Here is a 57,671-nt window from a genome sequence, read left to right as displayed (position 1 = left end):
AGAACGATTATGAATTTTTAGTACTTCGGGTCCAGAACTGTCCATGAAGCAGACCCGCTCTGTAACGACATTGCTCAACCGGAAAGTATGGGCGATCCAAGTTTTGAGATTTTCGAGTATTGTACTATGATAAACTTGATTCCATTGATTCGAACGATGGTATGGGAAGTCCCCTTTAAGGAGTGGTAGATATGGCGCGTGTGTTATTTATTAATGGTGGATCTGAGGGACATATCAATCCAACGATTGGCGTTGTGCAAGAGCTTATTTCGCGTGGAGAAGAGGTCGTGTATTTTTGTATAGAAGCTTTTCGGGAGCGTATCGAGAAGACGGGGGCAACCGTTCGAACATTTGATGATCAAAAATTTATTAAAGCCTTTATCTCAGGTGGGAGAGATTATTTGCTCGAAAGAGTCAACGGTCTTTTACTTACGGCAAATATCGTCATACCAAGCGTTCTTGAACAGATCAATGGAGAGCATTTTGATTATATCATTCATGATTCCATGTTTGGTTGCGGTCGTTTACTTGCTCAAATTCTTAAGCTTCCTGCAATCAACTCTTGTACTACTTTTGCGCAGACAAAAGAATCATTCGATAAGGTGCTGGAACCATTTTTTATAAATGTCTCTGCAGACATCGTTAAACCTATACACGATAAATTCAAAAGCCTGACGGCAATGGTGCAGGAAAAATATGATGTGAAGATCGATTCGTCTTACGAAGTGCTTTGCAATCCTGCGCCGCTTACGATCGTTTATACAACAAGAGAGTTTCAACCTGATGAAGGAGCATTCGACCAAACGTATAAATTTGTAGGTCCATCCATCTCTTCACGATTAAAGCAAGAAAACTTTGACTTTACTGCAATCGAGGGGGAAAACCCCATTTACATATCACTGGGTACAGTGTTTAATCATGCAACGGATTTTTATAAGCTTTGTTTTGAGGCATTTGGGAACACGGATCATACCATTGTCATGTCGATTGGGAGTAAAGTCCAAATTTCTGATTTAGGGGAAATTCCTACAAACTTTATCGTGAAAAATTACGTTCCACAAACCGATGTACTGCAGTACGCTAAACTATTTATTACACATGGTGGAATGAATAGTGCCCATGAAGGTCTTTATTATGGGGTTCCGCTCATTGTAATCCCACAAAGCGCAGATCAGCCAATCATAGCGGGGCAAGTTGCCCATATCGGAGCAGGCATTACACTACAAATGCAAAGCTTGACTGCAAATCAACTACGTGAAGCCGCAGATCATGTGTTAAGCCTCTCATCTTTCAAGAAAGCTGCTGCCAATATTAGGGGATCCTTTCGACAATCAGGTGGGTATCATCAAGCTGTTGATGAGATTTTTGAATTTAAAAGTCAATGTAGATCTGAATAATGAGTGTGTATTGGGAAGAAACACGGGGCCGACAAGATCAAGAGCACAGCCAGGAAGCTATTGCAGAGATATTCGGAAGCTTAGATGTGCTACATGGCAGGCGATAAGTCAATAGATAAATGATTGAACTAGTGAGGAGTGGTAGTGGATTAGAGGAAGGATTAACATCAGATAACAAGAAATTCGCACTACTGGAGCTCTATAATGGAGAAATCATTGGGGGCGCTATGATATTTATAGAAAGCAATCAAGTACATAATCTAGGACGGATTTTTATTGATCCAAACTATCAGAATCAAGGACTCGGTAAGAAAGTAATGAAGAAAATTGAAGGAAGTTTTCCGGATAGTACAAAATGGTGGCTTGATACTCCTAGGTGGAGTGTCAAGAATCATCACTTCTATACAAAGTGCGGATTCACCAAAGTCAGAGAAGAAGAGGATCTATATATTTTCGAGAAGACTTTTTAGTTCCACATCAGGAGTGAAAATGACAATCTCAGGATAAATAGCAGATGAAGTTCCATCTGGTGGAGACTTAATTACCTTGCATGTGTTTTTTTATAAGCATGATTTTAGTTTCAAAAAAAAGGGAAGAAGAAGTAGAATGTACTTAAACTAACGAGTGTTAGTAAGCTGATACTGAAATAAATTAACCTGAGAACTGTGAGGAAATGAAGATGACGAAAAAGCTGTATTACGAATCCGCTTATATTCGGGAGTGGGAGACACGAATAACTCGCAAACTGGAGCGGGAGGACGGAACTTATCTGGTAATGGAGGAAACGGCCTTTTATCCACACGGTGGAGGGCAGCCCTGTGACCTGGGGTGGATCGATAACATTCCCGTTCTTGATGTTGTTCAGGAAGAAGGAGAAATTCTACATAGAGTCGAGCGTTTGGCTGAGAAGGAAGAGGTTAGCTGCCGTTTGGATTGGGATAGAAGATTCGACCATATGCAGCATCATAGCGGCCAACATCTTCTGTCTGCCATCTGTCTGGAAGTATGCCAGGCGGAAACACTCAGTTTCCACCTGGGTCAAGATTACGCTACGATTGATATCGCCCGATCTGACCTGTCTCAGGCCCAACTGATGATGCTGGAATTGGAAATTAACGATCAGATTTACCTTAATCGAAAAGTAACGAATTATTTTGTGAGCCGGGAGCAGGCTGCTGCCCTGCCGCTGGTGAAGCAGCCTAAGGTAACCGACGATATCCGGATCGTTGAAATCGAAGGTATCGAATATAACGCTTGTGGAGGTACACATGTCTCCGCAACAGGTGAGATCGGAATGATCAAACTACTGAGAGCCGAGAAGCAGAAGGGGCATATGCGCATCTATTTTAAATGCGGATATCGAGCGTTGAATGAATTTAATGCCGGAATGGAGATTCTAGGCAGCCTATCGGCTAGGTTTAATACCGGAAAGGAAGAGATTTTAGACCGGATTGCAAAATGGGATCAAGAACAGAAGCAGCTCCAGGCTGATTTGAACGCCGTGAAGGCCGAGAATGATGCTTACCTGGCAGGAAAGCTATTGGCAGAACGTCAAGGCAGCCTGATCAAACACGTTTTTGCGGACAAGCCGTTGAAGGATATGCAGAACCTGGCGGCAAAGCTCACCGAAGAAACTGACGATATCGTGCTCTTCGTGTCCAACGCGGACAATAAGGTAGTCCTCGCTCAAGGAGGAAAGAGCGGACTTGCCTGCGGTGCGTTCTTCAAGCAGCACCTGGCCGATTATCGCGGTAAAGGCGGAGGCAGCGAAAAGATGGCACAGGCTGGTTTTGCAACCGGGGAGGATGCCATGGCGTTTTACCATTTTGCTGGGCAGTCATTAACGTCATTTGATGAAGAATAAGTGATCCATAAGCAGAAGCATCCAAGCTGCTTATGGAGCACGCTTTTTTATAATGATGTCGAGCATGGGCGTGGATTTCATATAGTGGGACTTACGCCACTTAGTCGTCAGATGTATAATCATGGAAGAAGCTCAGACAACAAACGCCCCAGCCTAAGATAAAGCTATCTAAGGCTGGGGCGTTTCGTGAATACCAGAAAGGTTAGATGACAGGTTCGCAGACCATTAACGATTCTATTTAAGGAGCTGATACTAAATGAGTGTACAAATAAAAAGTACAAACCAAGTTAGACTCGTGTCAGATTTACAGAAAGCTAGCGAGTACTATTCGAATGTTTTAGGATTTACTGTAGATAGTTGGGGACACGCAGTAAGAGATACCGTGGGATTCTTATTACAACAAGCTGCTAAGCTAGAAGATGTGAAACCTAATGAAAGGTCAATTTACAGTAGTCAGAATTGGGCAGGTCCGCCTACTGGATGGGATACATATTGCTATAGTGATTACGACGGAGTGGTTTCAATATACGAAGAATACAAATCAAAAGGGGCAGTTATAGCATATGCTCCCGTTCCAGAAGATATGGGAAATCAGGAATGGTTAGAATTTGGTGTAAGAGATTTAGATGGATATGTAATTGTGTTTGGTGGGGGCAAACCAAAACAGTAGATGCTTGAACTAATGGATCTGGAGTATTCGAAGGAGAAAAAAACATCATTTAACAAAGCATTCACGCATCCAGTCTTAGGTCCATCGGTCCGCGAGAAGCACCATCAGAGAGGTGATGTCAGCGGGCAACCCTGACTGGCTAAGATAAGTACTATCTATACTGGTGAGGGTTCGTGAATGCAGAAACAAAATAAGAAATATCCGGAAATTCTTACTGAAGGGAAGTTCAAGGATGCATACAGTTTATCAAAGCAACTCTTATAAAGGATCCCATCAAGCATCGCCTCGGTCCGGGGAGGCTCTAAAAGTTTAAAAAAGCGAATTTTTCAATTGGTCGATATTAAAACTAAAGCATTTTGTCCTAAACCGTGAATCCATTATTGATGGAACGGTTAATGGGGGAGAATGGAGCGAATACAGAAAAAGTTCACACTTAAGTCGGTGAGATGTCATGAATGTAAGAACGTCAGAGTAACACACGAGAAACTTATGAATGCCGTAATGTTATCAGAAATCATTGTAAACACACATTTTAGAAAGAAGGAAGTGAGATGAAGTGAAATCTCCTGGTGGTTCGATATTTCCTTATTATTATAAGGGCGGTGAAATTCATTGTCTAAAGTATGGGAACAAATATAAAGATGAAGAAACGCTTTTTGAATTGATGAAACAAGAAGAGGATTTCATAATCAAAACAAACAAGAAATTAAAAATATGGGTGGATATGTACACAACACCGGTGACAAGTAAGGTTCTTCAAGAATTAATAAATAATCTAAAGAATTTAGATAACTATATTGAGAGACTATCCTTTGTCGGGTTATCTGGAATAAACGAATGGAGGTTAAAAAGAAGTATCAAAAAAGCAGGATTTACCCTTAAAATATCTTATTATTCTGACCCTGAAGAGGCCAAGACATGGTTAGTAAGTGAAAAATAAAATAAATGAGGGTCTGACTGTGAATCTGGAATATAAAATCAATGATAACTGTATTGTCAGCGAGGTTGAAGAAGTGTTTATTCGATCAGGTATCAGGAGACCGGTAGGCGATTCAGATCGAATTCAGAGGATGATAGATAATGCAGATGAGATTATAACGGTAAGAGAAGGAAGTAAACTGGTTGGATTTTTAAGGGCAATTACAGATTATTCATATTGCTGCTATATTTCAGATATTGCAGTGGATACGGACTATCAAGGATTAGGGATTGGCAAAGAACTAATAAGAATATTGAAGGACAAATTAGGAGAAGACGAAATTCAATATGTGCTCACTTCAGCACCGAAAGCCGTAGGATTCTATGAGAGGATCGGATTTGAACGGGCAGATAAAGCATTTGTAATAAAAAGAAAAAGGAATTGACGATATAGATCAAAAATCCTCTCTGGTTCGTTAATACAAGAAACTTACACGCTACTTAGCGTAATGAAAATCAATAATCAATAGAAACGGTGATATAAAAATGATAACAGAACTGAATAAATCAGAATTTTATAAGATAAGACATATTACGAATAAGTGTAAAAATATCGAGGTTAGGGCTGTAGTTAGCGGGAATAACCCGGGTGGGGTCTATGCAGATCATCCAACAGAACCCACAGCAGCATTAATTTGGATTGAAGGACAAAAAGGTTTTCAAATTGTTGGAGATGCTCAGAGTAAAACATTTTTAACAGGATTAGAAGAATACATGAGAAGTCATGTAGAACCCCAACTACAGAAGCAAAATATTAATTGGGTCGAGATTGGCCTTGATCCTGATCCTTGGGATAAAACGATACAAAAGATTTTTAAAAAGCGCGACATTTCGAGTGATACTCAACATGTGTTCAGATTAAAAGGGAATCCTCAATCTATTGAATTTCAAGATCAAGAAGTGAATATTCAACGGATAAGTTGTGAGTTATTGAAGTCAAGACGATTGGAAAACCATTCGTTTTTAGAAAGCAAAATATTACGGTTTTGGGATTCTACAGACTCTTTCTTAGAGCAAGGCTTCGGATACTTTGTTGAGGATAATAACAATGTGGTGAGTTTATGTTTTTCAGCATTTGTTGTGGATAAAACGCATGCAATTGATATCGAAACTCTTGAAGACCATAAAAGAAGAAATTATGGTGCTGCAGTAGCTCGGGCATTTGTTCAGGAATGTCTACAAAAAGGAATTCATCCATACTGGGACTGTACTCCGGAAAATGCAGGGTCTATTCGACTTGCAGAGAAAGTTGGAATGTCCCCTGATTTTGACTATCAAATATCCTACTATGGTTTATCCTAATAGCACTGTTATAAACCTGTACGAAGATGAGGGATCGGTTAAGGGGAAGAAAGCCAGTTGGGACACATTCATCACTCTAAGATGGGAGCATCTAAGGGAGAGGGACTTTCGTGATTGAGAGGAAATTATACGAAATATTCTAAATCGAAATGAAGGAGTCATTGAATGAAGCTCATTTCTCAAACCTCAATAAATAATGGCGTAAGCATTCACTACCTTGATTCTCATCCTGATTCAGACTGTTCCCTAACTCCACTTCTCATATGTCCTGGTCTCTCCGAAACAGCAGAAGAGTATCAAGATTTACTTGAATACCTAATGCCGAGAAGATGTATCGTATTATCTTTTCGAGGAAGAGGCCAAAGTGACACCCCGCCGAATGGTTTTGATTTGAAAGACCATGTTACTGATATCGAATCTGTAGTGAAAAGCACGGGGATAAAGCACTTTCATTTATACGCCTTTTCAAGAGGTGTGTCTTACGCTTTGGAATATACCAGATTACATCCTGAGCAAATTGGCAAATTGATAATCTTGGACTATCCCTCTCTACACAAAGCGATGCACATGGATTGGTCTATAGACTATATTGAAAATTATTTAGTAACCTTCAACCGTTTGTCTCATATCCGCCTGGAAGCGGTTATGGGAATTCAACGAGAATCGATACAAAAATCCATAAAGTTTAGTTTTGAAAAGCCCGTACTTGTTATGAGAGGGTTATTGGAAGGCTCTTTAATATCTAATGAGGAATTGGAAGAATATAAAGAACAATTTTCTAATCTGCATATAACTGAACTAAAGAATAGCGGACATGACGTTCGAAGCACGGAAAAATCAAAGCTATATAAAATCATAAAAGAATTTGTAGAATAAAACCAGGTAAACCGGATCTGTAGGCACGAATCTATGAAACTTCCAGAGATAGTAGGATGATAAAAAAGGAGACGTTATGGAAATCGAACTTATTCCTGTCACAGTTCAAGAGAAAGAAACATTATCGAACATGTATCAATTTTATCATTATGATTTTAGTCAATATACTAATGAGGATTTAAATGATGATGGAACATACGGGGTGAACCTTGATTTCTATTGGGAAGGTGACCCTAGATGGAACCCGTATTTCATAGTATCGTCAGGAGCAATTGTAGGATTCTTGGTTGTGCTTTTTGAAAACTTAGACACGGATCCAGACCCAACGCATGTAATTTATGATTTTATGATTTTGAAGAAATATAGAAGAAACGGGATCGGTCGCACCGCAGCTAAACAGGCATTTGGGTTATTCAAAGCAAATTGGAAAGTAGCTCAGATGGAGAGTAATATATCTGCCATATCTTTTTGGAGAAACGTAATCAGTGAATATTCCAAGAATAATTACACGGAGAGATACAGGGAAGATTCAAAGAAATACATTCAAGAATTCAGTACAAAGAAGTAACATCAGACAGTGTGTGAAGTTATTTGAAAGGTGAAGTGATTTTAATGAATTCTGGGGTGAGTCAATGATAATAAGAATTGCGACTAAGGAAGACATGGATCAACTCATTCAAATGAGATGGGATTTTACACTTGAGGACGATCTAGAAGGAAAATTACAAAATGAAACCTATAGTGACTTCTACGAGGAGTGTTATGAATTTTTATTGAATGCTTTTCAAAGTGATATTTGGAGTATATGGGTTGCTGAAGAAGACAGCATGGTCGTGTCCAACATCTATATAGAACTCATACACAAGGTACCGAGACCAGGGAGAGTCACACATCCATTTGCATATATGACGAATGTATATACGAAACCTGATTATCGAGGTAAAGGAATAGGAAGTGAATTAATATCAAAAATCAACGAATGGGCAAAAGAGAATAAATATGAATTTATTATAGTATGGCCCAGTGATGAAGGGGTTGATTTTTACAAAAAGAATAGATACCAGCATTGCAAAGAACCAATGGAAAACATGTTTTGTGAGTAAAACAGCCGGTATGAGTTCTAGAAGGAAGAAGCGTGAAGGTAATTCAAGAAATGCATATTGCATTTAACAACAGCTTCACGCATTCACCTTTAAAAATAACAATTCAACGAAAGAGAGTGAGTCCTGTGAAAGTAGTCGAGCTCCATGAAATGAAATTAGTCGGAATATGAGTAGTAAGTCCAGGTGACCAGTATGTCAATGAGATCCCCAAGGCTTCTGTTGAACTTAAAGAAAGATTGCATGAGATTCGTGACGTTGTAAACCCGGCAAGACTTATCGGTGCATTCATCGTTGAGGATGTAACGGAAGAGGAAGATGGTTACTGGGTATGTGTTGAGGTCAATGACATGAAACAAGTTCCTGAAGGGATGGTCTCTTTAGTCATTCCAAAACAAAAATATGCAGTCCAACGACATCAGGGGCCTAATCATGAAATTAGAAATACATATGAAAAGCTCCATCACTGGATACGAGAAAATAACCATGAACGATTGCTGAGATCCTGGCATCTGGAGATTTCGGATGAATGGGGACATGGAGAAGTAAATCATATGGAAACAGACTTGTATGATACCATTAGATAGATTTGAAGTGATATTGAATGTTGATCCGTCAAGAATACTTGATTGAGAGGTGTTTCATTTCACCGGAATAAATTGCGCCATCTGGTACTTGCTGTTATAATTTTGCGTATGATATGTGATTGGGGGTTATACCGATGGCAATACTGAATTGCTCATTAGCTAGGAAGTCCTCATGCAAAGCCTGATCTGGGGCGATACTTTGCGTGGGGTGCGATAGGATGAATTCGATCGCCCAACCTTAACTTTATCGTTTCTAATAACAGGCTTTGCACCTTCATTTTTAATAAAAATAAGGGGCTGAAAGCTATGAGTACACCATTTATTAGAAACCACCAGTTTAATATGATTAAAAAACAATCGGAGTTCCTTCTGAAAACATTGCGAACGGTCGCGGATCGAAAGGTTTTGGAAACGGTTAGATATCGTGCCGTAACGAACGCTATGGAAGCATTTCCGTCTTTGACAGAAGAACAGAAGCGGATGCTGGGAGAAATATCAACCATCGAGAAGGCTGAGGATTTCCAAAAATATCTTAACGCATTAGAACCCTATCTGGAGCCTTATCCGACGATTACGCTGAAACAGATTCAGAAGCTATTTCCTAAAAATAAGAAACTGAAAGTTCCGGATCTGCAATCGATCGACTTTCGATATGTAACGTATTTGGGCTGGGTGGATATTGCCACTAACAAGTTATTTATCGTATATCCGTTCGAGGGAAGATTCATCGGGATCGAGGGAAGAATTACCCCGACCAACAAGAAAGGGTACTGTCTGTTCTGCAACCGGCAACAGGAGCTTGCTTTGTTCTCGGTCAAGACCAAGCCAGCCGTCGCTTCTCCGGATAATCTTTCTTTCATTGGCCAATACGTATGTTTGAATAGCCAGGCATGTAATCACAGCATTACCGATACAGGCGCACTTGAGAAGTTCCTTCTCTTCGCCAGCAAGTAAACACAGTAACTAGAATAGGCTGCCTTCAAGGGCAGCCTATTTGTACTATGCTCCCATTTGAAGGACATAAAAAACCATGAAAGGTCGTTGTAACATATGAACCATGTAAGATTGGCTAAGCCTCAGCTTAAGCTTGAAGAAGAGTATTTATCATTTTATCAAGAATGGAAAGAATCCGGTGAGAATATGATTCCTTGGGTCATAAGTAAGGATCCAAGTGATTTCCAGGGAATGGTGAAGGAACTCTCTAATCAAGAGGAGGGCATTGGTGTAAAGAAAGGCTGGGTTGCCGATTCAACCTTTTGGTTGGTCGATAATCATCATAGAGTATTAGGTGCAGCTAATATTAGACATCAATTAACCGAACATTTATTTAATGCTGGGGGGCATATTGGCTATGGAATCCGACCCTTAGAAAGATTGAAAGGCTATGCGACTAAACTATTGGAATTGTCCTTGATTGAAGCCAAGAAACTGGGGATAAACGATGTATTAGTTGTCTGTGATGCCGGTAATGTGGGATCGGAAAGAACCATTATCAAGAACGGTGGGAGGCCGGATACAGATTACATTGAGGAAGATGGAAACGTAATCAAAAGATATTGGATTAAGAATACGTGACAGTAGTGAGATCAAGATCAGTTTCTATAAGCAAACAGGATATGCTATCGGGGCTCTGTTTTTTCATTTGATGAAGGCTGAGCCCCGCCATGTATCTAACTCTTTTACTCTAGGGAAGAAAAAACGATGTAGTAAAGGACTCAAGAGTGTCCGTATCTTATGTCGTCATCTTCTTTGGGGCCTTAGTCAAGAATACGATGCAAGTGACCAAAACAACAGCTAATGCGATCCACTGCGAAGTAGCGAGCGCACCCAACTGGCCTCGGATGATATCGCCTCTGAAAAATTCGATAATAAATCTCCCTAAACTATAAAAAATGAGATATAGACCTGCTATTAGGCCGTTAGGTCTTTTTCTTCTTGCCATATAGATCAGGATGAAAAAAATAGAAAAGCTAAGGACGCTTTCTAATATTTGCGTAGGGATGAGTTTGACATTATTCGGGGCAAGCTCGGATTCGTGAAACGTAATTCCAAACCAACCATCCGTTTCTTCACCATAACAGCAGCCGGCGAGAAGGCAGCCAATCCTTCCAAAGCCTTGCGCTAATGCAAGGGAGGGCACAAAAAGGTCAAGATATTTCCGAAAGTTTATCTTTTTGATCCTACAATAGACATAACCAACCCCAATCCCCCCGATAATTCCACCGTATACCACAAATCCTTCCGAAAAATTCAAAACCATTGAAGGATCATGGATGATATTGTTCATTTGGGTTATCCAAAACAAAAGCTTAGCCCCGACCAATCCGCCTAATAAGCTCCAGAAGGTTAGAGAGGAAACATGAGAAAGTTCTAGTTGCTTAGATGCTGTTCTATAAACAACGACCTTGTAAGCGATAAGGATTCCGATCGCGATCATCAATCCATATCCGTAAATGGTCACAGGTCCGATACGAATGAGTTCATTGTGCATATGTTCATACCTCCATCATCGATTTCCGGATAAAATCTTCCGTTTATACGCAATGTGATCAAACTACATATTGTAGTATGGAAGTCCAAAAAAAGGGATTACGAATCCCCGCCCAACATAAATAGCAGTAAAATAGAACAGGATCTCAGAAAAGGCTTCAGCAGGGCTAACGGAACATTCACCCCTCGATCAGGCTCAAGAACCTGCATGACCCGGTATTGCAATGTCGTATCCGTAAAATGAACAGCTGCCTCATAACGCCGAAGATTACCGAGTTTCGCTAATTTTAATAAGACACTGCCTAAATACAGCTCCGTGCCCATCTGCCGGATGGCGAATCGGTCGGCAAACAGCTCTTGCCACGTCTGATAGTATCGAAGAATCGGTTTGACAATTGGCAAATATCCAAAGGCATCTGCCAGCAGGGTCGAAAAGAACGTTTTTAAACCATCATAATTGCGGCAGTGATATCGTTCATGCAATAAAATCGCCTTTACTTCCTTGTCATTAAACATCTCTAAGACCGTAGTGGACACGACAATTTTCGGTCGCAGAAGACCAATCGTCAGAGCCACAAAGGCATTGACCTGTACAACGATGATTTCCGTGCCCCAGTCGCGGTATTTGTAATTGAGGCGCTTGGTTAATTTATCGTGCCTGTTGGCACGGAAGTGCTTTAACCATTTTTGAGATAAAACCAACTGTCGGGTGCTTCGCCAAATGATCTGACCAAAGGTATACGCAATGACAATGTCGATTAAGGCATAATTCAGAACGGGCCCTTGGAATACTCCGTTTCGGACCTGGGAGGTAATGAACATTCCCATATGTACGATGACAACAGCCACGAATACGATCATCAGCGCATAGGTACATCTTAGCCGTGTGGTCGGATTCATTGCTTTTTCCCGCGTTTGATATCGTTTAATTTACGCTCCAGCCTTGCGATCACCTCAGGATCGACATCATCCAGCGCATCGATCATGTGGTTCACGACCAAGCTCCCGTACTCTTGAATGAGTCCCTGCGACACTTCTTTTGTCTGTTCGGTGAGAAATTGCTCCCTTGATTGCAGCGGGCTGAACTTGGCTGCCCGTGTCCGGCCGGTTCCCGTCGAGGCCTTTGTCAGCAGGCCTTTATCCAGAAGACGATTCATGACGGTCATTACTGTATTGATCGAGATCGGACTCTCCTGATTGAGGCTCGACTGCACTTCCTTGATGCTTAATGCTTCCGAAGACCAGAGAATATCCATAATTCGAGACTCCAGTGGTCCAAAAAATCGATTCAGGCCTTCACCATCGATATTCATTTTCTTAATCTTCATTTCTATCTCACCTCATACTACACATCGTAGTATGGTTATGGATAAAAGTCAACTTCCTTTAGCCAGTGCCTAGCCTGGGGGGATCAGGACTGTCCCGGTACATGCGAAGCGTCAGTGGCAAAAGGTTTTTTGCCGTGCAGTCGAGAATAGAAGAATATAGCAATTGAATTATAAATCAAGAATAAACGGATTATTCGGGAGGAAGATAGCGTGAGCGAAAGATTTGAGTTAAAACACGTAGGAATAGAAGATCCTTCAGAGGAAACCGGCATGTCTGGGTTTGGGTATCTTGCGTTGTTCGAATGTGAAGTTGAATATCGTTTTAGCACGGAAGACATGAGTGTGGAAGAAGCGAAAATTTACATACAAGATCTGTTGAATCAGCTGCCGGATGAAACCATAAATGAAATATGCAAGAAAGCATGCGCATGGAAAAATCTCAAAATGACTAGCGATACGGCTGATTATCCTCCCGGCTTAGATGGAGTGCATGGAGAGGATATTTTGAAGTTTATGTCCGTAGGGGAAGTTGATCTTTATCGAAATCCTTATGATCGAAACGATAATACATTCGGAGCAATCTTGGGTGGAGGTACAGCGTGGGACTCCGAAAATGGTATGGAAATTCTGATACGGGGCAGAAAGGTTCTTGAGGTGCGCGAGTATTTAGGCTACGGCGCATATGCCATTTGGAGCGAAACCGACGAAATTGAGTGAAAAAGCGATATGAATCGAGCAATCAGTGATGTTTAAATCGTCCGGGACATCCTGTACTATCCAACGCAAAAAATAAATAAGGAAAGGAGCATAACCAATTGCTAGAGCCCTCAAGACAGGCAGTTTTCATTGATAGGGACGGAACTTTTGGAGGAACCAATCGGGTTGTTTTGCCCGGTGAATTTGAGCTTTTTCCGCAAGTACAGGATTCGATTCATTCACTCAGAGCCGAAGGCATGCTGATTTGTTCATTTACGAATCAATCTGGAATTGCGCGTGGAGAAGCAACAAAGGATGAATTCGAATCGGAATTATTAGCCTTTGGTTTTGATATGATCTATCTTTGTGCTCATGAGCATGGAGCGGGTTGTCCGTGTAGAAAGCCATCCGCAGGGATGCTGTTGAAAGCCGCTGAAGAAAATAATCTGGACTTTAGGGAAGTGCTTTGTCATAGGGGATAGATGGACGGATATGGTTGCCGCCAAAGAAGCCGGTTGCAAGAAAGTGCTAGTGAAGACGGGAGCTGGCGCCAAGGAACTGGAAAAATATAATAACAACGAGTACTTTGGCAAATGGAAAGAAGCGTATCCTGATTTTATCGCGACAGATTTTTAATGAAGCCGTTACTGCACTTGAATAAATCGGTACGACTAAAACAAAGAATTCAAAAGTCCAAATAGTGAGGCTGGGGATGCTATTTATTTTTATAAGAGAGGTTGTGCTAGGATGTTGTACGATTTGCAAGGCGAAGAGAATATGTCAACGATCGTGGGAATGTTATATAGCGCTGTCAGAGAGAACAGCCAACGACTAAAGTCCATAGTAGAGGACATGTCGCAAGAGGAAATAGACTACAAGGGACCAGATGACAATTACAATAGTGTCGCTCAGTTAATAAATCATATCATGTACGTCGATCTAAACTGGGTTTATAGGATTAAAGGGGAGGCACTTCCCCTATCATTAAAAGATGAATACGGCCCCATGATCGATGAACATAACAGGCTGCCAATGGTCAAAGGGATGCCTTTGGACATGCTTATATCTAAATATGAAGTTGTATTAAATATGTTGAAGGAAACATGCGCGCAATTAACGGATGCGGATCTGGATAGCATTGTCACCTTTGGTCACGAAAATGAAAAGCAAGCCACCATCCGGTGGGGATTATGGCATATGGCTGACCATAACCGTTATCATCAAGCCCATATTAATCAGCTTAGAAAGTGGTACGCTGAGCAAAAGAGAGACATGGATCATGAATAAAAGAATGGGAAAATCACTTCTTTGTTTGTCTTACTGAGACAATTCACCGTATCTACGCTGCAGCGTTTGTCCCTTGGCCTGCCCGAGGCATTTTATTTTCATGTCGGTCAATCATTTTTTTAGGTTTATATCGCCAAACGCGTCGTTTGTGCTATAATGATGTCGAATAGGCAACTATTCGCGTCATGTACAATAGAAAAAGTTATAGGCAATGGAAGTTTGGTGCAAATCCAACACGGTCCCGCCACTGTGATAGACCGAATGATCGGTCTTAAGTCAGGTCTTTTGTCTAATAACTTTGGAGAGACCAGTCATTTCGAGGCGAAAATGGCTGGTTTACGAGTCTAGTGACGTTTCCCGCCTCGCTAGGCTTTTTTTAATTGCAGCAGAGGCTGCCGACGATGTTGTCGACCACAGCCGGGTGTTCGCCGCCGAATATATACAATGAGGTATAGCTCGCAAACGGGGAGATTCTTCAAGGACGAAGAAGCACGTGCACTATGGGGTGCATATCCCTTTTTTTATTTATAGAGGTTTTTCCAAAAGTCCGCTTTTGATGACCGACCTTTTTGAACAGGCACTTATAAATTCGTGCCGTTAATGTGTCTGATCTAAGGACAAGTTCCGGAAGCGGTTGACGAAGATCAGAATGACGGTGTACAGTATATATGCAAAACTAAATGATAAGAAGCTGCACAATGGCGTGCACACATGATAACAAGCAAAGAGGCTTTTGAAGGGGATTTCCCTTTGAAAGACCTCTTTTTTTGTTGCAATTACTTCTTGGAGGTGCTTTACATGGATAAACTTTCGATTAAAGCCGACCTCTATATGGGGCAAGGCGCGATGGATCGTCTAACAGAGTGGCAAAACAAACGAATGTTCATCGTCACGGATCCATTTATGGTGAAGTCGGGAATGATTAACATGGTGTTTGATCGCCTGCACAGCAGTAACGAGCAATATGTTTTCAGCAATATCGTGCCTGATCCGCCGATTGAAGTCGTCACGGAAGGTGTCGAGGCGCTTTGCTCGTTCAACACCGATCTGATCATTGCCATTGGCGGCGGTTCTGCCATTGATGCCGCTAAAGCGATGAAGCTGTTTACGAAAAAGCTGCTTGACCAGCGAGATATCCCGTTCATTGCAATCCCGACGACAAGCGGGACGGGTTCTGAAGTTACGTCATTCTCCGTTATTAGCGACAAAGAAAAAAGCATCAAATATCCGCTTGTATCCGATGACATGCTGCCGCAAGAAGCGATTCTCGATCCTGAGCTCGTCAAAAGCGTGCCGGACTTCATTACGGCCGATACCGGACTGGATGTTTTGACGCATGCCATTGAAGCGTATGTATCCACCAAATCCAATGATATCTCCGATGCGCTGGCGGAGAAGGCGATGAAGCTGGTCTTTGCTTATTTGCCGCGAGCTTATAAGGACGGAAATGATCTTGAGGCGCGCGAAAAAATGCATAATGCATCTTGCATCGCCGGGATGGCGTTTAATATTGCGTCGCTGGGATTGAATCATGGGATCGCGCATGTGGCGGGAGCCAAATTCAAAATTGCCCACGGACGCATGAATGCGATTCTTCTTCCGCATGTCATCGAATTTAATGCCGATTACAAGCCGGGTTACGGCAAGGAAGAAAGCAATAGAGCGGCGGTTCGGTATGCCGAAATTTCCAAAAGCTTGGGGTTATCCGCACCAAATGCCAAGAGCGGCGTCCGTAGTCTCGTACAGGCAATCAAACAGTTGCAGAAGCAATTGAATATGCCGCAAACGCTGCGCGAATGCGGCGTGGATCAATCGCTGTTTGGAGAGATGAGAGTGTCGATCGCCGAAGGCGCGCTGAAAGACGGATGCACGGCAACAAATCCACGCGTTCCTACGGCAGAGGATGTGCTTCAAATTTTGAACAAAATGTTTCAATTCTAAGATCGAGTCGAAATTTGACGGATTTCGTATTGACATCGCTTGCAATATTCAAATATAGTGAAAGTAACACAATGGCGTGTTGCATACAAATCAAAGCAAAGTGGCTTCTTAAAAATTCCGCATGGACTTTTAAGGGGCTTTTATTGTTTTTTGCAGTGAATTTTAGTTGCGTGTTCAAAAAGGCCGGTTTTCCCGGCTGAATTCAAGATTCGATGCCGAGTTTACTTTTTTTGAACAACCTCTTTTAGTGTTTTCGATACGAGAGTGAGATGAGAAGTATGGAACAAGGAGCCGAGAAACAACGTGTGATTCAGGAGTATGTGCCTGGCAAACAGGTCACGCTCGCTCACATTATCGCGAACCCGAACCCGGACATTTACAAGAAGCTGGGACTCGGAAACGAAGCGCATCAGTCCATCGGCGTTATGACGATCACGCCAAGCGAAGCCTCCATCATTGCAGCGGATATCGCTACAAAGGCGGCTGGCGTACAAATCGGCTTTGTCGACCGTTTCAGCGGTTCACTCGTCATTACGGGCGATGTATCATCAGTAGAATCTGCGATCAGCGCAGTGCTGCATGGATTGCAGAATATATTGGGCTTCTCGGCAAATACGAACATTACGAGAACGTAGGAGAAGCTTATGATGAAGAAAATTATTTTTGCCGGAAGTACAGGATCGGGCAAAACCACGCTGTGCCAATGGCTGCACGGTGAGGAGATTGCCTATAAGAAAACGCAAGCCGTCGAAAATTTCGATCAGGCGATCGATACGCCGGGCGAATGCATCGAGAACCGGTATTTATACAAAATGCTGTTAGTATCCAGTGTAGATGCCGATGTCATTGGGCTGGTTCAGGATTGCACGAAAGAAGACAGCTATTTCCCGCCGGCCTTTGCAACGGTATTCGCCAAGCCGGTTATCGGAGTGGTAACGAAGGTGGAACTGGCCAAGTCGCAAGAAGAAATCACGCAGGCCAGAGCGCATTTAATGGCGGCCGGCGTAGAGCGGATTTTTGAAGTCTCGACGATCGAGAACGTGGGAGTGGATGCTCTTCGGGATTATTTGAGGGCGTAAACGACTTGGATTCTAGTTCAAATGCAAGCGGGGCTTATCGATAGACAAGCGACAAGCAAATAACGACAGACAATGAGGTGCATGACGCATGAATGGAAAAATTGTAATAGTCGATGACGAACCTATTACAAGAATGGATATTCGTGAGATGCTAGAAGAGGCTAACTACAATGTAGTAGGCGAAGCTTCCGATGGCTTTGAAGCTATCGAATTATGCAAGAAGCATCTGCCTGACCTCGTCATCATGGATGTTCAAATGCCCATTTTGGATGGGCTCAAGGCGAGTAAAAGAATTCTTTCAGAACAGCTGGCGGGCGGGATCATCCTTTTGACCGCCTACAGCGACAAACAGACGATTGAAAAAGCATCTTCTGTCGGTGCGCTTGGTTACTTGGTAAAGCCGCTTGATGAAAAGTCGTTCATTCCTATGGTGGAAGTCACGATAGCCAGAGGCAAGGAATTCCGAAAGCTGGAACAAGATCTCTCAAAGCTGACGCAGAAGATGGAAGAACGCAAAGCGGTCGAGAAAGCGAAAGGCATATTGATGAGAGAAAATGGCTACACGGAAGAGGAAGCCTATCAAATCTTGCGCAAACTCAGCATGGATCGCCGATGTCCTCTGATTGAAATTGCTAGTACCATCGTCATTTCCTATGATTGATTTCAAAGAACGGATCAGGCAGCTTTGCAGCCTTCACACCGGATTGTCGGAAGAGGATATAGTCCGGATCTGCGAAATAGCGGAGTCTTTTCAAATGACCGAGGTAGAGGATGATGTGTTCATCGACGTATTGTCGAGCGTGGCAAGCGAAGCCATCGTGGTCTATCATCGTCGTCCATGTGAAGGCAAATCGGTGTATTATTTTCCGGTTACGGGGGAGAAGGCGCTGCGCGAGAATGAACCTGGCGTCCTGCGGACGCTGGAAACAGGCATTATGTCGCAGGGGCTCGTCGCCAGGACGCAGGAGAATCATCTGGTTCGGCAAACGGTATATCCTATTAAAAATCAAAGCGGCGTCATTGCCGTTCTGATCTATGAAAAAGATGTCAGCGACAATATACAAGCCCACTTCAACAGGCAGAGAACGTCATGCGAAGATGGGGATATGTCCTCGATGCTGGGGGCTATGCTGCAGTTCAAGGATTCGATTATCAATCAATTGGAAGACGCCGTTCTGGTGTTCGATAAATATGGGTTTTTGAAGCTGAAAAATGAACAGGCGGACGTATATTACAGACAGCTTGGTTATTTGGAAGATATCGAAGGATTGCATTATGATAATTTGTCGCTTGATCAGACGATGTTCTCCGAGGTCATGAGCCAGCATTCATCCTCGCTATGTTGTCCGCTTACGGTGGAAGTGAAAGCCGCCGGACGTTACTATCAGGTGAAACGCTTGTTCATTGAGGAAAAGGATTTATGCGTAGGCGTTATTTTGCATGATATAACCGAGATTAAAAACAAGGAAGCTGAGATCGTTTCGAAATCGGTTGCCATCCGCGAAATCCATCACCGGGTAAAAAACAATTTGCAGATGGTAGCGTCTCTGCTGCGCATTCAGGGGCGGCAGTGCAAAAGCCCTGAGGCCAAGAAATGCCTTGATGACAGTGTCAGTCGCGTGCTCGCGATCGCCGCAACCCATGAATTGCTATCGACGGAGATCGAAGCCGAAGTGGATCTCATGGATGTTATACGATTGATTGCATCCAATATCGAACGCTGTTTTGTTGATTGCCGCGCCGTCAAGGTGGAGATTGCTTCAGAGCAAAACATTTGCTTGGACAGTGATCGGACCGTAACTGTCGCGCTGATTGTAAGCGAACTGCTACATAATAGTTATGAACATGCGTTCGGTGATTGTTCGGAGGGAAGAATTTCCGTCAAGACAAAAGTAGAAGGCGGGCTGGTGACGGTCGTCGTGGCAGACGACGGAGCCGGGTTCGTTGTCGGGGAAACTTCGCATAAAAGCTTGGGGCTGACGATTGTCCGCAGCTATGTTAAAGACAAGCTGAAAGGTAAGCTTTCGATCGTATCCGGCGATAAGGGCACAACAGTGACTTTTACGTTCAAAAAATAATATCATCGGACTACAAGGGCGTAGTCTTCGAAGCAATGAGGCTTAAAGTAAACCTTCCGGTATATCCGGAAGGTTGTCACTTTAAGCCTTTTTGCATTCTTCAAGTTGTAGTCCGGGTGATAAGAAATCAAGCCAGGGGGTGAACAAAGTGGAAGAACAATTGCTCAGCGTTGGCATCGATATGGGAACTTCTACGACCCAGTTGGTGCTGTCTAAGCTCCATATTCAAAACATGGCTTCTTCGTTTTCGGTGCCCCGCTTGGTTATTACGGACAAAGAAGTGGTCTATCGAAGCGACATTTGTTTTACGCCCATGTTGGAAGATAACCGGATCGATATGTTGAAGATTCAGTCCTTCGTGCAGGAGCAATACGAGAAGGCAGGCATCCGTAAGGACGAGATTCAGACAGGAGCGGTCATCATCACGGGTGAGACGGCACGCAAAGAGAATGCCAATGAAGTCGTGCTCTCGCTAAGCGGCTTTGCCGGCGATTTCGTAGTCGCAACCGCAGGGCCGGATTTGGAGAGTATTATTGCCGCCAAAGGCGCGGGTGCACATTCGTATTCCAAAGAGCATTCCACCTGCATCGCCAACATCGACATTGGCGGCGGTACAAGCAATTTGGCATTATTCGCCGATGGCGAACTGTTGGATACGGGCTGCCTCGATATTGGGGGGCGCCTGATCAAGGTTGATCAAAGTTCGCATGAAATCACGTATATCGCGCCTAAAATCAAGCAGCTTGCCGAGCGAAGGGGATTCCGTCTTGCTATAGGCCAGCGGGTCACTCCAGATGATCTTCAGCCGATTATCGGGGAAATGGTCAAGCTGCTTGAAGAAAGCGTCGGCCTTAGACCACCGGGAGACTTCTATAACACCATCGTCACCAACAAAGGGCTGAAGCTGGATCGGGCGATACCATGTATTTCCTTCTCAGGAGGGGTTGCAGACTACATTTATCATGAATCCACAGGAGACGTATTCGAGTTCGGAGACATCGGTATATTGCTTGGAAGAGCAATCGCCTCTTCTCCGCTAACGCAGCAGCTGACCGTCGCCCGTTCAGCCGAGACCATCCGGGCTACCGTTGTCGGAGCAGGATCCCATACGACGGAGATCAGTGGGAGCACGATTACCTATACGGACGAAAGTTTCCCGATCAAGAATTTACCGATCTTGAAGCTTTCTGTGGTCGACGAGTCCGGAAGCAGTGAGCAGTTGGCAAAGGCCATCACCGATAAGTTGGATTGGTTCAAACTGAACAATGATTTGCAGCGGGTGGCCATTGCGATTGAAGGAAAGAAAAATGCAAGCTTTCAGGAGGTTCAGAAATATGCCCAAGGTTTGTACAAAGGGATGTCTGAACTGCTGGAGCGGGAGTATCCGCTCATCGTGATTGTTCATCACGATCTGGCGAAGGTGATGGGGCAAACATTGTACGCGTTGCTGAATTACAAGAAAGATGTCATCTGCATCGACAGCGTACAGGTAGACAATGGCGACTATATCGACATCGGCAAGCCGATTGCGGGTGGCAAGGTGCTGCCCGTCGTTATTAAAACGCTTGTTTTTCACTAAGAGTCGCACATTAACGATTCGAGTTTCATCTATTCGAGCTGCAAGTGGAAGGAGGAGCTTTCGTGATTTTAAAAACGAAATTGTTTGGGCGAGTCTATCAATTCAATACGCTCATGGAAGTCATGGCAAAAGCCAATGAAGAAAAGTCGGGGGATACGCTGGCCGGATTGGGAGCCACTTCGGCAGAAGAACGCGTAGCTGCCAAGGTCGTTCTTTCCCAGATCAAATTGTCGGACCTGCGCAATAATCCGGCGGTTCCTTACGAAGAGGACGAAGTAACACGTATCATTCAGGATGCGGTAAATGAGCGTATTTACAGTGAAATTCAAAACTGGACCGTAGAAGAGCTGCGGGAGTGGATTTTGAATGAGAACACAACGGAAGGCGACATCAAGCGCATCTCCCGTGGACTGACAGCGGAAATGATCGCTGCGGTTGCGAAAATCATGACGAACCTTGACCTGATTTACGGGGCCAAGAAAATCCGGGTAACGGCGCATGCCAACACGACGATCGGGCGTCCGGGCACGTTGTCGGCACGGCTGCAGCCGAATCACCCGACAGATGATCCCGACGGTATCATGGCTTCCCTGATGGAAGGCCTGACTTTCGGGATCGGGGATGCGGTGCTTGGCCTCAATCCAGTCGACGACTCCGTAGAAAGCGTGACGCGTGTCCTGAAACGGTTCGAGGAGTTCCGGCAGAAGTGGGAAATTCCTACGCAAACCTGCGTGCTCGCTCACGTTACGACCCAGATGGAAGCTGTTAAGCGCGGCGCGCCTACAGGACTTATTTTCCAATCGATCGCAGGTTCGCAGAAAGGGAATGAGGCGTTCGGTTTCAATGCGGCCACGATTGAGGAAGCGCAGCAGCTTGTGCTGCATCAAGGCCAGGTTGTTGGGCCAAACGTCATGTATTTCGAGACGGGGCAAGGCTCCGAACTGTCTTCCGAAGCTCATCACGGCATCGACCAGGTGACGATGGAAGCACGCTGCTACGGTTTCGCGAAGCGGTATAACCCCTTCCTTGTCAACACTGTCGTCGGATTCATCGGACCCGAGTATTTGTACGACGCGAAGCAGGTTATCCGTGCCGGCCTGGAAGATCACTTCATGGGCAAGCTGTCAGGCATCTCGATGGGATGCGACGCTTGTTATACGAACCATATGAAGGCGGATCAGAACGACTTGGAAAACCTGGCGGTTCTCCTGTCTACAGCAGGCTGCAACTTCTTCATGGGTATCCCGCATGGCGACGATGTCATGCTCAACTACCAGACGACCGGATATCATGAAACGGCAACACTGCGTGAATTGCTCGGTTTGCGTCCAATTCGGGAGTTCGAGCAGTGGATGGAGAAAATGGGCTTTATCGAAAACGGCAAACTGACCAAAAAAGCCGGGGATGCGTCAGTATTTCTCAAGTAAGGAAAGGAGGAAGCTCACATGAACGAAAAAGATCTGAAATCGATGATTGAATCGATTTTGAACGAGATGGTAGGAAACAAGGCAGAGCAAGAAGCAGCTAAGCCTGTTGAAACAGCGACAGTTGCAGCACCGATTGCGCATAACGCGGAGCCGCACGAAGGTGGACTTGTACAGAAAACGGTACCTGAGGAAGTACAAGAGGACGACGGTGAATGCTTGGATGATATCACGGAAATTAACCTTCGCAAGCTGCTACTCGTGCCTGATCCGGCGGATCGCGAAGGATACATGAGAATGAAAGCAAAGACACCGGCCCGTCTTGGCGTTTGGCGCGCAGGTCCGCGGTACAAGACGATTACATCGCTGCGTTTCCGCGCTGACCATGCCGCTGCTCAAGACGCCGTGTTCTCCTATGTATCCGAAGATTTCGTTAAGGAGATGCACCTTGTGCCGATCGCGACCAAGTGCCAGGACAAGGATGAATATATTACGCGTCCGGACTTGGGACGTCAATTCTCGGATGAGACCATCGAGTACATCAAGCAGCACACGACCAAGCAGGCCAAAGTGCAAATCATGGTTGGAGACGGCTTAAGTTCGGCAGCGATCGAAGCCAACTTGCGGGATATCATTCCATCCGTTACGCAAGGTCTTAAGATGTATGGCATCGATGCAGGCAATATCCTGTTCGTCAAGCATTGCCGTGTTCCTTCCATGGACGTCATTGGCGATGTAACGGAAGCAGATGTGGTTTGCCTGCTGGTCGGCGAACGTCCGGGGCTTGTAACGGCAGAATCCATGAGTGCCTACATTGCTTATAAACCAACGGTGGGCATGCCTGAAGCAAGACGTACCGTTATTTCCAACATTCATTCCGGCGGTACCCCTGCCGTAGAAGCAGGGGCGCATATTGCCGAATTGATCAAGACAATGATTGATCGCAAAGCATCAGGTATTGATTTAAAACTATAGGAAAGGCTGGAGGCACGTATGAGAAACGAACCGATTCATGCACAAGTGCTCGGCATGAAGCTCATTTCCAACGTAAGCCTGGATATGGCAAACAAGCTGGAGCTGAAGCCGCACCATAAAAGTTTGGGTATCATTACTGCTGACATTGATGACGTAACTTACGCAGCATTGGATGAAGCAACGAAAGCAGCCGCTGTGGATGTTGTGTATGCAAGAAGCATGTATGCCGGATCGGCTAATGCTTCAACGAAGCTGGCAGGTGAAGTCATTGGGATTCTGGCTGGGCCAAATCCCGAGGAAGTACGCAGCGGCATGAACGCCGTCGTTGATTTCCTCGAAAGCGGCGCTCATTTTGTTAGCGCCAATGAGGATGACAGCATCACCTATTTCGCCCATTGCGTATCCCGAACAGGCTCCTATTTATCCGAGACTGCGGGGATCCAAGAAGGTGAGGCGCTCGCGTATTTAATCGCTCCGCCGCTGGAAGCGATGTATGCGCTCGATGCAGCACTCAAAGCCGCCGATGTTACGATTGCAACCTTCTTTGGCCCACCGTCCGAAACCAACTTCGCTGGCGCACTGCTGACAGGCAGTCAATCGGCCTGCAAGGCAGCATGCGACGCTTTCGCGGACGCTGTCCGATTCGTTGCGGATAACCCAACGAGTTATTAAGGTGGCGGACCATGAGATATAGCGCGTTAGGGCTAGTTGAAGTCAGAGGGTATCTAGGCGCAGTCGCCGCAGCGGATGCCGCATTAAAGGCGGCAAGCGTTTCCTGCATCGGCATGGAGATCATCGGGGGTGGATTGGTGACCGTCAAGCTGGATGGAGATGTCGGAGCGGTGCAAGCTGCCGCTTCCGCAGGAGCAGAGATGGCGAAGCAATTAAATGTGCTGCTGACCCGCCATGTGATTGCCAGAATGCATGAAGAAACGGCAGTTTTGGTAGAAGAACAGGACGATGCTGGCGAAAGTCCGCTTCAGGCAGTCGCAACCATGGATGAGCAGGATCGGAAACAAACTGCAGAAGCAGCTGAAGACGGTGCTGAACAAATCGCTGCACCAAACGACGCTGCTGATGAGGCCGTACACCTTGCCATCAAAGAAACTGCCGCTTCTAAAGATTTGGCGGAAGAAGGGGCAAGTTCAGAAGACCTCAAAGCGGCAGATACGGCTTGGCCGCAGGCACTAAAGACAAATGAAGCGAATGCTGCTGGGTCCCAGCCGGAGCGGAAACCTTCACCGATGAAGAAAATTCAAACTCAAGCGGAGGAGAAATCCACACCCGACGTCAAGGAAACAGAAGATGCAAAAGCCGCAGTAAAGCTTGTCCCTGAGCAGAAGGATGCCGATGATCAGGCAGCAACACCGGATAAGAAGCAGGCCGATGCGCCAAAGAGAAAGCACAATGACGGTAAACCCCGTGTGCAACCGAAGCAAAAATCGGCAGCCAAGTCCGGCAAGAAGTCAAAAAAAACAAGCTCATAAGAGAAACATCTATCGATGAAAATGCAAAGAAGACCGACCGCTTTTACTAAAGAAAACAAATACACATCTATCGATGTAAAAACGCAGTAGAGAGAAGGAATATTGATGGAAACATTGGATAAAGACCTGAGATCCATTCAAGAAGTCCGTGATCTGATCAACAAAGCCAAGGAAGCGCAAGTTAAGCTCGCCGCCATGACGCAAGAGCAAATCGACGCGATCGTCAAAGCGGTTGCCGATGCCGGATACAACCATCGCGAGAAGCTGGCGAAGATGGCCAATGAGGAAACTGGCTTCGGCCGCTGGCAGGACAAGGTCATCAAGAATGCCTTTGCTTCGCAGCAAGTCTACGAGTCCATCAAGGACATGAAAACCGTTGGCATCTTGAAAGATGACAAAGAGAATAAGTTGATGGAGGTAGCTGTCCCAGTCGGTGTCATTGCCGGTCTAATTCCATCCACCAACCCGACTTCGACGGTTATCTACAAAACGCTCATTGCGCTTAAAGCAGGAAACAGTATCGTGTTCTCCCCGCACCCGAATGCGCTTAAGAGTATTCTGGAAACGGTGAAGGTCATTAACGAGGCAGCTGTGCAAGCAGGATGCCCGGAAGGTGCCATTGGCGTCATGACAGTTCCGACAATTCAAGGAACAGATCAATTGATGAAGCATAACGATGTCGCCTTGATTCTAGCAACAGGCGGAACGGCGATGGTCAAATCCGCATATTCATCCGGTACGCCGGCAATCGGTGTTGGTCCAGGCAACGGCCCTGCCTTTATCGAGAAGAGCGCAAATATTCCGATTGCAGTCAAACGCATCATGGACTCCAAAACTTTCGATAACGGCACGATTTGCGCTTCGGAGCAATCCGTCGTCGTCGAAGCATGCAGCAAGGAAGCGGTTGTGGCTGAATTCAAAAAGCAAGGAGCTTATTTCCTTTCCGCAGAGGAAGCCGATCAGCTTGGCAAATTCATTATGCGGGCCAATGGCACCATGAACCCGCAAATCGTTGGACGCAGCGTAGATCATATCGCAAAACTGGCGAATCTGAATATTCCTGCTAGAGCTCGCGTGCTGATCGCCGAAGAAACCCGCGTGGGACGCAATGTTCCATATTCACGAGAGAAATTGGCTCCAATTCTGGCTTTCTACACAGAGGATAGCTGGGAAGCTGCATGCGAACGCTGCATCGAAATTCTGAATGGAGAAGGCGCAGGCCATACGATGTGCATTCACTCCGAAAATGAAGAGATTGTACGCCAGTTCGCTTTGAAAAAACCGGTATCCCGTTTGTTAGTCAATACGCCGGGTACGCTTGGCGGCATCGGCGCAACGACAGCACTTGCACCAGCGCTTACGCTTGGTTGCGGAGCGGTTGGCGGAAGCTCCACATCCGACAACATCAGTCCGCTTAATCTGCTTAACATTCGCAGAATCGCCTATGGACTAATGGAAATGGAAGATTTGGCGGATCGGAAGGAAGAATCGCAGCCGAAAGCCGCATGCAACCTTCCGGAAGACAAAGAACAACTTATCGACATGATTGTGGCTCGTATTCTTGAAAAAATGTAAGTTTTCGTAGATTTCATCGGCAAGACGAGCAATCTATTATAGGTAACCCTAAAATTCATTATAAATACAAATTATTAGGAGGAATTTTATCATGGCAAACGCAAACGCATTGGGAATGGTAGAAACTAAAGGTTTGGTAGGAGCAATCGAGGCAGCAGACGCAATGGTGAAAGCAGCGAATGTTACACTGATCGGTAAAGAACAAATCGGAGCAGGTCTCGTAACGGTTATGGTTCGCGGTGATGTGGGTGCTGTTAAGGCAGCTACCGACGCAGGCGCAGCTGCGGCAGAACGTGTTGGCGAATTGCTTTCGGTACACGTTATTCCAAGACCACATGCCGAAGTGGACGCAATCCTGCCTAAAACAAAAGCAGAATAAAACTACACTGACAAGCCAGATGAGAAAGACAGCAGAATGCGGGTGAGTGCCCGCATTCCGCTTCTTACTATGGCGACCTACCCTGACTTGTAACGGTTCGGACGATCGCGTAAGGAAATATGAACACGCATTCGCCTTAGAAGGATGTGAAAACATGGCTGTGATTACGGAAAGCGAGCTGCGCAAGTATTTTCGAAATCGAAATTTGAAGGATGTTGCCGTTTATGAGACGGCTGCGGGAACGATACTGACGCCATCAGCCAAAAGCTTTTTGACCGATCATCAGATTGAACTGCGGTATGTGACAGCTTCTGAGACGGATAAGGATACGGTAAAGGAACCGGTACCGGCACCAGTGCAAGAATCGACGCTGCAAAAGGAAGTTAAGCTTCAAGTGACGACCAACCTGGATGTTGAACCAGCAACCGGCGGGAAAAAGCGATTTCGGACGCTGTTCGGCGGATTTTTGGAAACGAAGCCTGAGCATATGACCCATTTGTATGGAAATATGCTCGTTTTTAAAGATCATCCACGGATATTATTCCGCGGCAAGCTGGACTCATTGGAAACAAAAATATTGGAAGCGCAAATCAGCTGCTTCAAGCTGAATATGACCAAGCTGGTCAACGATTTGGAAGAGACTTTGCAATTCGTTAGGCGGATCGTACGGTGCGAAGTGCTTAGCGAAAGCATTGAAGAATTCCATTTGCTTGGGCTGAACCCCAAGGAACTCAGGGAGCAATCCCATTTTCCCAAGAAATACTTTGGACTGGAACATTTTCAACCCAGCTATGATATGGGCGAAGCGGTTGTTGTCATAAATGCGTTACGCACATTGACGAGGGAGACGGAACTGCTGGCTTATCAAGCCTTCAAGAAGGAACATGGAGATGTAGAGCGTGAAGATATCATTCGATCACTGAACAGGCTGTCTTCCTTGTTCTGGATTATCATGTTCCGCATCCGTGTTGGAGAGTACAACTGATGAGGTGACTAAGGTGGATAACCAACTGGTAGAGAGCATCATTAATGAAGTGGTTAAGCGGGTGCAGGATGAAACCTGTTTCGAAATCGAAGCATCCGGCAAGCATGTGCATTTGAATCGGGAAACGATCGATGCCTTGTTCGGCAAGGGATATCAGCTGACGAAAGCCAAGGATCTTTCCCAGCCGGGGCAATATGCTTGCAAAGAACGCGTGACGCTGATCGGGCCCAAGGGCTCTTTGCATAATGTCGTCGTGCTTGGTCCGGAACGTAAAGAATCGCAAGTAGAGGTATCGCTCACTGATTCGGTCGTGCTCGGAATATCCGCTCCTGTAAAAGAAAGCGGTAAGTTGGAAGGAACTCCGGGAATCGTCATTGCTTCGGGCAGCAATATGATTCGGCTCGATCGAGGATTGATCGCAGCACAACGCCATATCCACGTGAAAGCGGAGGATGCGGAGAAATACAACGTAAAAAACGGCGAAATCGTACAGGTAAAAGTGTATGGCAAACGTCCGCTTATTTTTGACGATGTACTGGTTCGAGTGAGCCCGAACTTTGAGACCTACATGCATATTGACTACGACGAAGCAAATGCATGCGGTTTTACGAAAGGTACGAAGGGGAAAATTTTGAAGTAGGGCATCCAGGTTTAGGAGCGTGAAAAAATGAACATAGAAGCTCTGGATCGGGCTGCGATTATCGAAACCGTAACGGCTGAGGTGATGAAACGGCTGGAACTGGCACAGACGGAGAAGCCGGATGTATCCAAAAAGCAAGCGGTTCTCCTGACTGTGGAACCGCTGCCGGAACTGGAAAATAAGCTGAAGCCATATTATGAGGTGCGTTATTACGATGAGGCGCTCAGAGATTGTGATGTGCTGATTATTCCTACAATTTGTATTCAGCTGTTATCCCACCTTGCGAACGGCATAAGCGCAGGCCCGCGTGAACGGTTCGTGCTCACGATGCTGCTGAAGGGACGAAAGGTGATTGCGTTCGAGGAAGGATTGCTTTACCACAAATACAAGTCAACGGCCCCAGTTTTGCTGTACAAAATGTACGATGAATTTACAGACAAGCTGAGCGATTACGGAATCCGGATGGTCAAAGAAACGGAATTGCTTGCGGCTTGTATGGAGGAAGGGCGGCTTAAGGATATGACTCAGGTTGAGCCTCATACCGAATCCGTTTATGCACCGCATGATGCGGAAGTATTGAGCCGCAAAGTCATTACCGAAGCGGAAGTGAAAAAGTACCGTCTGCAGAACCGGACAGAGATCGTGATAGACCGGCATAGTATCATTACGCCGCTTGCTCAGGATTACTTACGCATACAGCAGATGCAGATACGTAGAAGATAACGGGCGAGGTGAACTTATGATCATGGGACAAGTTATGGGATGCCTGTGGGCTACCCGCAAGGATAATAAGCTGAACGGGATGGCCTTCCTCGTGGTCAAACCGTTATCATATGCCAAAGAACCCGTCACACGTGAATATTTTGTCGCTGCGGATAATGCCGGGGCGGGCATAGGGGATACGGTGTTGGTAACGACCGGAAGTGCGGCCCGAACATCGTTTGCCAATGCAGACGTACCCGTTGATGCGGTCATCGTAGGGATCGTCGATTCGATCGAGGTGACACATGATTAGTGCAATAGGTGTTGTTGAGATGCGCAGCATTAGTAAAGGTTACGAAACAGCGGACCAAATGCTGAAGACTTCGCCTGTTGAAGTGCATCATATGAAGCCGATCTGTCCGGGCAAGTTTTTGATCGTCATGAGCGGGGATACTGCAGACGTACAGGCAGCGATGGAGACAGCCAGGGCGGAAGCCGGCGAATTCCGGATCAGCGACTTTGAACTGTATGGCGTACATCCCGATATCATCGATGGATTGAAACGCCATTCTTCTTCCCAGCCAGTGGATGCGCTTGGAATTGTGGAGACGGCTACGGTGTCTTCCGGCATTTTTTCATTAAATGAAGCTTTGAAGCAATGCGACATTCATGTGAAAAAAATGAATCTTGGCATGGCGATTGGGGGCAAATTCCTCGCCGTGTTCACGGGAAGTGTCAGCGATGTCGAGCAGGGGATGAACGTGTTTGTATCCTCCATGGATCCAAAGCGGATCATTCATTATACGGTGCTTCGTTCCCCGTCCGAAGAAATCATACAACACTTCCGGTAGGGAGTTTTCAGGGCATCATGGTCAATGAAAACCATTTGCTTTGGATCATATTGCGATAGAATGGGGGAGCATGTACGTGGAGATTAATGAAATTATCATATACGGCATGGTTATTTTCATGATTCTCGGTGCCATCGATAAGTGCATTGGGTACAAGTTCGGGTTGGGACATCAATTCGATGAAGGGATTATGGCCATGGGTTCGCTTACGCTCGCCATGGTGGGGATCATCTGCCTGTCTCCGGTCCTGGCCAAAGTGCTAAGTCCGATCGTCGTTCCGGTATACAGCGCATTGGGAGCAGACCCCGCCATGTTTGCGACTACATTGCTGGCGAACGACATGGGCGGCTTCTCGCTGGCACAGGAACTCGCGCAGAGTCCGGAAGCGGGATTATTCGCAGGAACGATTCTGGGGGCTATGCTTGGCCCTACGATTGTATTCATCATTCCGGTTGCGCTTGGCATTATTAAAAAAGAAGACCAGAAATTTTTGGCTACCGGCGTGCTGGCCGGTATCGTAACTATACCGCTCGGTTGCTTGATTGGCGGATTGGTTGCCGGTTACTCGATCACAATGATTTTGTCCAACCTGGTTCCAATTATTTTGTTTGCTGTACTTATCGTGCTGGGATTGTGGAAATTTCCGCAGGGTATGATCAAAGGGTTCACGGTTTTTGGGCAATTCATCGTCGTCGTTGCGACTTTGGGACTCGCAGCTGGCATCACGCAGCAGTTGACGGGGATTACCATCATTCCAGGGCTTGCTCCGGTTGAAGACGGAATCAAGATCGTTGGCGATATTGCTATTGTACTCGCCGGCGCTTTTGCGATGGTATTTGTAATTACGAAAGTATTTAATAAACAGCTTATGAAGCTGGGCAAGTTGCTCGGCATGAATGAGATTGCGGCAGCCGGGCTGGTTGCGACGCTTGCTAACGTCATACCCATGTTTGGCATGATGAAAGACATGGATGCGCGGGGCAAGGTCATCAACGTCGCATTTGCCGTGTCGGCCGCATTTGTATTCGGCGATCATCTTGGTTTTACGGCCGGGGTCGCGAAGGAAATGATTTTCCCAATGATTGTCGGGAAGCTTGTCGGCGGAATTACGGCGGTTGTTGTAGCCCTGTTTTTGGCTAAAAAGATGGCTCCGGAACCGAAGGAAGAACTTCAGGAGTCATAATAGCGGTTTTTTTCAGAATATTATTTTTACGTATGCAGGTTTCTATCTAATCCTCTCGTTTGAGCCCATCTTAAAAAAGGTGGGTTTTTTATGATATCAGACTCTCATTCCGCATTGCGGCACCACTTAGCTGGCCTGATCCGGCTGATTACTCCGCATATTTACATGCTTTAGCTATCTGACCAGATAAAGTAAAAAAACAATCGTTCTTTGCTAGAACTGGCAGCTGTGATTCGACCATTTAAGCAAGGAGCGATCTCTTTTTATGCCCTTGCTTCATAGAAAGTACGTCGATAGACGTATTTCTTATTTTAGCTACTATATTAAACGAAATGACGCCGCAAAAACTCCAGAACCTGTGCAAATGCCTGCCGAACATTTTTTTTGTCCATCTGCATGTCAAACAAGTGATCCTCACCAGGAAGGGTAAAAAGCGTATGCTCAACTCCCGCGCTGTGCAACCGCCGCGCCATACCGATAGATTGTTCACAAGGCACATCTTGATCATCCTCACCATGCAGCAGCATAGTAGGCGGAAAGGAATCGTCCACAACTTGTACCGGACAAAGCAAGTCCAGCTTCTCCTTATCCTGAACAAGATCCAACCCCGTAACCTCCTGAGTCCAGATTCCCTGTTGACGATAGTATAAATAGAGACCAAATCTTTGCTGAATGGAGCTTTCAGCAAGGGTCCGGTTCGTGATCAACTGATCAGCCAGTTCTTTAGGTACAATAGGTTTTTGCAGATAGAACGAGCTGGGACTCGAGTACCAGTTGGCTTGAATATCTCCATAGCCATAAAAAGACACGACCGCTTTCAAATCCGGCTCCCTGGATCCGGCAAGCAGAGCAAGGTATCCACCTGCCGAACTGCCGACGACGGCTATAGCGGACGGCTGAAAGCCAAGCTCGGTGAATGCTTGTTCTCGCAGCCAGCGAAGAGCATCCTGAATATCTTCAATAATAGCCGGGAGCCGCGTTTCAGGGGCTAGTCGATAGTCAATGGATAGAACGTGCAGACCAGCCTGATTATACTGTTTCACCTGTTCTTGCAAAATATCTTTTCTTGAACCCCATATTAATCCGCCTCCATGAATATAGACAATCACGGAGGAGCTAGTCTGACAAGCGCTGTAAAAGTCTCCAAACAGCTCAACACCTTCAACTGTTTTATAACAAATCGTTCTCATCGTTATTCCCCCCTAATTTTGACTTCATTTTCTACATTGTTTATCCTTTATACATAGATATAAAGGAGCTGATCCGCGTGCATTAACTTCAAAGGTAACCCATCGGGCATGAGTGAAAGCGGATACAATAGCTATACTCCACCCTTACTCCGACGCAATAAAATTAAGAAGACATCAGACTTGCAATCATAAGGAGTTAAAGACATGGAATTCAGAGTAGAACATGTATTGAAGATGGCTCGATTGCAACATGCTACAGTGCTAGGGGGCAGCAAAGGGCTTACGAATATAATAAAAGGCATCACAATTATGGAAGCTCCCGACATCGCAGATTGGCTGAAAGGCGGAGAGATGCTGCTGACCAGTTTATACCCGATCCTCAATTATACAGAAGCACAGCAGCGCGAATTTATGTACCGCTTGGCTGACAAAAGCGTTAGCGCCATAATGATCAAAAACCACCGTTTTGTCAAGGAGATTCCTGAGGCAATCATAGAAATAGGCGAACAGACGGGGCTGCCTATTATCCAAATCCCACAGGACATCCCTTATGTAGATGTACTCTATCCGGTTATGGAAGAACTGTTTAATAACCAGGTAATGAAGCTCAAATATTTTAAAGAAGTGCATGATCGCTTCACCACACTCTCCTTAGCAGATAGCGGTATGGAACCGATTATCACTACATTGGAACAACTAATCGGGAACCCTGTTGCCATCTATGACCGAAATTTTGCCTGTATGACGCATACTTCCTTGTACACGCTTCCCACACACCAACAGGAGCACATTGTTGTACGTGAGAAAATATTCGAAACCAAATTTCCTTATTATTGGATAACTACGCAAGTTACCGAACCGGAGATGAAATCGGTCTACCATGTCGTCGTGCCTATTCGTACAGTAAACCGTATTAAGGTGCATCTCGTTATCACTGAAATGTACAAACAATTAGAAGAATTGGATTTCATTGCAATCGAGAATGCCGCTACTGCTCTGTCCCTGGAGTTGGTCAAGCAATTTGCCGTAGCGGAAGTCGAGCGGAAATATAAAAATGACATTATTGATGATCTGCTTGCGGGTAAAGGCCAGATGTTGGAGACGGTGTATCAACGAGCTAACCTGATCGGCTGGGATTTAGATCGATCCTATGCTGTGCTTTTGTTTCATGTGAAAGAAGAGCTCATCTCGTTCAACCAACAAGAAATGTTTAAACCTAAAAACTTGCGCAGACTGCAGAGTAAAACGTTTACCTCCTTACACGAAGCAATTGACGATCATTTTGCAGACGCTATCATGCGTAGCCGAAGCGATACCATCATTCTGCTGCTGCCTGTTGATTCGCAGGAAGGGAAAGAGAAAATCTGGCTGCCAGCAGTAAAAGACAAAATCCGCGGGATTCAAGACAACATCCGCACGAAAACCAAAGATATTGTAGTACAGGTTGGCATCGGCAATGTGGCGGCAACTGTCATGGATATTCCGAGAAGCCATCAAGAGGCGCAAGAAGCCCTGAACCTCGGTGGTACACTCTACGGCAGCGAATCGATTACTGCCTTCGCCGAGCTCGGTTTATTCCGCCTGCTCTGTCAGTATCCAGATCCTGCCGTACTGACTTCGTTTATTCCCGCTTCTTTAAACAGGCTCGTTCAAAGCAAAAGCGCCATCAAAAAAGATTTGCTGCATACGCTTGAGGTCTTTTTGCAGCATAACCAAAATGCTGCGAAAGCAGCTCAGGATTTGTTTGTCCATTACAAAACAGTCATGTACCGACTGGAACGAATTAAAGAAATTAGCGACATGGATTTCGATAATTCTGAAGAGATGCTGGAAACCCGGGTGGGTCTAAAAATTTTGAATTTAATCAATAACGAAGAAGAACACTAAAAATTTTAATTAAATTGACCCTGTTTTTAGCCAAGGTGGATAAAGAAGCTGTGAATCTTTTATCCACCTCTGTTAATGACGCCCATATCGGTAAACGCTTACAATTAAGGTGCAAGAAAGTTAATCAGCACTTTTGGAGCACTGTTATCATCGTAGAAAGGAACGGTAAGTATGGGAGAGCTAAGTAAAGATATCACACAGATGTTAGAGTGGCTCGGTTATTTTGGAAATGATCCTGAAGGAGGTATTACCAGACTTCTCTATTCCAAAGAATGGCTTAACGCTCAGAAAGCTCTAGAGGATTGGATGAACAAAGAAGGCTTCCATGCTCACTTTGATGAGGTGGGCAACCTGTTTGGAGGTCTGCAAGGAACGAAGTATCCAGATGAAACGATTTTGACCGGTTCTCACGTGGATACCGTAAGCAATGGCGGTTTATACGATGGACAATACGGTATTGTCGCAGGTCTGCTTGCTGTTAAATATTTACAAGAAACCTATGGTCAGCCGTTGCGCAATCTCCAGGTCGTATCGATGGCTGAAGAAGAAGGCAGCCGTTTCCCATATACATTCTGGGGGTCAAAAAACATCGTAGGCACAGCAGAACGTAAAGAAGTAGAGAGCATTGTTGATTTTGATGGCGTAGCTTTCGTAGATGCGATGAAAGAATGCAACTTTAATTTCCGCCAGGAATCTAGAGAACTTCGCAAAGACTTGAAAGCGTTTGTAGAAATCCATATCGAGCAAGGCAGTGTTCTGGAAACAGAGCAAAAACCCGTTGGTGTAGTCCACAGCATTGTAGGTCAGCGCAGATTTACCGTGGAAGTGATAGGTGAAGCCAACCATGCAGGCACGACTCCGATGAGTTACCGCAAAGATGCTGTCCAAGCTGCGAGCGCTATGATCTTTGACGTTATAAGCCGAGCGGACAAACATGGAGATCCGTTAGTGGCAACGATCGGCAAAATCGAAGTGAAGCCAAATGTAGTTAACGTCGTTCCAGGCTATGCTTTATTCACGATGGACATCCGTCATACCGAGAAAGAAGCGCTTGTTCAATTTACGGAAGAAATTACGAATTCCATGAAGAACATTGCAGAAGGACGGAAAGTACAACTGAAAATCGATATGTGGATGGATGCAAATCCGGTTCCAATGGATAAACATGTCGTAGAAGTCATTGAACGCGAGTGCCGGGAGCAGGGCTTGAATTACAAGCTGATGCATAGCGGGGCAGGGCATGATGCCCAGATTCTGGCTCCTTTTGTACCATCGGCCATGATCTTTGTACCAAGCAGGCAAGGAATTAGCCACAACCCGGCTGAATATACCGAGCCTTATGATTTAGCCGAAGGTGTGAAGCTTCTGATCGGAACTCTGTATAATCTGGCATACAAGGAATAAACGACGTCTTGGCAAATAACTTGCCTACAACCTTATCATAAGGAGCATAAAAAGATGAAGGTACAAACACCTACTACACCTAAACAAGGTGGACTTGAATATTGGAAAAAGGTCGTCATTTTATTTTGCCTTGGTTGGACTGTCATGTGGATATACAGAACTATACTTAATCCGATTTTACCGGAAATCAAAATACAACTTGGCGTTGAATCGGATGCCAGCATGGGTCTGATCTCCAGTCTATTTTTTCTAGCATACACTTCAATGCAGATTCCATCCGGCTTTATGGCTGATAAATTCGGAAGGAAAATAATGCTGATTCCGGGTTTCCTTATCTTTGCTTTCGGAGTCTTTACCGTTGGAATCGCACCGTCTCTGATTTTCTTACTGGTAGGCAGCTTCCTGGCAGGACTTGGACAAGGAACGTATTACGGACCCGCTTATTCGATCTCATCGTCCACAATCCCGTCTGAGAAGCGGGGCTTCTCTACCGCCATTATCAACAGCGGTTCAGCGCTTGGAATGGCTATCGGGTATATCGGTTCCTCTTACTTAGTGAAAGGGTTAGGCTGGGACTGGAGACCGCTGCTGGTTGTCACAACTGTCCTGATTATTATTATGGCAATCGCCTTTGCCAAAGTCATTAAGGAAAAACCCGTTTCGAATAACATTGCAGCTAACACGGGAAAAGATGCAGTTGAGAAAGCAACGATGAAGACACTCTTTGGCGATATCCGAATGATCTCGGCTTACGTGATTTACTTCGCAATATGTTACGGGTATTACATGATTGTGACTTGGCTGCCAAGTTACCTGCAAATGGAGCGTGGATTCCAAGGTGCTGCTATCGGTTTTGCCTCAGCTCTGGTTGCCTTTGCATCTGTGCCAGGTGCGCTGTTGTTCAGTCGGTTATCCGACAAATTCAAGAACAAGAAAATTATGGTTGTAATTATTCTGCAAGTGATTGCCGCAGTTACCTTGTATCTGACAGTGGCTATTCAGAGCAACGAACTGCTGTTGTTGTTCCTGATTATGTACGGTTTCTTCGGTAAACTGGCTGTTGATCCGATCATGATTTCCTACGTAGCAGATATTGCGCCTAAGCAAGGGTATAGTACAACATTCGGCGTATTTAACTTTTTCGGAATGATGTCCTCGGTCATCGCTCCGTTCGTAACTGGCTTGATTTCAGACGCTACAGGCAGCAAGGTTTTGGGCTTTTACCTAGCTATCGGCATCATTATTGTAGGTACTGTATTCCTGTTCTTCGCAAATGTAAGGAAGCACCCTGCTCTGTAAAAGAACAATAGTATTTATTTCACACACAAACTTAAAAGAAAAAGGAGATGCACAAGATGGGTTATCCAACGGATCTGCTGTCCAGCCGTTCTATCATTCAATATGGCAAATATGCCTTGATCACGCCAGAAGGCCTGGTTAATAACGTAGTACCGGGTTTTGAAAACTGCACGATATCGATTCTGGCAACCCCAAAACTTGGAGCAAGCTTTGTCGATTATATGGTTACCATGCACAAAGGTGGCGCAAATACAGATGGTTTTGGCGGACAAGAACAGATCGAAACTTTCGTTTATGTGCTGGAAGGTGAAGTCGAAGCTTCTGCTGCTGACAAGTCGTATAGGCTGACAAGGGGCGGATATCTGTACTGTCCGCCAGGTACGAAGATGTATCTGAACAATTTGGTAGAAGGCGACAGCAAACTGTTCTTGTATAAACAAAAGCATAAACCGTTAAAAGACTTGAAACCATGGGTCGTCTCTGGGCATTCAGGCAACATTCCTGAAGAAGATTATGACGGAATGACAAATATGAGAATTCAGGATTTACTTCCTAAAGATCTCGCTTTCGATATGAATTTTCACATATTAACCTTCGATCCGGGCGCATGTCATCCATTCATCGAAACGCATGTACAAGAACATGGAGCTTACCTGCTGTCTGGTGAAGGACTGTACAATCTGGATAACAAGTGGATTCCGGTAAAACAAGGCGACTATATCTTCATGGGTCCATATGTGCAGCAAGCTTGCTATGCAGTTGGTCGCGAGAAACTAGCTTATGTTTACTCTAAAGATTGCAATCGGGATGCGGATCTCTAAGCTCGTGTCATGTAGCAAATCGAATGAACAGAGGTGTTAGCATTGAAAATATTCAGACAACCGTTACACGAGTTAATCACAAAGAAGCTGCACAAGGCGGGTTTAACAGAAGAACATGCCGCCGGCGTAGCAGATGTTCTGGTCCATGCCGACATAAGGGGCATTCATTCACACGGCGCTATGCGAGTGGAATACTATGCGGAGCGAATCGCCAAAGGCGGATTAAATACAAAGCCCGATTTTGAATTTAACAAAACGGGCCCCAGCACAGCGATATTTGATGGGGATAATGGAGTAGGCCATGTCGCTGCCAAACTAGCTATGGATGAGGCTATCGAGATGGCAAGAGAACACGGGATAGCAGCTGTTGGCGTCAGAAGAATCGGACACAGCGGAGCCCTGTCTTATTTTGTACGGCAAGCAGCCAAATCCGGAATGATTGGTATTTCGATGTGTCAATCCGATCCGATGGTCGTGCCCTTCGGCGGCTCAGAGCCTTATTATGGGACGAATCCGATTGCATTTGCCGCTCCTAGCCATGATGGACGGATCATGACGCTCGACATGGCAACGACGATACAAGCTTGGGGCAAAATTCTTCATGCCAGATCAAGACACGAGTCGATTCCGGATTCATGGGCAGTCGATAAAGAAGGCCATTCGACGACAGATCCTTTTAAAGTGAATGCCTTACTCCCTATTGCCGGTCCAAAAGGATATGGTCTGATGATGATGGTGGATGTGCTCTCGGGTATTTTGCTTGGCCTGCCATTTGGGAATAAAGTTTCATCGATGTACCATGATCTAACCGAATACCGAAATCTGGGTCAGTTTCATCTTGTCATTAACCCTGCATTTTTTACGGACCCTGACATGTTTAAACAACATATTTCGGATACCATGAACGATTTGAATCATATCAAACCGGCGCCTGGCTTTGAGCAAGTGCTGTTCCCTGGACAAAACAATGATCTGATTCAAGAACAATACGAGAAAAACGGGATTGAAATGGTAGATGATATTTATGAATACCTGATATCAGACGTCGTTCATAGAAATCAGTATGACAACAAAGATCCATTTGCCAAGTAACTTCACCCATTGTCTATTCTGACTGAAGAGGAGCTTGTACTTATGCTATATTCCATCATTAAAGAAAATTCCTATCAAGATTCAGTTAACCTTATGCTCTTAACGAACAAAATTTCCACGCTGGACGGAGTAGAGCAAGCCTCTATTATGATGGGGACGCCTGCGAATAAAGATATTTTCCATAATACCGGTATGTACACGGATGAACTTGATAAAGCGGGCCCGAATGATATGTGTATCGTAATCAAGACCGATAGTCAAGAACACGTATCCGAGGTGTTAGCTACCATTGAAGCGGAACTGCAAAATCAGGCGGTAAGCAGCAGCAAGCAGGAATACCAATCCGTACGGACTTGGGACAAAGCGCTGCAAGCGCTCCCGAATGCCAATCTAGCTCTTATTTCTGTCCCTGGCCAATACGCAGCGGAAGAAGCGGAACAAGCACTTGATCGTGGGTTGCACGCTTTTATCTTTAGCGATAACGTTGACGTCCAGGACGAACTCCGTCTGAAACAAAAAGCGCATGACAAAGGCTTGCTGGTCATGGGTCCAGACTGCGGAACCGGAATTATATCCGGTGTTCCGGTAGCCTTTGCCAACGTAGTACAACAAGGCAATATTGGCGTTATCGGTGCTTCAGGCACAGGTATTCAAGAAGTTACCACCCTCATTGACCGGCTGGGCAGCGGCGTGAGCCAGGCAATCGGGACAGGCGGACGCGATCTGTCTGAACCGATTGGAGCGATTACGATGCTGGATGCGATTCAAGGGCTAGAGCATCACAAAGGTACTGAAGTGATCGTCGTTATTTCCAAACCGCCTGCCATCGAAGTACGGAATCAGGTCGTTCGACTGTTACACCGTATATCCAAACCGGTAGTCGCTATCTTCGTGGGCGAAGAGCCAGAAACACATGAAGGCACGGTACATTATGCCTATACGCTGGAAGAGACTGCCATGATAGCCGTGGATTTGTCTAAAGGCAGAGAAGTCAGGGCGAACTACAATAAACTGAACGTTGAGGTTCCACAGACAAAGCTGGCACCGGAGCAGACAACGATTAAAGGATTGTATTCCGGTGGGACACTCGCTTATGAAGCTGCGGTTCTGATGTCCAAAGGCTTGGAACTGGGACAGTTGATTCATGAAGATGGATACATGTTAAAAGCTAAGGGTCATGAAGTAATTGATCTGGGAGATGACAAATATACACAAGGCAAACCCCACCCGATGATTGATCCGGAAACGAGAATCCATTACATCGAGCAGGCAGCCCGGGATAAATCCACCGCGATTATTATGCTGGATGTCGTTCTAGGCTATGGTTCTCATGAAGATATGGCTGGCGCACTGCTGCCTGTCATTGAGCAAACACAGCGTGAAGCTGCTGTACAAGGAAAAAGCTTGTATTTCATAGCAACGGTGTGTGGCACCGAACAAGACCCGCAAAATTATCAAGAGCAAAAGGCCAAACTTGAACGAGCAGGCGTTATTGTTAAAGACAGTAACAATCAGGCAGTACGGACCGCTCTGGCGATGATGGGCATCCAGCTTCAGGATAAAGATAAATCATTCATTTCTGCAGTGCAGATCAAACAAGGAAATATCGATGTTTCCGAATCCATTATTAAATTGCTGAGCGGAAAGCCGGAAGTAGTGAATGTGGGGCTTAAGAAATTTGTAAATGCAGTAACCAGCCACGGCGGGAATGCCGTTCACTTTGACTGGCGCCCGATAGCTGGAGGCAATGAGAAGATGCGGAAAATTCTGAGCTTACTCAAATAAATTAGTGTTCAAAAAGGTCGGTTTTCAGCACCGAGAAGGTTGGATGAAGCTAGGGACTTCAGGAGCGGAGCGTACGTATGGGGTACGTGAGCACCGGAAGGCCCGGTTGAATTCAAGATTCGATGCCGAGCCTGCTTCCTGATTCACTTCGTGTTAGATAAAGAATTTATTAGTTATCAGCGGAGGCTGATGAAATTCTATATCGGAAGAAAACCTACCTATGCATCGAGGTCGCTCATCCTTGTACTGGCATCGATAAGGTTTTCTTATCAAAAGCGGACTTTTTGAACTACCTCTTAAATAAAAGGAGATATGCAGCATGTATGGACCATATCAAACGATCGATGAAGCAAATCAGGCAGTCATTCAAAAAATGGTAGCCGGTGCCCCTTTCTTGGTAGATGTCGTTCCTGCCAAATCAGTGGTGGACCCATTAAATGGAAAGGTGCTTCTGCACGCCGGCCCACCCATTCAATTCGCAGACATGACAGGCCCCATGCAGGGCGCTTGTATCGGGGCGGTCTTGTTCGAAGGTTGGGCAGCGAGCGAAGAACAAGCAATGACCATGCTGGAGCAAGGAGAAATAACCTTTATTCCGTGTCATCATGTCAAAGCTGTAGGGCCTATGGGCGGAATCACTTCCGCCAACATGCCGCTGCTAGTTGTTGAAAATCAGACGGATGGCAACCGCGCCTTCTGCACCATGAATGAAGGGATCGGGAAAGTGCTGCGCTTCGGAGCCTATTCCGAAGAGGTCATTCAACGTCTGCAATGGATGAGAGATGTACTGGGCCCCACCCTTTCTAAAGCTCTACGCCAGACTGAGCAAGGTTTGAATATTAATGTGATGATCGCGAAGGCAATCACCATGGGTGACGAATTCCATCAGCGGAATATCGCAGCTTCTCTCGTATTTCTAAAAGAAATAAGTCCATATATTTTACAAACCGATACAACCGAAACAGACAAATTGGCTGTAGTGAAATTTCTGGCTGATACCGATCAGTTCTTCCTGAATGTTGCAATGGCAACTTCTAAAGCGGTGCTGGATGCTGCAAGAATGATTGAGCACGGTACTGTCGTAACGGCGATGTCGAGAAACGGCCAAAACTTCGGAATCCGAATCAGCGGCATGGGAGACGAATGGTTTACCGCTCCAGTTAATACGCCGCAAGGTTTATTCTTCACCGGTTATTCCCAAGATATGGCGAATCCCGATATCGGTGATAGCGCTATTACGGAGGCATTCGGTGTAGGAGGCATGGCCATGGTGGCAGCTCCAGGTGTGACCCGCTTCGTAGGTGCAGGCGGTTTTGACGATGCACTGGCAACCAGCAATGAAATGGCTGAAATTTGTATTGGCCATAACCCTAACTTTACGATTCCAACTTGGAACTTCCAGGGAATCTGTCTTGGGATTGATGCAAGAAAAGTCGTTGAAACAGGCATCACACCGGTTATTAACACCGGGATAGCCCACAAAGAGGCAGGAGTAGGTCAAATCGGGGCAGGTACAGTACGCGCACCTCTAGCGTGTTTTGAAAAAGCGCTTGAAGCATATGCTCAAAAACTGGGTCTAATTTAAACAACACGGAGGAACAGAGGAGAGTGGCAGTCGCATGAAATATCTAATCCAAGCAGACGGAGTATGCAGCGCAGCTGTTCTCCCTCTCCTTCATAGCGGTAAGCCAGGATGTGTGCATAGTATATTTAACAATGGCTGGAATATCCGGATGGGAGATGGGCTTATTTTTATAGGCACCACAAAGAACGGGCGGCTTCCTTTCGGCATCCATCTGGAAGACAACCAAGTGCCAGAGCTCATTTCTATGCTCCAGCAAGATGAAGAAGACCAGATGATTCATTATGACAGCGATACATCGTCTCTTCTCTTTTCTTCCTTGTGTATTAAATTTGACCCTCAGGCAGCTTATCAATCTGGGATAGGACCGAGAACGGAGCAGCCGGAATCGCTGCTTCATCTTCTGAATACGTTTGTAACCGAGCTGCTTATTCATCATCAGCCAACAGGCACTGGCATTTCGATAGATCATTTCATCGAATGTTTCATTAAAGAAGCTCATGCAACCTGTTCGGATAGTGAACAAAAAATGATGCAGTTAATAAATACGGTACCGGCCGGAAATTTGTCACAGATCGATGAAATACTTAGATATTGGATTGGACGAGGAAAAGGTCTAACCCCTGCCGGAGATGACATGCTAGCGGGAATGCTGGCGGTGGATGCAACAGCAGGGATATTCACGGATACGTTCCGTTTACATTTATCTGAACTGGTGGAGAATGAAGCACTAACTACCGATATCAGCCGGGAATACCTAAAGTATGCGCTGAAGCGAAACTTCAGTTCAACAGTGACAGATGTCATGAATGCTCTTCTGCAACAAGATAAAGACAGCTTGATTAAGCGGACCAGGGAGTTGCTGCGTGTAGGCCACAGCTCAGGCCTGGATACAGCATTCGGCATACTGATCGGTATGCTGATTATGAGGAGGAATGCAAATTGGCACAAAAAGTTGTGATTGCTCTTGGCGGCAATGCGATTTTACAGCCTAAACAACAGGCAACCTATGAGAATCAAATTGCCAATATCCAGAAAAGCTGTGAAGTGATCGCCCGCATTGTGAGGCAAGGTTATAAAGTCATTATTACGCATGGAAACGGTCCTCAGGTAGGGAATATATTGCGTCAGCAGGACGAAGCCAAAGAAGTGGTTCCGCCGTTTCCGCTGCATGTGTGCAGTGCGGAATCCCAAGGCTTTATCGGGTACATGATGGACCAATGCTTGAAAAATGAACTGCAAAAACTGGGGCTAAATCAGGCTGTGACAAGCATCCTGACACAAACGGAAGTATCTTTGGAAGATCCGGCATTTCTAAATCCAACTAAACCTATTGGTGTTTTTTACAGTGAGGAAGAAGCTAAGCGCCTTGCTGAAGAAAAAGGCTGGATTGTCAAAGAAGATGCAGGCAGAGGCTGGCGTCGCGTAGTTCCATCTCCCATGCCTCAATCCATTGTTGGCGCTGATGTAATCAGGTCCCTGGTTAGTCAGGGAGCCATTGTCATTGCCGCAGGTGGAGGAGGTATTCCTGTATCCCGGCAGGCAGACGGGACCCTTGTCGGTGTTGAAGCCGTCATCGATAAAGATCGCAGCGGATATCAGCTGGCCCAGGATGTGCAGGCGGATATCTTTATGATTCTGACCGATGTTCACAATGTATATGTGAACTACGGAAAGCCGAATCAAAAGTCACTGGAAACGATATCTCTGGAAGAAGCCAAGCGATATGCGAATGAGGGCCAGTTTAGTGTAGGAAGTATGGGCCCTAAGATGGAATCAGCCATAGGCTTTGCAGATAAGGGCGGCATTGCTATCATTTGTTCCCTGGATCAGGCTGATCTCGCTCTGGAAGGAGCAGCGGGTACCCGCATCGTCCAGGATAATCTGCTACGCTGTATATAATGAAGGATTGATAAATCAATACTAGGTCTAACAGGATATAAGGTTAGAATCAACAAAGGAGCTTGCCACCATAAACGGATACCCATATACTGGACTCTTCAAAAAAAGTGTTTAGCGTATGGGTATTCTTTTATGCACTAAAATTCACTCAGAAACTTTTGAAAGATACGAATGATTCAGGGATGGGAACAAATGTTCCAGGAAATGATTGACATATGATTGCATCAAATATATACTATTATCAAATCGAAAGAAATGCGGGAGAAGCACCTCGCAGGACAGGCTATGAAGCCTTTCTTGTGGGGTGCTTTTTGCGCTTCCTTTGAGGATGATATGGATAAGGGAGATGATTGTTTTGTTGCAACGAAGAAGAAAAAACCGCTATATAAACAGTCTAGTCGTTCTAATCATGTTTTTCCTGCTTGTGGCCAGACCGCTTTATGCAGAGGCTTCAAATACTGGGTGGGATGCTGCGTTAACAAGCGTTGACCAGTTGTATGACAACTTTACCGCATTGGAGTTAGCCAATAAACAGGATAAGCAGCAAATACAGGTGCTGCGCAAACAAAACAATGACAAACTTAAAGAAATTAATTCGAAAGTACAGCTCATTGACAAGGTAAAGCTCGACAAGTTAAAGACAGAAGCAGACCAGACTCAGAAAAAATACGCTCCTATGCTTGCGGAATATACTGATCTCGGCAAGAAAGCGACGGAAGCAAGGAAACGCAAAGATCGAAAGTCTGTTCTTCTGTATGATCTCAAGCGAAACCGTATAAAGGCTTCTGCTAATGCGGCGCGACAGGAGATCAAATTGAAAAAGGATGCTCTAACAGCTGCGAAGAAGCAGGCTGCCGCGAAAGCCAAAATCGTAAAAGATGCTTTATTACCGGTGCAGACGCTAAAGAAACAAATCACAGCCGAGAACAAAAAAATAACTGACTTCAATAAAAATAAAAATGAAGTGAATAAACGTTATAAAGCAGCTGTCAAGGAGGGAGATGCTGTGAAGGCTGCTGCAGAATTGAAACGGATCGTTGATGATGCTAACCAGATTCATGCTTTACAGAAGAAGATATTTGAATGGGAGGGGAATATTCGGAGTACAATTCATGCTGCAGAAGCCAAGCTACCGAAATAAGCGTTTATTTCAAAGAGCCTGTGCAAGACACAGGCTCTTTGATGTAATGCACTACTCGAAGAAGAAATCCGACAGGCCGCGGCATTTACCGGATCGTTTGATCACTTCCAAAATCGCGGTTGCGCCAGCAATATATTGCCTCTAAAATCCCGAATACGCCGACGACTGCGGCCACCAGAATAACCGCCCAAACGCCGAAAACGGTCATCGTCACTGTAGTTCCATTATCCGCAAGCAGAAGCGCACTGCCGCTGGAGAAACAATGCTCCTGGATGCGGTCCATACGAGAAATGCGACGAATATGAGCAGGAAAACACCAGTTGAGACCAAGCCGGTTCTACTGTCTAATCCAGTCCATTCAGCAACATACCCGGGAAATAATAACAACAGCAACCCGCATGCTCCGGACGAAACGGAATTTATCACCAGAACTTTGCGGATGAAAGTTTCTCCTGTAGGCTTTATAACTCCATTTGGCTTCATATTTATCTCCTTTCATTTGAGCACGCTTAATTGTCCGCTTGTACCGTTTTCACAAGCGAAGAAATGATCCCCAAGTGCATTGCTTCGTGGATGAATGCGAAGTTAAACAGCTCGCCTGCCGTTTCGAACCTCAGCGGCCCCATTTCAAACGGTGGATTCAAAGGCATTATCAACGACTCGGGGTCTATCTTGGACAGCTCGTCGTACTGCGCGGATAAATATTGAATCAGTTCCTCCTTCGATGGGGGCGTGACAGTCCAGTCCGACGGTTTCGTTCCGGTCATGAATAAGCCGGAATAGTTTTCCGGCAGCTTCGTATTTAACGCCGGGCTTGCGGAGAGAAACCAATTCAGCATAGTCACGATATGACCGGTGTTCCAACGAATGGTATTCTTAAATCCTGCTGGAGTAATATCATAGATTTCTTCCGGAATCGCTTGAATGGATCCGATCACCAATTGATGCACCGTTTTTGCGGTTTGGATGCTTGCTTGGGACATTGTACATTCCTCCTAATGGTTTGGCTATGTTCTAACAACCCGAGATTAGCCCACAAACTACTGCCAAAACCATACTTTTCACTGCCATTTGGTGCCAATATGGCTTTTTTTTCGGTCAGCAATAAAAAGCGGTTGTTTTTTGGGTGGATATACCCAAGAAAACAACCGCCATCTAAGTTATCGTTATTGCGCCTTGATTAGTGCGTTTTTCTCCTTCAGACTTGTTGCTATAAGACGCGCGCCAGCATTCTGCCAATTGTAGCAGGTGCGTTCGGGCACGCAGGAACGGAACCACGCCAAAGCATCTTGGGAAGGGGCATCCAGCTGATTACCCGAATAACGTACGCTATATGGCTTAATTCCGACGACGTAAGGGAAGTACAAAGCATTGTAAAACTTCCATTCGTCCGTCGTGCCAAACGGTTCAGCCTGGCGCGGCTTTATTTGCAGTATACTCTCGATAAGCAGAGATTTAAGCTCGTTGGCTCGTTCCATTACACCATCAACCGCTCCTCGCTTCCGTAGCCTTTCGTCAATCAGCTTCAACTGCGTGAGCGGGCTTGACGCCAAACGCTCCAGGTTGCCCAAGTTGCTAGTCGCGCGCCGGATATGACGGTAGAGCTCCTCATCCTCCATCTCCTCCGGTTTCGCATCCTCATCAATACGAGCCTGGACGCTTTCGACCAAACGCAGTTTGGAGCGTTCCAGGCGCAGCTTCGGGAACATCATTAAAGCGAAGTTGTCGAGCAAAGCCCGAATCGGATACACAAACACTTGGAATGCAATGGAAACCATCATGCTGATCATCAATAACAACAGTGTAATAAAATCGAAACCCGTCCCCGTTCCAAGCCAAATAACAAGCGCAACCTGACCGGAAAAAATGAGCGTAAAAAAGACAGAGTAATCGAGGGACCGAAACAAATCGGGCAGCCAGGTTTCCCCTTGCTCCCTGATTTCTTTGATCATCGTATACGCGCTGAACACCAGCATTCCCGTACCTTGTGCCATTAGGACTCCCTTGTTCCATGCGTCGTTCGGATAAAAGAAGGCCAAAGCCGTCATGCAGGCAAATATAAGAAGCGGCACATAACTGAAGACATAGAAGGAAAGGGGCTGCTTTATCTTATCGGACAATGTTCCCCATAGGGAAAGCACTATAAACAGGATGAAAAATGTACATAACGCAGCTTTATAGGAGACAACGAATTCGTCAGGATTCACAGCGAAGGCCAGCCAAATCACGCTGCCCAGCGCCAGCCCTATTAAACCATACTTCCATAACGTCCATAATGCGTTCCGTTTATCTTCTTTTCCCGCGACAGTGGATAGAACGGCACCTTGCCACAAAACCAAAGGCAGATAGGAGGAGATATCTTGTATCTTGCTAAGTGGCAGTGCGATGCGCTGAGGCTCTAGGCTGTAAGGCATCAATACGGCTGCCCCAACACCGAACGAGCAAACAATTACCCCAAGACCGGCCAGTAATAGCCGAACGTTTCTTGCATCTCGGCTAACGATATATAAGCCGAACCAAAACGTGAGTCCGAAATAAATAAGCTGCACAGTAATCATGCCGATGGTTCTCCTTTACTTGAAGCCATGGAAATAAAAGTCGAAATTCTGGTCATGATTCTTCTAATATAGGCCGAACGTTTACGAGCCAGTTTTTTAACGATATTGTAGCATAGCGGGCTCTGACTCAACAATATGATAAGCTATGGAGATACTCTTGACCTTGCACCGGAGGAAGTGTGGGGGGATTTCTAGGCTATTAAGGGTCGACGACAACAATATGCTGCTAGCCGTATTCCTTTAGCTATTTTACAGCAATCGTTCCGACACGGCTGATCAGCTCTACTGTATGGGATGCATCCCCAATCGTGCCTTCCACTATCTTTTCCGTGCTCTGTTTTACCTTAAAGCCATCTAAATCAACGTTTTTATCCGATAAGTCGCTGCTAACGGTAAGCTTTAACGAAGCAGGGGGTGTTTTATAAGATACGGCGATATCTCCGGATTGTGTTTCTACTCGCAGTAACTTTCCTTCTTCGATCTCTTTAACGGATACTTCCCCATAGGTTGATGTGATGTTCATCACGGGGCTGGTCACGTCTGTCATATAGCTGGCGCCGCTGCCTGTGGTTACCGTTAATTCGTTTAGCGAGCTGTCTTTCAATTTGATATCCCCGTCTGTGGAAGTAAACTCACCCTTGTCTGCTGACAGTCCTTCGATGTTCTCAGACCCCGAATTGTTGGCAATGACAATGTATTGCGCCGCTACATTCTTCATCTTGATGTCACCTGCGTTATTGTTCAATGTAATCGTATCAACTTCACGGTCGGGAATCGAGATATAGATCGTCCCTTTTTTGCCAAAAGTGAACCCTGCCATAGCACTACCCTGGTCTTCCTGGGTAACGACAATTTTATTCCCGTCATGGTTAATCGTTACAGGGTCGCTCTTATTCTTCTGCCGCTTGCCTTCGCAAGCGATGGTGATGTTCGGGGAATCGGAACGCTTGAATTCAATGTCCCAAGATTCGTTGTTGACTTCAATTTCTTCAATGCGGTTAGCTTCGTAGGAAGATTCATGGTTATAACTTGTTGATTTCCCTACGCCTTGGCAGCCCATAACTAATCCGCCAACTGTAAGCAAAACAAGCGAAGTGGTTATGATTTTTCTCATGCTCTAGTCCTCCTTTCATCTACGGTGAAATTTTTAAGCCACATCGGTTCGATCTACTTTATAAAAAGAAAGATAGCCAAGGATAAGGCCGAGCAGACAGAGTGCAATCGGGATGGCGATGAAATGAAACAGGTTGGTCGAACTGCTCCCGTCAGACACCGTTGTGTTAACTACGAATCCAATGATGACAGCCGAGGTAATCGTGGAAGCCGTCGATTTTTTTCGCATGCCAAAAGATAAAGGAATCAGGCTGATTCCCGCGATCATAAATGCATGGATCAACGTTGCTGGAAGGGTAGCCGTCATGTCACCAATATGCACAGGGTCTTCGAATAAACCAATCATCGGATTCAAGAAGTACACTAACAAATTGATTACAAACGTAGAGACGATGATGCTGAAGAAGCTAAATCCAAACACAATCGATAACTTGGCTTGAATGATTTTTTTTCGCTGCAAGGGGTAGGTAAATAACACTTGGATCATGTTGCTCCTGTATTCTTCAATCACTAAACGTGATAAAATAACGCTCGCGAAAATGATATAAGTGATGCGGATCAAAATATCCGTTAAAGACATGAATTCAGTATAATTCTGAAACATCGGTTCACTATCACCGCGAGAGCCTAGTGCCATCAGCGCAGCGGCGGAGAAAATAGCCACGATACAAACGGCCAATCCTTTAAAATAACGGGATATGTTACTTTTTTGCCATTCCAGCTGTATAAGTTTAAGCAAAGCGTTTGCCTCCATGAATGAGATTGATGAAGTACTCTTCTAATGATCCGGCATGTTGTCTTCGAATATCATTCATCTTGACTTCATTTAATAGTTTTCCCTGATGAATAATGCCAATCGTATCGGCGATCGATTCGATTTCGGACACGATATGACTCGAAATTAAAATGGTCGTTCCGTATCTCTCCTTTAAATGCAAGAAGAGCTCTCGCATTTCCTTAATCCCGATCGGGTCAAGCCCATTGATGGGTTCATCCAAAATAAGAATGTCGGGTTTCGTAACAATCGCGCGCGCAATCCCTAATCGCTGCTTCATCCCTAAAGAGAATTCATGGATTTTTTTCTTCCCCACACCCTGAAGACCTACGATCTCCAGCGCTTCCTTGATCGCTGTCTTATCGCGATAGTCCATGTATCTACAATGAAACTCCAAGTTGGCCTCCGCTGTCAGCCGGTCGTAAAACACGGGGTATTCAATGATGCTGCCGATTCTTTTTAAGTATTGAACCGATGTAGGCAGAACCAGCTGATCGAATACTTGGATATCACCGGAAGACGGTTTTACCAGATTTAAGATCATTTTCATAATGGTTGTTTTACCGGCCCCATTCGGACCTAAAAATCCGTAAATTTCTCCTCTGCTGATACTCATATTGACGTTTGTAATCGTTTCTGTACTTTTGAATGCCTTGCTTACTTGAATGATTTGAATGGCGGCGTTCACTGTCATTTCCTCCCTTAATGATGTGCTACACTAAGCTTAGGGAATGAAAGTAAAAATAAAGTAAACACAATGGAAAAAGCTCGTAACATTTTAACTAGAGTAAACTCGGGATCTTGTAAATAGAGTAAGATAGAAAAGTGAATACACAGGATAAAGCTTGAAGTGAGGGGAAAATCGCAATGGAATCTGCATCCATACTAGCTGTCGATGATGAAATCGGTATTTTGAAGTTATTGGAGATCACGCTTCGCAAAGAGAATTTTACGCATATCGACACCGCATCATCGGGCAAAGGCGCGCTGCAGCGGATCAAAGAGAAGGCATATGATATGATTTTGCTCGATATTATGCTCCCGGATCTAAGCGGTTTTGAACTATGTGCGGAGATTCGGAAACATACGAATGCACCGATTATTTTTATTAGCGCACGCTCCACCGACTTCGACAAATTAACGGGTCTAGGGATCGGCGGGGACGATTATATTACCAAGCCGTTTAATCCACTGGAGGTCATTGCCCGAATCAAGGCGATCCTTCGCCGGCAAAGGTTTATGGAGAATGCACATCAACAAAACACGGCGTTCGATTATGGCTACTTCTCTTTTCATCCGGAATCGGCAACGTTAACCGTGAAGCGTCAACCTGTAGAATGCACGGCGAAGGAGCTGGAGCTGCTGCATTTCTTTTGTAAACATCCGAATCATATCTTCACGACGGCTCAGCTTTACGAATTGGTATGGGGAAATGATGTGTACGGGGAAGAAAAAACGGTCACGATCCATATCGCCAAGCTGCGAAAAAAACTCGGCGATGATACCCGAAAACCAAAAATCATCGTGAATTTGCGGGGAATCGGTTATAAATTCATCCCCCCGAATGAGGCATTGTCATGCGAATAAAAACTCGATTTACGATTCATTTGGCATTAGGACTTATTCTATGGATGCTTGGCACGGGTGTACTCGTTGTTATTATTCTTGAAGGCCTTCTTCCCTTGCTCGGTATCCATGTCAGTCTAGATGATGAAGGACTGTTTGTCGGATGGATCTTTGGTGCGAGTACGCTGCTGTGCATCGTTTTGTTTGGATGGTATTTTGGCGGACCGATCGGATTCATCATGGCCTGGATTCATCGACTCTCGCAGGACAACTATGAGCAACCTGCCGATTTCCCTCAAATATATACCCGTAAAGGGAAACTTCGCATGCGGTTCCGCCTGTATCAGGAGGTGCTTGAGTATCTTCAATCCTTGAGAGTCAAACTGCAAGCGAACGAAATCGAGAGGAGCCAAATCGAAGAAGCCAAGCAGGAATGGATTGCGGGGATTTCTCATGATTTGAAAACGCCGTTAACCTATATCAAAGGCTACTCAGCGCTTTTATTGAATGAGCAGTACGAGTGGTCGAAAGAAGAGGCGATCTCTTTCATTCGGGAAATGGACGACAAAGGAAAGCATATGGAGGAATTGATTCAAGATTTAAGCCTCGTCACACAGCTCAATCGCGCTGACGGCGCTTTGCCATTACAGAAGACGAATCAAGATATCGTCGAATTTACAAAACGGGTAGTTGCCGATATCAGCAATAGTCCACAAGCGAGCAGCTATCATTTGCATTTTCAAGCGGATCCACCTGCCATTTATGTTGATTTTGATTCGAAATTCATGCAGCGCATCCTGCAAAATATGATGATGAACTCCATCCTCCACAATCCTGAACATACGAATATATATGTACAGATTGCGGACACAGGAGAGCATGCTGTAATCCGCATCAAGGACAATGGCGTAGGGATGCCGGCCCATATGGTGGAGCACCTATTCCAGCAATATTACCGGGGCACGACCACGGATTCTACCTCTGAGGGCACGGGACTCGGAATGGCGATTGTCTACAAGCTGGTTCAGGTTCATGACGGCACAATTAGTGTAGAAAGTGAGCCTTCACAAGGAACTTCGTTCACGATTCGATTGCCGAAAAAGGGTCTGTCTTCTCTTGGTTGACAGGGAACAGAGGAGTATTCATGGAACTAAGGGGGAGAACCATTTGAAGAAACTGCCGACCATTCAATTGGAAAGATTGACATTACGGCCTTTCCGTCTAGATGATGCCAAAGTCGTTCAACAATTAGCAGGAGATCCATATATTGCGGAAACAACATCGAACGGTATGCGTTTGACGAAATGAAATTGAACCGTTTATTTGCCCGTTATCTCCTGCATCGGGTAAAGTCATGGAAAAGTTAGGAATGAAATATGAAGGGCGATTAAGACAGCATGTGAGGAAATGGAATCAATATGAAGACCTTGTGTATTATGGCCTTTTAAAGGATGAATATATTTCGGAGAATAGCTAAGAAATCGTGGGGAAGTAGAATCCGAATAACAAACGATTATACAGGTATTTTTGTCTCTTACCTTTCTTTGACTTGGTAATATACTATATCAACCTCAAAAAAGGAAGTGATATAGTTGGCAAACAGCGATGTACGTCTTGCTCTTTGGTCAGGCACTAATTTTTCCGTTCGTCGGATCCTCTTTAGACGTGGAGGCGTTGCAGTTCGTGATCTTGGAGCGTTTCGCTTTAATAACGTTCTCTCCAGTTTTCGACTCCGAAATGTAGTGCAGCGCGCTGAAATAACACTTGTATTGTTCTCGGGAATTAACTTTCAGGGATCATTTCGTGTGTTCCGCGGCAGCCAAAACGTAGCGAACTTAGGGAATTTTAACTTTAACAATGTGACATCTTCGTTCATTGTTGTAGGACGCAATCTTACTGACGCTGAAATATCCCAAATCCAAAGCACCGCCAGACCGCCTCAAGACATCCTTGTCATTAGACAGTAATAGGGTGAAATGGATAACTAAAAGTAGCTCATCCTCAATAGAGGATGGGCCGCTTTTGTTTTTCAGCTAACAACATCTTGACAATAACAGGAAACCTGTTATTCTATAACCGACAGGCAGTCGGTCGGTGATAAGGGGGTGTAACTATGAGAGTTGTAAAAAAAGCGGAGGAACGCAGGAACGAAATCCTTGACGCAGCGGATGAACTTTTTGCCCAGAAGGGCTTTGACGGCACGAGTACAAACGATATTCTCGAAAAGGTCGGGATTGCGCGGGGAACTTTGTATCATCACTTCAAGTCGAAGGAGGATATTATGGATGCGTTAATTGATCGGTATAGTGACGGTCTTCTGGATGCGGCGCAGGTCATTGCCTCCGACAAGACGATACCCGTAGTCGAACGCATTATCCGCGTTGTGATGGCTCTGAACTTAAGCGGCGGAAGCAGCAAGGAAATTATGGAGCATATTCACAAGCCGCAGAACGCCCTGATGCATCAGAAAATACAAAAGGTCATCATCAACGGCGTTCCGCCGATCCTGACGGAAATCATCCGCGAAGGCATTGAGCAGGGGATGTTCAGCACACCGTATCCGTATGAATGCATGGAAATGGTTGTGATCTATGCGAACACCGTGTTTGATGACGATATGATTACCTTGACGAATGAGGAGCGCGGATCACGAATGCTGGCCTTTGTATGGAATGTGGAAAGGCTGCTCGGCGCAGCGAGCGGAAGCCTTATGGACGTTATGCAGATGTTTGGTGGAGGAGATGAGAACAGCCATGAATGAATCAGGGAAATCTTTCAAGAAATTTCTCCTACTATGGTCGGGACAGCTTATTTCAACCATAGGAAACGGGCTCACATCGTTCGGGCTTGGGATATATGTTTTCCAGCAGACGGGAAAGGCCTCGGCCATGGCTCTTGTTACCTTGCTAGCGTTCATGCCGTCATTACTCTTAAGCGCATTTGCCGGAGTGCTTGCAGACCGCTATGACCGCAGATTGTTAATGGTGCTAGGCGACAGTCTTTCTGCGATCGGGCTTGTATTCATCCTCATCTGCATGCTTCGCGGAGAAGCACAGCTGTGGCAAATTTGTGTGGGAGTTACCATAAGCTCGATGTTTTCATCACTGCTTGACCCCGCATACAAGGCTACGGTTACGGATTTGCTGACGGAGGAGCAGTACACAAGGGCAAGCGGTCTTGTCCAAGTGGCAGGATCGGCGAAATTTTTGATTTCGCCGATCCTTGCGGGATTCTTGCTAACCGTTACGGATATAAAGCTGCTGCTTGTCATCGACATTTGCACTTTTTTTGTCACCGTTGCAACTACGCTTGCCGTCCGCAGTGGCCTTGCCTCCAAGACATACGAATCCACACAATCATTTATCCACGAAATCAAAGTCGGTTGGAAGGCGGTCTCTGCTAACAGAGGCGTACTTGTTCTTGTGATCATGACATCGGTGCTGACATTTTACCTTGGAGTTATTGAAACACTCACCATTCCCATGCTGCTGACGTTTACAAACAGCTCCGTCGTAGGGATGATAGAAACCATTGTCGGTTCGGGAATGCTCGTATCCAGTGTCATTATAGGATTTCTCCCCATTCAAAAGGGTTATGTGAAAATTCTTTCGATTTCTTTGTTTGGTGTAGGCGTGTTTATGGCGGCGTTCGGATTTCGAGAACATATTGCCTTGATCTGTGTTTCGGGATTTCTGTTTTTTGCAATGCTTCCGTTCGCCAACACAAGCCTGGATTTTCTAGTTCGCACCAACATGGATAATGCCGTTCAAGGGAGAGCTTGGGCACTGATCGGAATCCTTTCCCAGCTTGGATTCGTAGCGGCGTATGCGCTTTCGGGTGTTTTGGCGGACTTTGTGTTCACCCCTTTATTAGTTGAAGGTGGGGGGCTTGCTGACAGTGTGGGAAAAATCATCGGTACGGGACTCGGCAGAGGGATGGGGTTTCTCATTATCATCGCCGGGCTGCTGTTATGTGTAACGTCCGTCATTTTGTATAAGCTAAAGTCGGTTAAAATGCTTGAAAACAGAGGTGTCTTATGTACTCCAGAATAATCCGCAATGATTTTTTAAAAAGCAAGGCCACTACGCTAACAACCATGGTATTTGTCGCTGCTGCGGCAATGCTTGTTTCGCTTGCGGCGATCCTCGTCGTCAATCTTTCGGGTGCACTGAACACATTGATGACACAAGCCAAAACCCCGCATTTTATGCAGATGCATTCGGGTGAAATAGATTCTGCGCGGCTTTCAGCTTTTGCGGAGCAGCATCACAATGTGGATGATGTTCAAGTGATGGAATTTCTCAATATCGACGGTGCGCGGATACGATTAGGCGAGCATTCACTTGCGAACAGTGTCCAGGATAACGGATTTAGCATGCAGAGCCAAAAATTCGATTATCTTCTTGATCTCGACGGTAACATTATACAACCCGCCATCGGCGAGTTGTATGTTCCGGTAAGCTATATGAAGGATGGCACCACCAAGGTCGGTGATCTGGCGGTCATTAGCGGGAAGGAGTTTATCGTTGCAGGATTCCTCCGGGATTCCCAGATGAACTCCACGCTCTCCTCCTCCAAGAGATTTCTTGTACATAAACATGATTACGCGGAAATGAAGAGCCTCGGCAGCACGGAGTATCTGATTGAGTTTAGATTAAAGGATTTATCCGAGCTCGGTTCATTTGAAGCGGCTTACGCCTCCGCAGGACTTGAAGCAAACGGACCAACCGTTACATATAAGCTTTTCAAAATGATGAACGCACTTTCCGATGGGTTGATGATCGCGGTTATACTTCTTGTGAGCGCGCTTGTCGTGGCCATCGCATTGATGTGCATACGATTTACGCTCCTGGCCAAAATCGAAGAAGATTATCGCGAGATTGGGGTTATGATGGCAATAGGGCTGCGTGTTTCCGACATAAAGAAGATGTATCTTGCGAAATACGCAGCGATTGCCGCGGCGGGTAGTATGCTCGGTTTTGCGCTGTCGTTGATGTTCCAAGGCATGCTTCTTGAAAATATACGGCTTTATATGGGAGAAAGTGAAACTGCCGCCTATGCTTTGTTGTTCGGAATCATCGGCATATTGCTTGTATTCCTTGCCATCATCACCTATGTAAACACAGTGTTGAAACGTTTTCGGAAGATATCCGCTGCAGAAGCCATACGCTTTGGCACTTCACAGGAGAAAAACACAGGCGCCAAACGTTTTAATCTAAGTGGAAACAGGTTGTTGAATACGAATGTTTTCCTCGGTATCAAAGACGTTCTGGCAAGGAAAAGGCTTTATGCTACTAGCCTAACGGTGTTGGTGATTGCAGCTTTTATCATGATTGTTCCACAGAATTTGTACAACACTATCTCCTCTACAAGCTTCATCCAATATATGGGGATCGGAAACTATGATATACGTGCTGACATACAGCAGACCGATAACATTTCAGAGAAAACGGCTGAACTACGAAATGCGATGAGCAGCGACCGTGCCATATCCAAGGTTGCCGTCCTTACAACAAAAGTATTTAACATCAAAACAGAAAACGGTTCTGAGGAAAACATAAAAATCGAACTCGGTGACCATTCCGTATTCCCAATTGCCTATTCCAAAGGCAGAGCACCCGTCGCAAAGAATGAAATTGCACTGTCGGTTTTGAACGCGGATGAGCTGAGCAAGAAGGTTGGTGATGTCATTACGCTGGTGATGGAGGGACAGGAAAAAGATTTAACGGTAAGTGGAATCTATTCCGACATTACCAACGGCGGCAAAACCGCAAAAGCGGTATTCACCGACAATTCGGCGGATGTGATGTGGAGCATGATCAATGCTGAACTTTCGGATAAATCTCTTGTCGAGGCCAGGATTTCGGATTACGCGGACAGGTTTGATTTTGCTAAGATTTCAGACATTGATGAATTTGTTGCACAGACATTCGGCTCAACGATCAATTCCGTCAAGAAGGCTTCGGACGCTGCAGTTGTTGTTGCGCTGATGATATCGGTACTGATTACCCTTTTGTTTATGAAAATGCTTGTTGCTAAGGACCGATATTCCATTGCCGTTATGAAAGCCCTCGGTTTTACGAATTCGGACATAAAGGTTCAA

59 protein-coding genes, 2 pseudogenes and 1 riboswitch (1 of these 62 cut by a window edge) are annotated in these 57,671 nt (G+C 45.4%); of the genes and pseudogenes, 51 read left to right on the top strand and 10 right to left on the bottom strand.

Going from position 1 to position 57,671, the window contains the following annotated elements; all coding sequences use genetic code 11:
- The first annotated feature begins 191 nt into the window (after window positions 1–191).
- The 13 genes from CRG97_RS23000 to CRG97_RS22940 all read left to right on the top strand — a co-directional run bounded on the left by CRG97_RS23000 (window position 192) and on the right by CRG97_RS22940 (window position 10,349).
- Window positions 192–1,397 (top strand): macrolide family glycosyltransferase, encoded by a 1,206-nt coding sequence (locus CRG97_RS23000; RefSeq protein WP_098747813.1) that lies wholly within the window; start codon window positions 192–194, stop codon window positions 1,395–1,397.
- A gap of 119 nt (window positions 1,398–1,516) precedes the next feature.
- A complete protein-coding gene (locus tag CRG97_RS22995; protein WP_098747811.1) occupies window positions 1,517–1,867 on the top strand; it encodes a GNAT family N-acetyltransferase in 351 nt (116 codons plus the stop codon).
- A gap of 209 nt (window positions 1,868–2,076) precedes the next feature.
- On the top strand, window positions 2,077–3,261 hold the full coding sequence (locus tag CRG97_RS22990) for an alanyl-tRNA editing protein (protein WP_098747808.1): 1,185 nt from the start codon (window positions 2,077–2,079) through the stop codon (window positions 3,259–3,261).
- Between the two features lie 256 nt (window positions 3,262–3,517).
- Window positions 3,518–3,931, top strand: coding sequence for a VOC family protein (locus tag CRG97_RS22985; protein WP_098747805.1), 414 nt, complete (start codon window positions 3,518–3,520; stop codon window positions 3,929–3,931).
- A 556-nt stretch (window positions 3,932–4,487) separates the two neighbouring features.
- Window positions 4,488–4,871, top strand: a complete 384-nt coding sequence (locus tag CRG97_RS22980) for a hypothetical protein (protein ID WP_098747803.1) — start codon at window positions 4,488–4,490, stop codon at window positions 4,869–4,871.
- A 19-nt stretch (window positions 4,872–4,890) separates the two neighbouring features.
- Window positions 4,891–5,295 (top strand): GNAT family N-acetyltransferase, encoded by a 405-nt coding sequence (locus tag CRG97_RS22975; protein ID WP_098747858.1) that lies wholly within the window; start codon window positions 4,891–4,893, stop codon window positions 5,293–5,295.
- A gap of 100 nt (window positions 5,296–5,395) precedes the next feature.
- Complete coding sequence (locus tag CRG97_RS22970; RefSeq protein WP_098747800.1) at window positions 5,396–6,211, top strand: GNAT family N-acetyltransferase; 816 nt, start codon at window positions 5,396–5,398, stop codon at window positions 6,209–6,211.
- A 165-nt stretch (window positions 6,212–6,376) separates the two neighbouring features.
- Entirely contained in the window at window positions 6,377–7,087 is a 711-nt protein-coding gene (locus CRG97_RS22965; RefSeq protein WP_098747798.1) for an alpha/beta fold hydrolase, read from the top strand.
- Window positions 7,088–7,163: 76 nt separating this feature from the next.
- Complete coding sequence (locus CRG97_RS22960; protein WP_098747795.1) at window positions 7,164–7,655, top strand: GNAT family N-acetyltransferase; 492 nt, start codon at window positions 7,164–7,166, stop codon at window positions 7,653–7,655.
- Between the two features lie 64 nt (window positions 7,656–7,719).
- Window positions 7,720–8,190: a GNAT family N-acetyltransferase gene (locus CRG97_RS22955; RefSeq protein WP_098747793.1), complete on the top strand. Its 471-nt coding sequence runs from the start codon at window positions 7,720–7,722 to the stop codon at window positions 8,188–8,190.
- Window positions 8,191–8,393: 203 nt separating this feature from the next.
- On the top strand, window positions 8,394–8,774 hold the full coding sequence (locus CRG97_RS22950) for a GyrI-like domain-containing protein (RefSeq protein ID WP_343225208.1): 381 nt from the start codon (window positions 8,394–8,396) through the stop codon (window positions 8,772–8,774).
- Window positions 8,775–9,080: 306 nt separating this feature from the next.
- A complete protein-coding gene (locus CRG97_RS22945) occupies window positions 9,081–9,728 on the top strand; it encodes a FusB/FusC family EF-G-binding protein (protein WP_098747790.1) in 648 nt (215 codons plus the stop codon).
- Window positions 9,729–9,824: 96 nt separating this feature from the next.
- Window positions 9,825–10,349 carry a GNAT family N-acetyltransferase gene (locus tag CRG97_RS22940; protein ID WP_098747787.1) on the top strand — a complete coding sequence of 175 codons (525 nt, stop codon included), beginning with the start codon at window positions 9,825–9,827 and terminating at the stop codon, window positions 10,347–10,349.
- Between the two features lie 157 nt (window positions 10,350–10,506).
- On the opposite strand, the gene CRG97_RS22935 is transcribed toward CRG97_RS22940, so the two are convergent.
- The 3 genes from CRG97_RS22935 to CRG97_RS22925 form a co-directional block, all read right to left on the bottom strand.
- Complete coding sequence (locus CRG97_RS22935; RefSeq protein ID WP_098747785.1) at window positions 10,507–11,265, bottom strand: prolipoprotein diacylglyceryl transferase; 759 nt, start codon at window positions 11,263–11,265, stop codon at window positions 10,507–10,509.
- Between the two features lie 98 nt (window positions 11,266–11,363).
- Entirely contained in the window at window positions 11,364–12,164 is an 801-nt protein-coding gene (locus tag CRG97_RS22930; protein WP_098747782.1) for a M56 family metallopeptidase, read from the bottom strand.
- Window positions 12,161–12,592, bottom strand: coding sequence for a BlaI/MecI/CopY family transcriptional regulator (locus CRG97_RS22925; RefSeq protein WP_098747780.1), 432 nt, complete (start codon window positions 12,590–12,592; stop codon window positions 12,161–12,163). Before CRG97_RS22925 ends, CRG97_RS22930 begins: the two co-directional genes overlap by 4 nt.
- A gap of 210 nt (window positions 12,593–12,802) precedes the next feature.
- Between CRG97_RS22925 and CRG97_RS22920 the strand changes: the two genes are divergently transcribed.
- From CRG97_RS22920 to eutH, 21 genes and pseudogenes are all read left to right on the top strand, one after another.
- On the top strand, window positions 12,803–13,309 hold the full coding sequence (locus CRG97_RS22920; RefSeq protein ID WP_098747778.1) for a DUF6985 domain-containing protein: 507 nt from the start codon (window positions 12,803–12,805) through the stop codon (window positions 13,307–13,309).
- 98 nt (window positions 13,310–13,407) lie between these two features.
- Window positions 13,408–13,924 (top strand): annotated as a pseudogene (locus CRG97_RS22915) (HAD-IIIA family hydrolase).
- Window positions 13,925–14,035: 111 nt separating this feature from the next.
- On the top strand, window positions 14,036–14,575 hold the full coding sequence (locus CRG97_RS22910; RefSeq protein WP_098747776.1) for a DinB family protein: 540 nt from the start codon (window positions 14,036–14,038) through the stop codon (window positions 14,573–14,575).
- Window positions 14,576–14,762: 187 nt separating this feature from the next.
- Window positions 14,763–14,916, top strand: a riboswitch (adenosylcobalamin (AdoCbl) riboswitch).
- Window positions 14,917–15,373: 457 nt separating this feature from the next.
- A complete protein-coding gene (locus CRG97_RS22905) occupies window positions 15,374–16,516 on the top strand; it encodes a 1-propanol dehydrogenase PduQ (RefSeq protein ID WP_098747774.1) in 1,143 nt (380 codons plus the stop codon).
- A 278-nt stretch (window positions 16,517–16,794) separates the two neighbouring features.
- Window positions 16,795–17,151, top strand: a complete 357-nt coding sequence (locus CRG97_RS22900; RefSeq protein ID WP_076325819.1) for a BMC domain-containing protein — start codon at window positions 16,795–16,797, stop codon at window positions 17,149–17,151.
- Between the two features lie 12 nt (window positions 17,152–17,163).
- A complete protein-coding gene (locus CRG97_RS22895) occupies window positions 17,164–17,595 on the top strand; it encodes a EutP/PduV family microcompartment system protein (protein WP_098747771.1) in 432 nt (143 codons plus the stop codon).
- 88 nt (window positions 17,596–17,683) lie between these two features.
- Window positions 17,684–18,256, top strand: coding sequence for an ANTAR domain-containing response regulator (locus CRG97_RS22890; RefSeq protein WP_076325821.1), 573 nt, complete (start codon window positions 17,684–17,686; stop codon window positions 18,254–18,256).
- Window positions 18,249–19,673: a sensor histidine kinase gene (locus CRG97_RS22885; protein ID WP_098747769.1), complete on the top strand. Its 1,425-nt coding sequence runs from the start codon at window positions 18,249–18,251 to the stop codon at window positions 19,671–19,673. The genes CRG97_RS22890 and CRG97_RS22885 overlap by 8 nt, the downstream gene beginning before the upstream one ends.
- Before the next feature lie 148 nt (window positions 19,674–19,821).
- Window positions 19,822–21,252 (top strand): ethanolamine ammonia-lyase reactivating factor EutA, encoded by a 1,431-nt coding sequence (gene eutA, locus CRG97_RS22880; protein WP_098747766.1) that lies wholly within the window; start codon window positions 19,822–19,824, stop codon window positions 21,250–21,252.
- A gap of 62 nt (window positions 21,253–21,314) precedes the next feature.
- Entirely contained in the window at window positions 21,315–22,679 is a 1,365-nt protein-coding gene (locus CRG97_RS22875; RefSeq protein ID WP_098747763.1) for an ethanolamine ammonia-lyase subunit EutB, read from the top strand.
- An 18-nt stretch (window positions 22,680–22,697) separates the two neighbouring features.
- A complete protein-coding gene (gene eutC / locus CRG97_RS22870) occupies window positions 22,698–23,651 on the top strand; it encodes an ethanolamine ammonia-lyase subunit EutC (protein WP_098747761.1) in 954 nt (317 codons plus the stop codon).
- A gap of 18 nt (window positions 23,652–23,669) precedes the next feature.
- On the top strand, window positions 23,670–24,323 hold the full coding sequence (gene eutL / locus CRG97_RS22865) for an ethanolamine utilization microcompartment protein EutL (protein ID WP_098747758.1): 654 nt from the start codon (window positions 23,670–23,672) through the stop codon (window positions 24,321–24,323).
- 11 nt (window positions 24,324–24,334) lie between these two features.
- Window positions 24,335–25,138, top strand: coding sequence for a BMC domain-containing protein (locus CRG97_RS22860; RefSeq protein WP_098747756.1), 804 nt, complete (start codon window positions 24,335–24,337; stop codon window positions 25,136–25,138).
- Between the two features lie 105 nt (window positions 25,139–25,243).
- Complete coding sequence (locus tag CRG97_RS22855) at window positions 25,244–26,713, top strand: acetaldehyde dehydrogenase (acetylating) (RefSeq protein WP_098747753.1); 1,470 nt, start codon at window positions 25,244–25,246, stop codon at window positions 26,711–26,713.
- A 91-nt stretch (window positions 26,714–26,804) separates the two neighbouring features.
- Complete coding sequence (locus tag CRG97_RS22850) at window positions 26,805–27,092, top strand: BMC domain-containing protein (protein WP_098747751.1); 288 nt, start codon at window positions 26,805–26,807, stop codon at window positions 27,090–27,092.
- A 154-nt stretch (window positions 27,093–27,246) separates the two neighbouring features.
- Window positions 27,247–28,077, top strand: a complete 831-nt coding sequence (locus CRG97_RS22845) for a cobalamin adenosyltransferase (protein ID WP_098747748.1) — start codon at window positions 27,247–27,249, stop codon at window positions 28,075–28,077.
- A gap of 13 nt (window positions 28,078–28,090) precedes the next feature.
- Complete coding sequence (eutD, locus tag CRG97_RS22840; RefSeq protein WP_098747745.1) at window positions 28,091–28,717, top strand: ethanolamine utilization phosphate acetyltransferase EutD; 627 nt, start codon at window positions 28,091–28,093, stop codon at window positions 28,715–28,717.
- Between the two features lie 27 nt (window positions 28,718–28,744).
- Window positions 28,745–29,440 carry an ethanolamine utilization protein gene (locus CRG97_RS22835; protein ID WP_098747743.1) on the top strand — a complete coding sequence of 232 codons (696 nt, stop codon included), beginning with the start codon at window positions 28,745–28,747 and terminating at the stop codon, window positions 29,438–29,440.
- A 16-nt stretch (window positions 29,441–29,456) separates the two neighbouring features.
- On the top strand, window positions 29,457–29,732 hold the full coding sequence (locus CRG97_RS22830; RefSeq protein ID WP_098747740.1) for a EutN/CcmL family microcompartment protein: 276 nt from the start codon (window positions 29,457–29,459) through the stop codon (window positions 29,730–29,732).
- Window positions 29,725–30,270 carry a BMC domain-containing protein gene (locus tag CRG97_RS22825; RefSeq protein ID WP_098747737.1) on the top strand — a complete coding sequence of 182 codons (546 nt, stop codon included), beginning with the start codon at window positions 29,725–29,727 and terminating at the stop codon, window positions 30,268–30,270. Before CRG97_RS22830 ends, CRG97_RS22825 begins: the two co-directional genes overlap by 8 nt.
- 76 nt (window positions 30,271–30,346) lie before the next feature.
- Complete coding sequence (eutH, locus tag CRG97_RS22820) at window positions 30,347–31,453, top strand: ethanolamine utilization protein EutH (RefSeq protein WP_098747735.1); 1,107 nt, start codon at window positions 30,347–30,349, stop codon at window positions 31,451–31,453.
- A 323-nt stretch (window positions 31,454–31,776) separates the two neighbouring features.
- Here the strand turns inward: eutH and CRG97_RS22815 are convergent, their stop codons facing one another.
- Window positions 31,777–32,643, bottom strand: a complete 867-nt coding sequence (locus tag CRG97_RS22815; protein WP_098747732.1) for an alpha/beta hydrolase — start codon at window positions 32,641–32,643, stop codon at window positions 31,777–31,779.
- A 204-nt stretch (window positions 32,644–32,847) separates the two neighbouring features.
- Here CRG97_RS22815 and CRG97_RS22810 point away from each other — a divergent pair, with 204 nt between their 5' ends.
- From CRG97_RS22810 to CRG97_RS22765, 10 genes are all read left to right on the top strand, one after another.
- Window positions 32,848–34,530: a PucR family transcriptional regulator gene (locus CRG97_RS22810; protein WP_237566551.1), complete on the top strand. Its 1,683-nt coding sequence runs from the start codon at window positions 32,848–32,850 to the stop codon at window positions 34,528–34,530.
- Between the two features lie 171 nt (window positions 34,531–34,701).
- A complete protein-coding gene (allC, locus tag CRG97_RS22805) occupies window positions 34,702–35,934 on the top strand; it encodes an allantoate deiminase (protein WP_098747730.1) in 1,233 nt (410 codons plus the stop codon).
- A gap of 54 nt (window positions 35,935–35,988) precedes the next feature.
- On the top strand, window positions 35,989–37,233 hold the full coding sequence (locus CRG97_RS22800) for an MFS transporter (RefSeq protein ID WP_098747727.1): 1,245 nt from the start codon (window positions 35,989–35,991) through the stop codon (window positions 37,231–37,233).
- A 56-nt stretch (window positions 37,234–37,289) separates the two neighbouring features.
- Window positions 37,290–38,054 (top strand): (S)-ureidoglycine aminohydrolase, encoded by a 765-nt coding sequence (gene allE, locus CRG97_RS22795; RefSeq protein WP_098747724.1) that lies wholly within the window; start codon window positions 37,290–37,292, stop codon window positions 38,052–38,054.
- Between the two features lie 42 nt (window positions 38,055–38,096).
- Complete coding sequence (allD, locus tag CRG97_RS22790; protein ID WP_098747722.1) at window positions 38,097–39,146, top strand: ureidoglycolate dehydrogenase; 1,050 nt, start codon at window positions 38,097–38,099, stop codon at window positions 39,144–39,146.
- Between the two features lie 42 nt (window positions 39,147–39,188).
- Window positions 39,189–40,931 carry an acyl-CoA synthetase FdrA gene (gene fdrA / locus CRG97_RS22785; protein ID WP_098747720.1) on the top strand — a complete coding sequence of 581 codons (1,743 nt, stop codon included), beginning with the start codon at window positions 39,189–39,191 and terminating at the stop codon, window positions 40,929–40,931.
- A 319-nt stretch (window positions 40,932–41,250) separates the two neighbouring features.
- Entirely contained in the window at window positions 41,251–42,516 is a 1,266-nt protein-coding gene (locus CRG97_RS22780; RefSeq protein ID WP_098747718.1) for a YlbE family protein, read from the top strand.
- Between the two features lie 34 nt (window positions 42,517–42,550).
- Window positions 42,551–43,474 (top strand): oxamate carbamoyltransferase subunit AllH family protein, encoded by a 924-nt coding sequence (locus CRG97_RS22775; RefSeq protein WP_098747716.1) that lies wholly within the window; start codon window positions 42,551–42,553, stop codon window positions 43,472–43,474.
- A complete protein-coding gene (arcC, locus tag CRG97_RS22770) occupies window positions 43,456–44,415 on the top strand; it encodes a carbamate kinase (RefSeq protein WP_098747714.1) in 960 nt (319 codons plus the stop codon). The genes CRG97_RS22775 and arcC overlap by 19 nt, the downstream gene beginning before the upstream one ends.
- Window positions 44,416–44,770: 355 nt before the next feature.
- A complete protein-coding gene (locus CRG97_RS22765; RefSeq protein ID WP_237566550.1) occupies window positions 44,771–45,556 on the top strand; it encodes a hypothetical protein in 786 nt (261 codons plus the stop codon).
- Window positions 45,557–45,641: 85 nt separating this feature from the next.
- Here the strand turns inward: CRG97_RS22765 and CRG97_RS33870 are convergent, their stop codons facing one another.
- The 6 genes and pseudogenes from CRG97_RS33870 to CRG97_RS22735 form a co-directional block, all read right to left on the bottom strand.
- A complete protein-coding gene (locus CRG97_RS33870; RefSeq protein WP_237566549.1) occupies window positions 45,642–45,839 on the bottom strand; it encodes a hypothetical protein in 198 nt (65 codons plus the stop codon).
- A gap of 226 nt (window positions 45,840–46,065) precedes the next feature.
- Entirely contained in the window at window positions 46,066–46,539 is a 474-nt protein-coding gene (locus CRG97_RS22755) for a DinB family protein (protein ID WP_098747709.1), read from the bottom strand.
- Window positions 46,540–46,722: 183 nt separating this feature from the next.
- Complete coding sequence (locus CRG97_RS22750; protein WP_098747706.1) at window positions 46,723–48,114, bottom strand: hypothetical protein; 1,392 nt, start codon at window positions 48,112–48,114, stop codon at window positions 46,723–46,725.
- A 244-nt stretch (window positions 48,115–48,358) separates the two neighbouring features.
- Window positions 48,359–49,228, bottom strand: a complete 870-nt coding sequence (locus CRG97_RS22745; protein ID WP_098747704.1) for a DUF4097 family beta strand repeat-containing protein — start codon at window positions 49,226–49,228, stop codon at window positions 48,359–48,361.
- 33 nt (window positions 49,229–49,261) lie between these two features.
- A complete protein-coding gene (locus CRG97_RS22740) occupies window positions 49,262–49,966 on the bottom strand; it encodes an ABC transporter permease (RefSeq protein ID WP_098747702.1) in 705 nt (234 codons plus the stop codon).
- A gap of 37 nt (window positions 49,967–50,003) precedes the next feature.
- Window positions 50,004–50,690 (bottom strand): annotated as a pseudogene (locus CRG97_RS22735) (ATP-binding cassette domain-containing protein); the annotation flags it as partial.
- 179 nt (window positions 50,691–50,869) lie between these two features.
- Between CRG97_RS22735 and CRG97_RS22730 the strand changes: the two are divergent.
- The 7 genes from CRG97_RS22730 to CRG97_RS22700 all read left to right on the top strand — a co-directional run.
- Entirely contained in the window at window positions 50,870–51,589 is a 720-nt protein-coding gene (locus tag CRG97_RS22730; RefSeq protein ID WP_098747698.1) for a response regulator transcription factor, read from the top strand.
- The gene (locus tag CRG97_RS22725) at window positions 51,580–52,692 is read left to right on the top strand and encodes a sensor histidine kinase (RefSeq protein WP_098747696.1); all 1,113 of its coding nucleotides are present in this window, start codon (window positions 51,580–51,582) and stop codon (window positions 52,690–52,692) included. Before CRG97_RS22730 ends, CRG97_RS22725 begins: the two co-directional genes overlap by 10 nt.
- A gap of 43 nt (window positions 52,693–52,735) precedes the next feature.
- Window positions 52,736–52,876: a GNAT family N-acetyltransferase gene (locus CRG97_RS33865; RefSeq protein WP_237566548.1), complete on the top strand. Its 141-nt coding sequence runs from the start codon at window positions 52,736–52,738 to the stop codon at window positions 52,874–52,876.
- Between the two features lie 284 nt (window positions 52,877–53,160).
- Window positions 53,161–53,535, top strand: coding sequence for a hypothetical protein (locus CRG97_RS34120; RefSeq protein WP_098747694.1), 375 nt, complete (start codon window positions 53,161–53,163; stop codon window positions 53,533–53,535).
- A gap of 146 nt (window positions 53,536–53,681) precedes the next feature.
- A complete protein-coding gene (locus tag CRG97_RS22710) occupies window positions 53,682–54,329 on the top strand; it encodes a TetR/AcrR family transcriptional regulator (RefSeq protein ID WP_098747692.1) in 648 nt (215 codons plus the stop codon).
- Complete coding sequence (locus CRG97_RS22705) at window positions 54,322–55,620, top strand: MFS transporter (protein WP_098747690.1); 1,299 nt, start codon at window positions 54,322–54,324, stop codon at window positions 55,618–55,620. Before CRG97_RS22710 ends, CRG97_RS22705 begins: the two co-directional genes overlap by 8 nt.
- Window positions 55,605–57,671: the 5' portion of an ABC transporter permease gene (locus CRG97_RS22700; RefSeq protein WP_098747688.1), read on the top strand. The gene runs 252 nt beyond the window's last position; only the first 2,067 of its 2,319 coding nucleotides appear in the window; its start codon is at window positions 55,605–55,607; the stop codon falls past the right edge of the window. The genes CRG97_RS22705 and CRG97_RS22700 overlap by 16 nt, the downstream gene beginning before the upstream one ends.

The sequence above is a fragment of the Paenibacillus sp. EZ-K15 genome (assembly GCF_002573715.1).
Classification (GTDB): domain Bacteria; phylum Bacillota; class Bacilli; order Paenibacillales; family Paenibacillaceae; genus Paenibacillus_AQ.
The sequence above is the reverse complement of the archived record's forward strand: the minus strand, read 5'-3'. Positions and strand labels throughout refer to the sequence as shown.

Coding starts and splice junctions, on each gene's coding strand:
- CRG97_RS23000 (WP_098747813.1), top strand. CDS start 192: ATGGCGCGTGTGTTATTTATTAATGGTGGATCTGAGGGACATATCAAT.
- CRG97_RS22995 (WP_098747811.1), top strand. CDS start 1,517: ATGATTGAACTAGTGAGGAGTGGTAGTGGATTAGAGGAAGGATTAACA.
- CRG97_RS22990 (WP_098747808.1), top strand. CDS start 2,077: ATGACGAAAAAGCTGTATTACGAATCCGCTTATATTCGGGAGTGGGAG.
- CRG97_RS22985 (WP_098747805.1), top strand. CDS start 3,518: ATGAGTGTACAAATAAAAAGTACAAACCAAGTTAGACTCGTGTCAGAT.
- CRG97_RS22970 (WP_098747800.1), top strand. CDS start 5,396: ATGATAACAGAACTGAATAAATCAGAATTTTATAAGATAAGACATATT.
- CRG97_RS22965 (WP_098747798.1), top strand. CDS start 6,377: ATGAAGCTCATTTCTCAAACCTCAATAAATAATGGCGTAAGCATTCAC.
- CRG97_RS22960 (WP_098747795.1), top strand. CDS start 7,164: ATGGAAATCGAACTTATTCCTGTCACAGTTCAAGAGAAAGAAACATTA.
- CRG97_RS22955 (WP_098747793.1), top strand. CDS start 7,720: ATGATAATAAGAATTGCGACTAAGGAAGACATGGATCAACTCATTCAA.
- CRG97_RS22945 (WP_098747790.1), top strand. CDS start 9,081: ATGAGTACACCATTTATTAGAAACCACCAGTTTAATATGATTAAAAAA.
- CRG97_RS22940 (WP_098747787.1), top strand. CDS start 9,825: ATGAACCATGTAAGATTGGCTAAGCCTCAGCTTAAGCTTGAAGAAGAG.
- CRG97_RS22935 (WP_098747785.1), bottom strand. CDS start 11,265: ATGCACAATGAACTCATTCGTATCGGACCTGTGACCATTTACGGATAT.
- CRG97_RS22930 (WP_098747782.1), bottom strand. CDS start 12,164: ATGAATCCGACCACACGGCTAAGATGTACCTATGCGCTGATGATCGTA.
- CRG97_RS22925 (WP_098747780.1), bottom strand. CDS start 12,592: ATGAAGATTAAGAAAATGAATATCGATGGTGAAGGCCTGAATCGATTT.
- CRG97_RS22910 (WP_098747776.1), top strand. CDS start 14,036: ATGTTGTACGATTTGCAAGGCGAAGAGAATATGTCAACGATCGTGGGA.
- CRG97_RS22905 (WP_098747774.1), top strand. CDS start 15,374: ATGGATAAACTTTCGATTAAAGCCGACCTCTATATGGGGCAAGGCGCG.
- CRG97_RS22900 (WP_076325819.1), top strand. CDS start 16,795: ATGGAACAAGGAGCCGAGAAACAACGTGTGATTCAGGAGTATGTGCCT.
- CRG97_RS22895 (WP_098747771.1), top strand. CDS start 17,164: ATGAAGAAAATTATTTTTGCCGGAAGTACAGGATCGGGCAAAACCACG.
- CRG97_RS22890 (WP_076325821.1), top strand. CDS start 17,684: ATGAATGGAAAAATTGTAATAGTCGATGACGAACCTATTACAAGAATG.
- CRG97_RS22885 (WP_098747769.1), top strand. CDS start 18,249: ATGATTGATTTCAAAGAACGGATCAGGCAGCTTTGCAGCCTTCACACC.
- eutC (WP_098747761.1), top strand. CDS start 22,698: ATGAACGAAAAAGATCTGAAATCGATGATTGAATCGATTTTGAACGAG.
- eutL (WP_098747758.1), top strand. CDS start 23,670: ATGAGAAACGAACCGATTCATGCACAAGTGCTCGGCATGAAGCTCATT.
- CRG97_RS22860 (WP_098747756.1), top strand. CDS start 24,335: ATGAGATATAGCGCGTTAGGGCTAGTTGAAGTCAGAGGGTATCTAGGC.
- CRG97_RS22855 (WP_098747753.1), top strand. CDS start 25,244: ATGGAAACATTGGATAAAGACCTGAGATCCATTCAAGAAGTCCGTGAT.
- CRG97_RS22850 (WP_098747751.1), top strand. CDS start 26,805: ATGGCAAACGCAAACGCATTGGGAATGGTAGAAACTAAAGGTTTGGTA.
- CRG97_RS22845 (WP_098747748.1), top strand. CDS start 27,247: ATGGCTGTGATTACGGAAAGCGAGCTGCGCAAGTATTTTCGAAATCGA.
- CRG97_RS22835 (WP_098747743.1), top strand. CDS start 28,745: ATGAACATAGAAGCTCTGGATCGGGCTGCGATTATCGAAACCGTAACG.
- CRG97_RS22830 (WP_098747740.1), top strand. CDS start 29,457: ATGATCATGGGACAAGTTATGGGATGCCTGTGGGCTACCCGCAAGGAT.
- CRG97_RS22825 (WP_098747737.1), top strand. CDS start 29,725: ATGATTAGTGCAATAGGTGTTGTTGAGATGCGCAGCATTAGTAAAGGT.
- CRG97_RS22815 (WP_098747732.1), bottom strand. CDS start 32,643: ATGAGAACGATTTGTTATAAAACAGTTGAAGGTGTTGAGCTGTTTGGA.
- CRG97_RS22810 (WP_237566551.1), top strand. CDS start 32,848: ATGGAATTCAGAGTAGAACATGTATTGAAGATGGCTCGATTGCAACAT.
- allC (WP_098747730.1), top strand. CDS start 34,702: ATGGGAGAGCTAAGTAAAGATATCACACAGATGTTAGAGTGGCTCGGT.
- CRG97_RS22800 (WP_098747727.1), top strand. CDS start 35,989: ATGAAGGTACAAACACCTACTACACCTAAACAAGGTGGACTTGAATAT.
- allE (WP_098747724.1), top strand. CDS start 37,290: ATGGGTTATCCAACGGATCTGCTGTCCAGCCGTTCTATCATTCAATAT.
- fdrA (WP_098747720.1), top strand. CDS start 39,189: ATGCTATATTCCATCATTAAAGAAAATTCCTATCAAGATTCAGTTAAC.
- CRG97_RS22780 (WP_098747718.1), top strand. CDS start 41,251: ATGTATGGACCATATCAAACGATCGATGAAGCAAATCAGGCAGTCATT.
- CRG97_RS22775 (WP_098747716.1), top strand. CDS start 42,551: ATGAAATATCTAATCCAAGCAGACGGAGTATGCAGCGCAGCTGTTCTC.
- CRG97_RS33870 (WP_237566549.1), bottom strand. CDS start 45,839: ATGGACCGCATCCAGGAGCATTGTTTCTCCAGCGGCAGTGCGCTTCTG.
- CRG97_RS22755 (WP_098747709.1), bottom strand. CDS start 46,539: ATGTCCCAAGCAAGCATCCAAACCGCAAAAACGGTGCATCAATTGGTG.
- CRG97_RS22750 (WP_098747706.1), bottom strand. CDS start 48,114: ATGATTACTGTGCAGCTTATTTATTTCGGACTCACGTTTTGGTTCGGC.
- CRG97_RS22745 (WP_098747704.1), bottom strand. CDS start 49,228: ATGAGAAAAATCATAACCACTTCGCTTGTTTTGCTTACAGTTGGCGGA.
- CRG97_RS22730 (WP_098747698.1), top strand. CDS start 50,870: ATGGAATCTGCATCCATACTAGCTGTCGATGATGAAATCGGTATTTTG.
- CRG97_RS22725 (WP_098747696.1), top strand. CDS start 51,580: ATGCGAATAAAAACTCGATTTACGATTCATTTGGCATTAGGACTTATT.
- CRG97_RS22710 (WP_098747692.1), top strand. CDS start 53,682: ATGAGAGTTGTAAAAAAAGCGGAGGAACGCAGGAACGAAATCCTTGAC.
- CRG97_RS22705 (WP_098747690.1), top strand. CDS start 54,322: ATGAATGAATCAGGGAAATCTTTCAAGAAATTTCTCCTACTATGGTCG.